49 protein-coding genes, 1 tRNA gene and 1 riboswitch (1 of these 51 only partly in view) are annotated in these 57,336 nt (G+C 59.3%); of the genes, 29 read left to right on the plus strand and 21 right to left on the minus strand.

The window, feature by feature from the left end; translation table 11 throughout:
* Nucleotides 1-114: 114 nt before the first annotated feature.
* From OKB77_RS21110 to hemB, 12 genes are all read left to right on the plus strand, one after another.
* Nucleotides 115-190: transfer RNA gene (locus OKB77_RS21110), tRNA-Thr, on the plus strand.
* Nucleotides 191-443: 253 nt separating this feature from the next.
* The gene (gene codB, locus OKB77_RS21115) at nucleotides 444-1,688 is read left to right on the plus strand and encodes a cytosine permease (RefSeq protein ID WP_265776525.1); all 1,245 of its coding nucleotides are present in this window, start codon (nucleotides 444-446) and stop codon (nucleotides 1,686-1,688) included.
* Complete coding sequence (locus tag OKB77_RS21120; RefSeq protein WP_265776524.1) at nucleotides 1,682-2,947, plus strand: cytosine deaminase; 1,266 nt, start codon at nucleotides 1,682-1,684, stop codon at nucleotides 2,945-2,947. Before codB ends, OKB77_RS21120 begins: the two co-directional genes overlap by 7 nt.
* Nucleotides 2,948-3,042: 95 nt before the next feature.
* Nucleotides 3,043-3,420 (plus strand): fluoride efflux transporter CrcB, encoded by a 378-nt coding sequence (gene crcB, locus OKB77_RS21125; protein ID WP_005339378.1) that lies wholly within the window; start codon nucleotides 3,043-3,045, stop codon nucleotides 3,418-3,420.
* Between the two features lie 65 nt (nucleotides 3,421-3,485).
* The gene (gene ubiE / locus OKB77_RS21130; protein WP_005342396.1) at nucleotides 3,486-4,238 is read left to right on the plus strand and encodes a bifunctional demethylmenaquinone methyltransferase/2-methoxy-6-polyprenyl-1,4-benzoquinol methylase UbiE; all 753 of its coding nucleotides are present in this window, start codon (nucleotides 3,486-3,488) and stop codon (nucleotides 4,236-4,238) included.
* An 8-nt stretch (nucleotides 4,239-4,246) separates the two neighbouring features.
* Nucleotides 4,247-4,855 (plus strand): ubiquinone biosynthesis accessory factor UbiJ, encoded by a 609-nt coding sequence (locus OKB77_RS21135; RefSeq protein ID WP_064339051.1) that lies wholly within the window; start codon nucleotides 4,247-4,249, stop codon nucleotides 4,853-4,855.
* Nucleotides 4,855-6,495 carry a ubiquinone biosynthesis regulatory protein kinase UbiB gene (ubiB, locus tag OKB77_RS21140; protein WP_005339383.1) on the plus strand — a complete coding sequence of 547 codons (1,641 nt, stop codon included), beginning with the start codon at nucleotides 4,855-4,857 and terminating at the stop codon, nucleotides 6,493-6,495. Before OKB77_RS21135 ends, ubiB begins: the two co-directional genes overlap by 1 nt.
* Nucleotides 6,496-6,537: 42 nt before the next feature.
* Nucleotides 6,538-6,789, plus strand: a complete 252-nt coding sequence (gene tatA / locus OKB77_RS21145) for a Sec-independent protein translocase subunit TatA (RefSeq protein WP_005339385.1) — start codon at nucleotides 6,538-6,540, stop codon at nucleotides 6,787-6,789.
* A 3-nt stretch (nucleotides 6,790-6,792) separates the two neighbouring features.
* Nucleotides 6,793-7,257: a Sec-independent protein translocase protein TatB gene (tatB, locus tag OKB77_RS21150; protein ID WP_124930484.1), complete on the plus strand. Its 465-nt coding sequence runs from the start codon at nucleotides 6,793-6,795 to the stop codon at nucleotides 7,255-7,257.
* Entirely contained in the window at nucleotides 7,254-8,009 is a 756-nt protein-coding gene (tatC, locus tag OKB77_RS21155; RefSeq protein ID WP_265776523.1) for a twin-arginine translocase subunit TatC, read from the plus strand. Before tatB ends, tatC begins: the two co-directional genes overlap by 4 nt.
* A gap of 188 nt (nucleotides 8,010-8,197) precedes the next feature.
* A complete protein-coding gene (locus tag OKB77_RS21160; RefSeq protein WP_064339048.1) occupies nucleotides 8,198-8,983 on the plus strand; it encodes a TatD family hydrolase in 786 nt (261 codons plus the stop codon).
* 3 nt (nucleotides 8,984-8,986) lie between these two features.
* On the plus strand, nucleotides 8,987-10,003 hold the full coding sequence (hemB, locus tag OKB77_RS21165) for a porphobilinogen synthase (RefSeq protein ID WP_005357271.1): 1,017 nt from the start codon (nucleotides 8,987-8,989) through the stop codon (nucleotides 10,001-10,003).
* A gap of 83 nt (nucleotides 10,004-10,086) precedes the next feature.
* Here hemB and OKB77_RS21170 read toward each other — a convergent pair whose 3' ends face one another.
* Nucleotides 10,087-13,593 carry a hypothetical protein gene (locus OKB77_RS21170; protein ID WP_270818459.1) on the minus strand — a complete coding sequence of 1,169 codons (3,507 nt, stop codon included), beginning with the start codon at nucleotides 13,591-13,593 and terminating at the stop codon, nucleotides 10,087-10,089.
* Between the two features lie 168 nt (nucleotides 13,594-13,761).
* Complete coding sequence (locus OKB77_RS21175) at nucleotides 13,762-15,951, minus strand: immunoglobulin-like domain-containing protein (RefSeq protein WP_199416337.1); 2,190 nt, start codon at nucleotides 15,949-15,951, stop codon at nucleotides 13,762-13,764.
* A 50-nt stretch (nucleotides 15,952-16,001) separates the two neighbouring features.
* A riboswitch (cyclic di-GMP riboswitch) is annotated at nucleotides 16,002-16,087 on the minus strand.
* A 437-nt stretch (nucleotides 16,088-16,524) separates the two neighbouring features.
* Here OKB77_RS21175 and prlC point away from each other — a divergent pair.
* Nucleotides 16,525-18,567 (plus strand): oligopeptidase A, encoded by a 2,043-nt coding sequence (prlC, locus tag OKB77_RS21180; RefSeq protein WP_270818460.1) that lies wholly within the window; start codon nucleotides 16,525-16,527, stop codon nucleotides 18,565-18,567.
* A gap of 207 nt (nucleotides 18,568-18,774) precedes the next feature.
* Nucleotides 18,775-21,321: a putative bifunctional diguanylate cyclase/phosphodiesterase gene (locus OKB77_RS21185; protein ID WP_150390053.1), complete on the plus strand. Its 2,547-nt coding sequence runs from the start codon at nucleotides 18,775-18,777 to the stop codon at nucleotides 21,319-21,321.
* 6 nt (nucleotides 21,322-21,327) lie between these two features.
* On the opposite strand, the gene OKB77_RS21190 is transcribed toward OKB77_RS21185, so the two are convergent.
* Complete coding sequence (locus OKB77_RS21190) at nucleotides 21,328-22,068, minus strand: substrate-binding periplasmic protein (RefSeq protein WP_150390054.1); 741 nt, start codon at nucleotides 22,066-22,068, stop codon at nucleotides 21,328-21,330.
* A 76-nt stretch (nucleotides 22,069-22,144) separates the two neighbouring features.
* Here OKB77_RS21190 and OKB77_RS21195 point away from each other — a divergent pair, with 76 nt between their 5' ends.
* A complete protein-coding gene (locus tag OKB77_RS21195; RefSeq protein ID WP_150390055.1) occupies nucleotides 22,145-22,894 on the plus strand; it encodes a class I SAM-dependent methyltransferase in 750 nt (249 codons plus the stop codon).
* A gap of 70 nt (nucleotides 22,895-22,964) precedes the next feature.
* Here OKB77_RS21195 and OKB77_RS21200 read toward each other — a convergent pair whose 3' ends face one another.
* From OKB77_RS21200 to rhlB, 3 genes are read right to left on the minus strand one after another with little or no spacing between them, the layout of a single operon-like run.
* Nucleotides 22,965-23,219: a Rho-binding antiterminator gene (locus tag OKB77_RS21200; protein WP_127008315.1), complete on the minus strand. Its 255-nt coding sequence runs from the start codon at nucleotides 23,217-23,219 to the stop codon at nucleotides 22,965-22,967.
* Nucleotides 23,220-23,249: 30 nt separating this feature from the next.
* Nucleotides 23,250-24,740 carry a guanosine-5'-triphosphate,3'-diphosphate diphosphatase gene (gene gppA / locus OKB77_RS21205; RefSeq protein ID WP_150390056.1) on the minus strand — a complete coding sequence of 497 codons (1,491 nt, stop codon included), beginning with the start codon at nucleotides 24,738-24,740 and terminating at the stop codon, nucleotides 23,250-23,252.
* An 11-nt stretch (nucleotides 24,741-24,751) separates the two neighbouring features.
* A complete protein-coding gene (rhlB, locus tag OKB77_RS21210) occupies nucleotides 24,752-26,041 on the minus strand; it encodes an ATP-dependent RNA helicase RhlB (protein WP_005339414.1) in 1,290 nt (429 codons plus the stop codon).
* Between the two features lie 113 nt (nucleotides 26,042-26,154).
* On the opposite strand from rhlB, the gene trxA reads away from it, so the two are divergent.
* From trxA to OKB77_RS21240, 6 genes are all read left to right on the plus strand, one after another.
* Nucleotides 26,155-26,481 (plus strand): thioredoxin TrxA, encoded by a 327-nt coding sequence (gene trxA / locus OKB77_RS21215; protein WP_005339416.1) that lies wholly within the window; start codon nucleotides 26,155-26,157, stop codon nucleotides 26,479-26,481.
* 204 nt (nucleotides 26,482-26,685) lie between these two features.
* Entirely contained in the window at nucleotides 26,686-27,951 is a 1,266-nt protein-coding gene (gene rho / locus OKB77_RS21220) for a transcription termination factor Rho (protein WP_005339417.1), read from the plus strand.
* 108 nt (nucleotides 27,952-28,059) lie between these two features.
* The gene (locus OKB77_RS21225; RefSeq protein ID WP_270818461.1) at nucleotides 28,060-29,052 is read left to right on the plus strand and encodes a hypothetical protein; all 993 of its coding nucleotides are present in this window, start codon (nucleotides 28,060-28,062) and stop codon (nucleotides 29,050-29,052) included.
* Between the two features lie 33 nt (nucleotides 29,053-29,085).
* Nucleotides 29,086-30,555: a 4-hydroxy-3-polyprenylbenzoate decarboxylase gene (gene ubiD, locus OKB77_RS21230; protein WP_267529881.1), complete on the plus strand. Its 1,470-nt coding sequence runs from the start codon at nucleotides 29,086-29,088 to the stop codon at nucleotides 30,553-30,555.
* A 146-nt stretch (nucleotides 30,556-30,701) separates the two neighbouring features.
* A complete protein-coding gene (fre, locus tag OKB77_RS21235) occupies nucleotides 30,702-31,400 on the plus strand; it encodes an NAD(P)H-flavin reductase (RefSeq protein ID WP_042054686.1) in 699 nt (232 codons plus the stop codon).
* Between the two features lie 219 nt (nucleotides 31,401-31,619).
* A complete protein-coding gene (locus OKB77_RS21240) occupies nucleotides 31,620-32,633 on the plus strand; it encodes a GGDEF domain-containing protein (protein ID WP_167566723.1) in 1,014 nt (337 codons plus the stop codon).
* 54 nt (nucleotides 32,634-32,687) lie between these two features.
* Here OKB77_RS21240 and ubiK read toward each other — a convergent pair whose 3' ends face one another.
* Complete coding sequence (gene ubiK, locus OKB77_RS21245) at nucleotides 32,688-32,945, minus strand: ubiquinone biosynthesis accessory factor UbiK (RefSeq protein ID WP_005339429.1); 258 nt, start codon at nucleotides 32,943-32,945, stop codon at nucleotides 32,688-32,690.
* Nucleotides 32,946-33,245: 300 nt separating this feature from the next.
* Between ubiK and OKB77_RS21250 the strand changes: the two genes are divergently transcribed.
* On the plus strand, nucleotides 33,246-35,690 hold the full coding sequence (locus tag OKB77_RS21250; protein ID WP_270818462.1) for a VolA/Pla-1 family phospholipase: 2,445 nt from the start codon (nucleotides 33,246-33,248) through the stop codon (nucleotides 35,688-35,690).
* 66 nt (nucleotides 35,691-35,756) lie between these two features.
* Here the strand turns inward: OKB77_RS21250 and glpG are convergent, their stop codons facing one another.
* The 7 genes from glpG to OKB77_RS21285 form a co-directional block, all read right to left on the minus strand.
* The gene (gene glpG / locus OKB77_RS21255; RefSeq protein ID WP_005339431.1) at nucleotides 35,757-36,590 is read right to left on the minus strand and encodes a rhomboid family intramembrane serine protease GlpG; all 834 of its coding nucleotides are present in this window, start codon (nucleotides 36,588-36,590) and stop codon (nucleotides 35,757-35,759) included.
* Nucleotides 36,587-36,910: a thiosulfate sulfurtransferase GlpE gene (glpE, locus tag OKB77_RS21260; protein ID WP_005355913.1), complete on the minus strand. Its 324-nt coding sequence runs from the start codon at nucleotides 36,908-36,910 to the stop codon at nucleotides 36,587-36,589. The genes glpG and glpE overlap by 4 nt, the downstream gene beginning before the upstream one ends.
* 122 nt (nucleotides 36,911-37,032) lie before the next feature.
* Nucleotides 37,033-37,734 carry an ABC transporter ATP-binding protein gene (locus tag OKB77_RS21265; RefSeq protein WP_005339433.1) on the minus strand — a complete coding sequence of 234 codons (702 nt, stop codon included), beginning with the start codon at nucleotides 37,732-37,734 and terminating at the stop codon, nucleotides 37,033-37,035.
* A gap of 10 nt (nucleotides 37,735-37,744) precedes the next feature.
* Nucleotides 37,745-38,518: a high-affinity branched-chain amino acid ABC transporter ATP-binding protein LivG gene (livG, locus tag OKB77_RS21270; protein WP_005339435.1), complete on the minus strand. Its 774-nt coding sequence runs from the start codon at nucleotides 38,516-38,518 to the stop codon at nucleotides 37,745-37,747.
* Complete coding sequence (locus tag OKB77_RS21275; RefSeq protein ID WP_005355922.1) at nucleotides 38,515-39,783, minus strand: high-affinity branched-chain amino acid ABC transporter permease LivM; 1,269 nt, start codon at nucleotides 39,781-39,783, stop codon at nucleotides 38,515-38,517. Before OKB77_RS21275 ends, livG begins: the two co-directional genes overlap by 4 nt.
* Complete coding sequence (gene livH, locus OKB77_RS21280) at nucleotides 39,783-40,709, minus strand: high-affinity branched-chain amino acid ABC transporter permease LivH (protein ID WP_005339439.1); 927 nt, start codon at nucleotides 40,707-40,709, stop codon at nucleotides 39,783-39,785. Before livH ends, OKB77_RS21275 begins: the two co-directional genes overlap by 1 nt.
* Nucleotides 40,710-40,775: 66 nt before the next feature.
* Nucleotides 40,776-41,897 (minus strand): branched-chain amino acid ABC transporter substrate-binding protein, encoded by a 1,122-nt coding sequence (locus OKB77_RS21285; protein ID WP_005339442.1) that lies wholly within the window; start codon nucleotides 41,895-41,897, stop codon nucleotides 40,776-40,778.
* A 434-nt stretch (nucleotides 41,898-42,331) separates the two neighbouring features.
* Here OKB77_RS21285 and OKB77_RS21290 point away from each other — a divergent pair, with 434 nt between their 5' ends.
* The gene (locus OKB77_RS21290) at nucleotides 42,332-43,336 is read left to right on the plus strand and encodes a substrate-binding domain-containing protein (RefSeq protein WP_005355925.1); all 1,005 of its coding nucleotides are present in this window, start codon (nucleotides 42,332-42,334) and stop codon (nucleotides 43,334-43,336) included.
* A 64-nt stretch (nucleotides 43,337-43,400) separates the two neighbouring features.
* Here OKB77_RS21290 and OKB77_RS21295 read toward each other — a convergent pair whose 3' ends face one another.
* Nucleotides 43,401-44,726 (minus strand): 6-phospho-alpha-glucosidase, encoded by a 1,326-nt coding sequence (locus OKB77_RS21295; RefSeq protein WP_232489819.1) that lies wholly within the window; start codon nucleotides 44,724-44,726, stop codon nucleotides 43,401-43,403.
* Nucleotides 44,723-46,312, minus strand: a complete 1,590-nt coding sequence (locus tag OKB77_RS21300; RefSeq protein ID WP_236289627.1) for an alpha-glucoside-specific PTS transporter subunit IIBC — start codon at nucleotides 46,310-46,312, stop codon at nucleotides 44,723-44,725. The genes OKB77_RS21295 and OKB77_RS21300 overlap by 4 nt, the downstream gene beginning before the upstream one ends.
* A gap of 282 nt (nucleotides 46,313-46,594) precedes the next feature.
* Between OKB77_RS21300 and OKB77_RS21305 the strand changes: the two genes are divergently transcribed.
* Complete coding sequence (locus OKB77_RS21305) at nucleotides 46,595-47,299, plus strand: GntR family transcriptional regulator (protein WP_236289605.1); 705 nt, start codon at nucleotides 46,595-46,597, stop codon at nucleotides 47,297-47,299.
* Nucleotides 47,300-47,518: 219 nt separating this feature from the next.
* Nucleotides 47,519-49,783 carry a methyl-accepting chemotaxis protein gene (locus OKB77_RS21310; RefSeq protein WP_265776452.1) on the plus strand — a complete coding sequence of 755 codons (2,265 nt, stop codon included), beginning with the start codon at nucleotides 47,519-47,521 and terminating at the stop codon, nucleotides 49,781-49,783.
* A 74-nt stretch (nucleotides 49,784-49,857) separates the two neighbouring features.
* Here OKB77_RS21310 and OKB77_RS21315 read toward each other — a convergent pair whose 3' ends face one another.
* Both OKB77_RS21315 and OKB77_RS21320 read right to left on the minus strand, forming a co-directional pair.
* The gene (locus OKB77_RS21315; protein ID WP_236297792.1) at nucleotides 49,858-50,352 is read right to left on the minus strand and encodes a DM13 domain-containing protein; all 495 of its coding nucleotides are present in this window, start codon (nucleotides 50,350-50,352) and stop codon (nucleotides 49,858-49,860) included.
* A gap of 113 nt (nucleotides 50,353-50,465) precedes the next feature.
* Nucleotides 50,466-51,230: an EAL domain-containing protein gene (locus OKB77_RS21320; RefSeq protein WP_270818463.1), complete on the minus strand. Its 765-nt coding sequence runs from the start codon at nucleotides 51,228-51,230 to the stop codon at nucleotides 50,466-50,468.
* Nucleotides 51,231-51,715: 485 nt separating this feature from the next.
* Here OKB77_RS21320 and OKB77_RS21325 point away from each other — a divergent pair, with 485 nt between their 5' ends.
* Nucleotides 51,716-52,042, plus strand: coding sequence for a hypothetical protein (locus OKB77_RS21325; RefSeq protein ID WP_152524098.1), 327 nt, complete (start codon nucleotides 51,716-51,718; stop codon nucleotides 52,040-52,042).
* Nucleotides 52,042-52,416 (plus strand): hypothetical protein, encoded by a 375-nt coding sequence (locus OKB77_RS21330; protein ID WP_152524099.1) that lies wholly within the window; start codon nucleotides 52,042-52,044, stop codon nucleotides 52,414-52,416. Before OKB77_RS21325 ends, OKB77_RS21330 begins: the two co-directional genes overlap by 1 nt.
* Before the next feature lie 172 nt (nucleotides 52,417-52,588).
* Here the strand turns inward: OKB77_RS21330 and glyS are convergent, their stop codons facing one another.
* Both glyS and glyQ read right to left on the minus strand, forming a co-directional pair.
* On the minus strand, nucleotides 52,589-54,658 hold the full coding sequence (glyS, locus tag OKB77_RS21335; RefSeq protein ID WP_265776455.1) for a glycine--tRNA ligase subunit beta: 2,070 nt from the start codon (nucleotides 54,656-54,658) through the stop codon (nucleotides 52,589-52,591).
* 9 nt (nucleotides 54,659-54,667) lie between these two features.
* Nucleotides 54,668-55,591: a glycine--tRNA ligase subunit alpha gene (gene glyQ / locus OKB77_RS21340; RefSeq protein WP_005339464.1), complete on the minus strand. Its 924-nt coding sequence runs from the start codon at nucleotides 55,589-55,591 to the stop codon at nucleotides 54,668-54,670.
* Nucleotides 55,592-55,812: 221 nt separating this feature from the next.
* On the opposite strand from glyQ, the gene OKB77_RS21345 reads away from it, so the two are divergent.
* Nucleotides 55,813-56,385: a DNA-3-methyladenine glycosylase I gene (locus tag OKB77_RS21345; protein ID WP_150390063.1), complete on the plus strand. Its 573-nt coding sequence runs from the start codon at nucleotides 55,813-55,815 to the stop codon at nucleotides 56,383-56,385.
* A gap of 129 nt (nucleotides 56,386-56,514) precedes the next feature.
* A complete protein-coding gene (locus OKB77_RS21350; protein ID WP_005339468.1) occupies nucleotides 56,515-57,171 on the plus strand; it encodes an OmpA family lipoprotein in 657 nt (218 codons plus the stop codon).
* 75 nt (nucleotides 57,172-57,246) lie between these two features.
* Here the strand turns inward: OKB77_RS21350 and OKB77_RS21355 are convergent, their stop codons facing one another.
* Nucleotides 57,247-57,336: the end of a RidA family protein gene (locus tag OKB77_RS21355; RefSeq protein WP_005355943.1), read on the minus strand. Its footprint extends 258 nt past the window's final position; only the last 90 of its 348 coding nucleotides appear in the window; its start codon lies off the right edge, out of view; the stop codon is at nucleotides 57,247-57,249.

The following is a 57,336-nucleotide window of genomic DNA, read 5'->3' on the forward strand; positions in this document are numbered from 1 at the left end:
AGAAGTGAAACGCGGTAGCGCCGATGGTAGTGTGGCATTCGCCATGCGAGAGTAGGACACTGCCAGGCACCCAATTTCAAGATTACGCCCAGCGTGGTCTTTACCGGTTAGTGTGCTGATATGGCTCAGTCGGTAGAGCGCATCCTTGGTAAGGATGAGGTCCCCAGTTCGATTCTGGGTATCAGCACCATTAAATAGAAAGCCTCCCTGAAAAGGGAGGCTTTTTTGCATCTGTCAGTTTTCTTATATCCCCCTACATTCCCTATTCCCGCAACCCCCCTCTGCTTGCAGTCGACACAGTTTATCTGCTGATTTGAGTCCCGGTGTGTTACTCATTTGACTGCTATTGATGGTTTTATCCAGAGATTTAACCATGATTGATTGACGTAAAACGTTTTACATGTAAAATCCGGCGCGTTTTGCCTATTACGTGGAGAGAGAGCATGGCGCAGGATAACGAATACTGTTTGGGGGCGGTTCCCGCCAAGGGGCGCAAAGGTGTGCTGTCGCTGATGCTGGTGATGCTCGGCCTGACCTTCTTCTCTGCCAGCATGTGGACCGGTGGTGCGCTGGGCACCGGCTTGGTGTTCGATGATTTCATCAAGGCGGTACTGCTCGGCAATTTGCTGCTGGGGATCTACACTGCCTGTCTCGGTTATATCGGTGCTTCAACCGGTCTCTCTACCCATCTGTTGGCGCGCTACTCGTTTGGGGTGAAAGGTTCCTGGCTGCCGTCCCTGCTGCTGGGCGGTACTCAGGTCGGCTGGTTTGGCGTTGGCGTCGCCATGTTTGCGCTGCCGGTGCAGAAGGCGACCGGGATCGATGTGAACTGGCTGATCGCCATTTCGGGTATTTTAATGACGGTGACCGTCTACTTCGGGATCTCCGCCCTGATGGTACTGAGCTTTGTGGCCGTACCGGCCATTGCACTGCTCGGTGGTTACTCGGTCTGGCTGGCGGTAACCTCGACCGGTGGCATGGCGGCGTTGCAGCAGGTGCAACCAAGCAATCCCATCGAGTTCACCACGGCATTGACCATGGTGGTCGGTTCCTTTATCAGTGCAGGAACCCTGACCGCCGACTTTGTTCGGTTTGGTCGCAAACCCTGGGGCGCCGTCATGATTACCATGGTGGCGTTTTTTTTGGGCAACACTCTGATGTTCGTCTTTGGTGCAGCTGGTGCGGCTGTTACCGGTCAGGCTGATATCTCGGAAGTGATGCTGATGCAGGGGCTGCTGATCCCCGCCATTCTGGTGCTGGGCCTCAATATCTGGACCACCAACGACAACGCCCTCTACGCCTCCGGCCTCGGTTTTGCCAACATTACCGGTCTCAAGAGCAAGCCGCTCAGCGTGATCAACGGCCTCGTCGGTACCGCCTGTGCCCTCTGGCTCTATAACAACTTTGTCGGCTGGCTGGCCTTTTTGAGTACGGCAATTCCCCCGATTGGTGGCATTATCATCATGGATTTCCTGCTCAATCGTGAGCGTTACCGTCAATTTGCCGATCAGCAGTTCGAGACGGTGCGCTGGCAGGCGCTGGTCGCCATGGCAGTCGGGGTGGCTGTCGGCAAGTGGCTGCCGGGCATAGTGCCACTCAACGCGGTATTGGGCGCCGCCTTCACCTATTTCATTCTGGTTCGCCTCACCCAGCGGCCGGTTCTGGTACAGGAAGCTAACAAATGCTGATTCAACATATTCGTTTGGCCGATCGGGAAGGATTTTGGCAGATCCGCTGTCAGGATGGGGTCATCACCGCCATCGAACCCCATGACGAACATGCCGTCGCCGGTCGGGTGCTGGACGGGGAGGGCGGTCTGGCGATCGCTCCCTTTATCGAACCCCACATTCACCTCGATACCACCCAGACGGCGGGCGAGCCGAGCTGGAACCTCTCCGGCACTCTGTTCGAGGGGATCGAGCGCTGGGCCGAGCGCAAGGCGCTGCTGACCAATGAGGATGTGAAGCAGCGCGCCATCCAGACACTGAAGTGGCAGATCGCCAACGGCATCCAGTTTGTGCGTACTCACGTCGATGTCTCCGACCCCAATCTGGTGGCGCTCAAGGCGATGCTGGAGGTGCGGGAGGAGATGAAGGAGTGGGTGGAGCTGCAGATCGTCGCCTTCCCGCAGGAGGGGATCCTCTCCTACCCCAACGGCAAGGCACTGCTGGAGGAGGCGCTCAAGCTGGGGGCCGATGTGATCGGTGCTATTCCCCATTTCGAGTTTACCCGGGAATATGGGGTCGAAAGTCTGCATTACATCTTCGATCTTGCGGAGAAGTATCAGGTTCTGGTCGATGTGCACTGCGACGAGATCGATGACGAGCAGTCCCGCTTTATCGAGACGCTGGCAACCCTGGCCTACGAGCGGGGTATCGGCCATCGGGTGACGGCCAGTCACACCACCGCCATGCACTCCTACAACGGCGCTTATGCTTCCCGCCTGTTCCGGTTGCTCAAGATGGCAGACATCAACTTCGTGGCCAATCCGCTGGTGAACATTCACCTGCAGGGGCGGTTCGATACCTATCCCAAACGCCGCGGTATTACCCGGGTGAAGGAGATGCTGGAGGCGAACATCAATGTCTGCTTCGGTCACGACGACGTGTTCGATCCCTGGTACCCCATGGGCACTGCCAACATGTTGCAGGTGCTGCACATGGGGCTGCATGTCTGCCAGATCATGGGTTACGAGCAGATCAACGACGGTCTGAAGCTGATCAGCAGCCACAGCGCCCGCACCCTGAATGTGCGGGATCGCTATGGTATCGAGGTGGGCAAACCGGCCAACCTGTTGATCCTGCCTGCCGAGAACGGCTTCGATGCGGTGCGCCGTCAGGTGCCAGTGCGTTATTCAATTCGTCACGGTAAGGTGATTGCCCAGACCCGCCCGGCCCAGACCGAAATCGTGCTGGGTCAGCCCGAGCCCATCGATTTTCGCCGCTGAGATTTCAAGCAGGCTGGATGTCGATTAGTTCCGCCTCTGGGCACAAGGGCCGCCATTGCGACATAATGGCGGCCTGACCCTGAGGGAGTGACACCATGCAAACCTGGTTCTATGTTGCTGCAGGGGGCGCCATCGGCGCCTGCCTTCGTTTTGGAATTGCCGAACTGATGGCCTTGCTGCTGGGGCGCCACTTTCCTTACGGGACTCTGGTGGTCAACGTGGTGGGCTCTTTCATCATGGGGGTGGCGTTCGCCCTCATCAGTCATGGTCATGTGGTAGAACACCCGATGAAGCCGCTGCTGATGGTGGGGATCCTCGGTGCCCTGACCACGTTTTCTTCCTTTGCCCTCGATACGGTCGTGCTGGCTCAACATGGGGCCTATCTGAAAGCGCTGCTCAACATCGGTCTCAACCTCTTCCTCTGTCTGGCCATGGTGGTGCTGGGCATGCAGTTGGTTGCGAGCCGGGTTTAAGGTGTCCGGACGCCAGTGGCTCTGGTAAACTGGCGGCCATTCTTTGCTCTATGGGTGTTTAAGGGATGTCAGAACAAGCAACGACAACGCATTTTGGCTTTAAAACCGTGGCCGCGACCGAGAAGGAAACTCTGGTAGCAGGTGTCTTCCATTCGGTGGCAGCCAAGTATGATCTGATGAACGATCTGATGTCGTTCGGCATCCACCGCCTGTGGAAGCGCTTCACCATCGACTGTTCCGGTGTGCGCAAGGGCCAGAAGGTGCTGGATCTGGCCGGTGGTACCGGTGACTTGACCGCCAAGTTCTCCCGCATCGTCGGCGAGACCGGTCAGGTGGTGCTGGCGGATATCAACGACTCCATGCTGAAAGTGGGCCGCGACAAGCTGCGCAATCTGGGGGTCGCCAACAACGTCTCCTACGTGCAGGCCAATGCCGAGGCGCTCCCCTTCCCGGATAACCACTTCGACGTGATTACCATCGGCTTCGGCCTGCGCAACGTCACCGACAAGGACAAGGCGCTCGCCTCCATGTTCCGCGTGCTCAAGCCGGGTGGCCGTCTGCTGGTGCTGGAGTTCTCCAAGCCGGTCAGCGAAGTGATCGCCAAGCTCTATGACCTCTACTCCTTCAAACTGCTGCCGAAAATGGGCGAAATCGTCGCGAACGACAGTGAAAGCTACAAATATCTGGCAGAGTCCATCCGCATGCACCCGGATCAGCAGACCCTGGCTGGCATGATGGAAAATGTCGGTTTCGAGCAGGTGGAATACTTCAATCTGACTCAGGGTGTGGTCGCCCTGCACCGCGGTTACAAGTTTTAAGGTTGCCTATGCCGATGGATGCCATGGTCACCGCGGTGATCGAAACCAGCCTCAACCAGTTGCTGGCGCTGGACAAACAGAGTCCGGAGCGGCTGCGCAAACTGGTGGGCAAGGTGCTCAAGCTGGAGCTGCGTGAACTCAAGCCGCTCTGGTTCGTCTTCTCCGAGCGTCGGCTGGATGTGCTGGCCCAGCATGAAGGGGAGGCCGATGCGGTGCTCAGCCTGTCGCTGACCGCCCTCGGTCTGCTGAAAGACCCGTCCGCTCTGACCCGCTATATCCGCGAGGAGAAGCTGGATCTGAGCGGTGATCCCCAGCTGGTACAGGCATTCAGCCTGCTGCTGGGTGAGCTGGATATCGACTGGGAGGAGGAGCTGTCGCGCTATACCGGCGATGTGCTGGCCCACACCCTGTTCAGCGGTGCCCGTCAGGCGCGTCGCCTGGTCGGTCGCGAGCTGTGCCGCACCCGCAGCCAGCTGGCGGAATATCTGACCGAAGAGGCCCGCCTCGCTCCCGGCCCGCTGGAAGTGGCGAGTTTCAACGATGACGTCGAGGTGCTGGCCCAGCAGCTCAAGGCCGTCGAACTGCGGCTGGCCCGCTTCGAACAGCAGGTGACCTGATGACCCCGAAGGAGTTCAAACGCCTCTATCGCATCATCACCATCCTGCTGGAGCAGGGCATCGACGAACTGGTGCCCGCCCGCTATCAACCCTGGCCGGGTCGTCTGGCCCGTCGCTCCCTGTTCTGGCTCAAGAACAAACAACCGGATCTCAGCCGCGGTGCCCGCATTCGCCTCGCCTTCGAGGCTCTGGGCCCCATCTTCATCAAGTTTGGCCAGATGCTTTCGACCCGCCGCGACCTGCTGCCGCCGGATATCGCCGAGGAGCTGGCTCTGCTGCAGGACAGGGTGCCCCCCTTCTGTGGTCAGGCGGCGCGCCAGCAAATCGAGCTGAGCCTGGGTTGTCCCATCGAAACCCTGTTTGACGACTTCGACGAGACGCCGCTGGCGTCGGCTTCCATCGCCCAGGTGCATACCGCCCGCTTGAAGGAGAGTGGCCGCGAGATCGTCATCAAGGTGATCCGCCCCGATATCGAGCCAGTCATCGAGGCCGACCTGCGACTGATGCAGGCGCTGGCCCGTCTGGTGGCCCGCTTCGTGCCCCAGAGCGCGCGACTGCGCCCCATCGAGGTGGTGGAGGAGTATCGCAAGACTATCCTCGACGAGCTCAATCTGATGCGTGAAGCGGCCAATGCCATCCAGCTACGCCGCAATTTCACCGGCTCAGAGGCGCTCTATGTGCCTGAAATCATTACCGACCTCTGCCGCGAGCAGGTGCTGGTGATGGAGCGCATCTACGGTATTCCGGTCTCCGACATTCCAGCGCTGGAAGCCAACGGCACCAATATGAAGCTGCTGGCCGAGCGCGGGGTGGAGGTCTTCTTCACCCAGGTGTTCCGCGACAGCTTCTTCCACGCCGATATGCATCCGGGCAACATCTTCGTCTCTTACGAACATCCGGAAAACCCGCTCTGGATCGGCATCGACTGCGGCATCGTCGGTACCCTCAACCGGGAAGACAAACGCTATCTGGCGGAGAACTTCCTCGCCTTCTTCAACCGAGACTATCGTCGGGTGGCGGAGCTGCACGTGGAGTCGGGCTGGGTACCGGCAGACACCAAGGTGGACGAGTTCGAGTTTGCCATCCGCACCGTGCTGGAGCCCATCTTCGAGAAGCCGCTCTCCGAGATCTCGTTCGGTCATGTGCTGCTCAACCTGTTCAACACCGCACGTCGCTTCCATATGACGGTGCAGCCGCAGCTGGTGCTGCTGCAAAAGACCCTACTCTATGTGGAAGGGTTGGGGCGTCAGCTCTACCCGCAGCTCGATTTGTGGCAGACCGCCAAGCCGTTCCTCGAGAACTGGATGCACGAACAGGTCGGGCCCAAGTCGGTATTGAACGCCATCAAGGAGAAGGCGCCATTCTGGGCGGAGAAGCTGCCGGAGCTGCCGGAGCTGGTCTATGAGACTCTGCGCCAGACCCGTCATCAGCAGCGTCATTTCGACCAGATGTTTGCCGAGTTCCGCCGTCACAGCCGTCGGCAGGGGCAGGCCCGCTACCTCTTAGGGGTTGGAGCCAGCCTGCTATTGGCGGGTGTATTCTTGCTGACCCAAAAACAACACATTGAGTGGGGACAAGCCAGTCTCGCCGGTGCAGCCCTCTGCTGGCTGGTCGGCTGGTTGCGAACCCGTTCCCATTAATCAACAACCGCGCCGTCAGGCGCCTGTTCTGGAGAGAAAATCATGGGTGGTATCAGTATTTGGCAATTGTTGATCATTGCAGTCATCGTCGTGCTGCTGTTCGGTACCAAGAAACTGCGCGGCATTGGCGGTGATCTGGGCGCGGCGGTCAAAGGGTTCAAGAAAGCCCTCTCCGACGAGCCGGCTGATGCCAAGGCCGAGCAGAAAGATGCCGAGTTTCCCCCGAAACAGCTGAACGAAGCGGCCACTCAGAGCAGTGAGACCGCCAAGCAGAAAGACAAAGACCAGGCCTAAGCCATGTTCGATATCGGTTTTTGGGAGCTGGTCGTTATCGGTGTGGTAGCACTGGTGGTACTGGGGCCCGAGCGGCTGCCGGTTGCCATCCGCACGGCTACCCACTGGATCCGCCTCATTCGTTCGACCGCGAACTCGGTCAAGTCCGAGCTGGAGCAGGAGCTCAAGTTGCAAGAGCTGCATAACGACCTCAAGAAGGCCGAACAGTTGCAGATGAGCAACCTGAGCCCCGAGCTGCAGGAGTCCATCGAACAGCTCAAGGCGGCGGCCCAGTCGGTCAATCGCCCCTATCAGGTGGAGAACGAGATCCGTCCGCCGCGCCCCGAGCCGGTCGCCCAGGCTGAGCCTGTCACGCCGGTGGAGCCTGCGGTGCAGCTGAGCCACGACGTGCCACCGGTCAATAGCCAGCGGGAGAGCGAGCCGGTGCCGGTCAGCGACTCCACAGTAAAAGGGGAGGTGAAGCCATGAGTCAGGCCGAACAACCCCTGATCAGCCATCTGGTTGAGCTGAGAACCCGTTTGCTGCGCTCCATTACCGCCATCCTCGTGGTGTTTCTGGCGCTGATCTACTTCTCCAACAACATCTACGACTTCGTGGCCCAGCCGCTGCTCAGCCAGTTGCCGGAAGGGACCAGCATGATCGCGACGGATGTGGCGACCCCCTTCCTGACGCCGATCAAGCTGACCCTGGTGGTCTCCTTCTTCGTGGCGATCCCCTATCTGCTCTATCAGGCCTGGGCCTTTATCGCCCCCGGTCTGTACCAGCATGAGCGGCGCCTGATCATGCCGCTGGTGGTCTCCAGTGCATTGCTGTTCTATGCGGGGATGGCGTTCGCCTACTACGTGGTGTTCCCGCTGGTGTTCGGTTTCTTCACCAGTACCGCACCCGCCGGGGTGACGGTGGCGACCGACATCGCCAGCTATCTGGACTTCGTACTGACCCTGTTCTTCGCGTTCGGGGTGGCGTTCGAAATTCCGGTGGCGACCATACTGCTCTGCTGGACCGGCGTGACCACACCGCAAAACCTGAAGGAGAAACGTCCCTACGTCGTCGTCGGGGTGTTTGTGGTCGGCATGCTGCTGACGCCGCCTGATGTCTTCTCCCAGACCCTGCTCGCCATTCCGATGTGGGCGCTGTGGGAGATAGGTCTGTTCTTCGCCCGCTTCTACGTGAAGAAAGAGGATGAAGAGCGACAGGAACAACCGGATGTGGAGAGCTGAGGCTCTGTTCGTCACCTGTTTGCCGGACGGCGAGAGGATGACGAAGTCCGCAGGAATAGCAGAACGAGGGGAGCTGAGGCTCCCTTCCTCTTTTCATGCTCCCGTTCGAGGCGTATGGTAAGACCCCATTCGGTAGATGGTTTTCAAATACCTGATATGTATTCCTTTTGTTCGGAACGTCTCATTCCATGATCGATATCGGTTTAAACCTGACCAGCAGCCAGTTCGCCGGTGAACAGCCTGAGCTGGTGGCCCGTGCCCGCGCCGCCGGAGTGGAAGCGCTGATCCTCACCGGTACCGATCTGGCTGGTAGCCGCGAGAGCGCCGGGTTGGCCGCCCGCTGGCCGGGCTACTGCTTCTCCACCGCCGGGGTACACCCTCACGATGCCAAGAGTGTCGATGAGGTGACCCTGCCCGCCTTGCGCGAGCTGGCAGCCTTGTCGCAGGTGGTGGCTATCGGCGAATGCGGCCTCGACTACAACCGCGACTTCTCCCCCCGTCCGGTGCAGGATGCGGTATTCGACGCCCAGCTGGCACTGGCCGCCGAGCTCGGGATGCCGGTGTTTCTGCATTGTCGCGATGCCCACGCCCGTTTTATCGAGATCCTCCGTCCCTGGTTGCCGAAACTACCGGGAGCCGTGCTGCACTGCTTCACCGGTTCCGACGAGGAGCTGGACGAGTGTCTGGCGCTGGGGCTGCATATCGGGGTGACCGGCTGGCTCTGCGACGAGCGCCGTGGTCAGCTGCTGCGCGAACAGGTGGCTCGCATTCCGGCCGGTCGGCTGATGATCGAGACCGATGCCCCCTATCTGGTGCCGCGGGATCTGAAACCGCGCCCGAAACGCAACGAACCTGCTTTTTTGCCGCACATCGCCCAGGTGGTGGCGGCCTGTCGTGGTGAAGCGCCCGAGGCCTTGCTGGCCCATACCCGGGCCACCTCCGCCGCGTTCTTCCAACTTCCTCTCCAGGAGTGATTCATGGCTACAACTCTTCCGGGCGCCTTTCCGGGCCGCCGCCTGCGCCGTCTGCGCAAACATGATTTCAGCCGTCGTCTGGTGCGCGAGAACGTACTGACCGTCAACGATCTCATCTATCCGGTGTTTGTGCTGGAGGGGGAGAACCGTCGGGAAGCCGTTCCCTCCATGCCGGGGGTTGAGCGTCTCTCCATCGATCTGCTGTTGGAAGAGGCTGCCGAGCTGGTGGAGCTGGGCGTGCCCGCTATCGCCCTGTTCCCGGTGACTCCGCTGGAGAGCAAGAGCCTGATGGCGGAAGAGGCCTACAACCCGAACGGGCTGGCCCAGCGCACCGTGCGTGCCCTCAAGGCCCGCTTCCCGGAGCTCGGGGTCATCACCGACGTGGCGCTCGATCCGTTCACCACCCACGGGCAGGACGGCATCATCGATGACGAAGGCTATGTGCTGAACGACATCACCACCGAGATCCTGATCAAGCAGGCGCTCTCCCACGCCGAAGCCGGGGTCGATATAGTCGCGCCGTCCGACATGATGGATGGCCGCATCGGCGCCATCCGCGCGGCGCTGGAAGAGAACGGTTTCATCAACACCCAGATCATGGCCTACTCCGCCAAGTACGCTTCCTGCTACTACGGCCCGTTCCGTGATGCGGTCGGTTCTGCCGGCAACCTCGGCAAGAGCAACAAGGCTACCTATCAGATGGATCCGGCCAACAGTAACGAAGCCCTGCACGAAGTGGCGCTGGATATTCAGGAAGGGGCCGACAGCGTGATGGTCAAGCCGGGTATGCCCTATCTGGACGTGGTTCGTCAGGTGAAGGATCAGTTCGGCGTGCCGACCTTCGCCTATCAGGTGAGCGGCGAGTACGCCATGCACATGGCAGCGATCCAGAACGGCTGGCTGAAAGAGAAGGAGACCATCATGGAGTCCCTGCTCTGCTTCAAGCGGGCCGGGGCCGATGGCATCCTCACCTACTTCGCCAAGCGCGTGGCGCAGTGGTTGAAGGAAGATGCCCGTTAAGCCGGGTTGAAGAGATAAACGAGAGGGGGAGCCGATGGCTCCCCCTCTGTCGTTATGGCTCTCTTTTGGTCACGAGCGGCTGATTACAGCTTGATCCAGGCATCACTCCAGTGGCTGCCGGTACCCGGCGCATAGTGGCTGGTCGAGCCGCCACACCAGCCACTGTAGGGCCAGGGTTTGCACTCGTAGTCGCCACCGGCATTGCTGACCCGTTCTCCACTCTGGTAAGCGGTGCCCGCAACATAGGCCGGGTAGCTGCCGTTACCACCGTCACTGTCACCACCCGGAGCCTGTTCCACCAACGTCAGGGTGAAGCGGCGCTCGAAGCCCTGCTTGCTCCCCTCAGCCATGCCCGCCAGCAACAGCTCGTAACTGCCGGCCGCAAGGCCCGGCTGCGTCAGCTGCAGGGAACCCTGACCATCGATCAGGGCGCTGCCGGTGGCGACCGGATTGCCATCCTGCAACAGGGTCGCGGTGATGGTCACCGGGTTGGCGGTGGTCAGCGTCAGGCCCAGATTGAGCGCGCCGTTAACGATGGAATATTCAGACGCCAGGTCGGTGACGGTGAAGTCACTGCTGCTACCGGTAGTGGGCAGGATGAAGTCTCCGCTCAGGTAGGTCAGACCGGTCCAGCCGGAGCTGGTCAGCCAGTGCTTGCCATTGGTCTGATAGACGTTGGGCAACTGGGTGCACTGGTTGTTGTCATTGACGAAGCCGATACCGTAAAAGCCCGCCACATTCTTGTAGCAGAGCTGGCGACCATTCTGGTGCAGCACTGGCTGATCCAGCTTGCCCTTGTGGTGGAGTGACAGCCAGTCAAACTGGTTGATGGCCGAGACCAGCGGCACAAACTGGCCATCGGGCTGACGATAACGGATCAGGGATCCGGCATCACAGAGCAGACCATCAGCCCGCTGTTCGACGTATCCGTAGTACTGCTCGCCATCCTGGAAGGTGAACCGGCAGAGATTGCCTTTCTCCGGCTCCTTGGGGATCCAGCCCATCAGCAGTCGCTCCTGATTGTTCAGGGCCGCCAGCTGCCCGGCACTGAAGTCGCTGCCGTTGGCTACCCAGCCTTGCGGCATGGTGGAGAATTGCATGAAGTAGTGGTCGGTATAGTACATGTGGCTGTCAGCGCGGTGCTTGCGAGCCCCCTGGCTGACCGAGTTGTAGCGATAGATGTCGTTTTCCGGCTTGTGGAAGCCATTGAGGTCATCGTCCAGATAGGGCAGGTCGCCCTTGCGGATATGGTAGTTGGCCATACCCGTCATCAGCGGATGCCAGCCGTGGCTGCCACGGGCAAACGCGCTCTCATGGCTGTAGGACTTCCCATCGAAGCCGTGGCCAAATTCGTGGGCAATGATGCCCCAGCCGCCGTAGTAGTGGCTGACAAAGTTAAAGGTATCGACCCCGGTGATGCCACCACTCCCGAGCCCGCCCCCCATGGCGGTGATCCCCAGGTTGAGGTAGGGGCGCTTCATCAGGCTGTGGTAGTAGTAGTCATAATCGGCGGCCGTAAAGATGCCGTTCGGCACATAGCTGTTGCCGCCATTGCCGAACATCTCGTAGCCGTTCACCGCCTTGAAGTTGTACCAGACGTGCCTGAACTCCTCGGTCGAGACCATGTAGGCCAGGTTGGTGGCGATGATCAGCCATTCGCGAGCGTAGAGGGCATTGATGGGGCGCCAGGAGCCGCTGGTGTTGGTGGCGAAGCGCACGTTCCAGCTTGGCTTGAGGCGTGCCAGCTTCTGGGCAAACGGATCCGAGTTGGAGCTGAACCTGTGCTCGAACTGGGCAGGCAGATTGATGCTGTTGTCGAGCAGGTTGTTGAGATCAAACACGCCATCGCGGCTGGCGCTGTTGAAGCGTCCCTGCTCGCCAAAGGCGCTCAGTGGCAGGGTGATTTGGGCATAGGCGGGCAGGCGATCGAGCTGGCCCAGGATCAGCCACTTGTTGATACCGTTCAGGCGTGACTCGATATTGATGTCATGCAGCTCTCTGGCGGCATAGTTGGTGATGCGCACCGTGTCGTTATCAAGCAGCTCGGTCTTGACCAGCGAATTGATGTTGACCGAACGCTGGGCGCGATCGATCAGCACCTCGTAGGGTTCGTCATTGCGCAGTATGTAGCTGACTGCGGCCGGCATCAGCTGATCGAAGATCAGCGGGCGAGCCGGCAACTGCTCGTCGGCCGTGAAGCTGATCTCCTTGCTCAGCAGCTGGTTGAAACCCAGGCCACGCTCGTTGGCGGTGACAAGCGCCGAGCCCGCCAGCTGGAGATCTTTCAGCGCCGCCACGGGCTGCTGGTTGATCTCCCGAACACTAAAGGTCGGGTTCTTGAACTGAAAGTCGTTGGCGATCAGGGTATCGGCATCATGCCACTCGATGCGGTCCTTGAAGTTCACCACCAGCCGATCGCCATCCATGTCGATTTTTTGCAGATTGCTGTCGGCGATCACCTGCTCAGGCGCCAGCGGGGTGTTGCTGGCGATGGCATCAGCCAGTTTGCGCAGGTCATAGATGTAGTAGTTTTTGCCTGCGGTGTGGGCCAGGAGATAGTCACCCACCTGATGGAGTTGCACCAGACGGTGGCTGTATTTTCCTTCAAAGGCGAGCCGACCGGCGATGGGGGTTTTGAGGCTGTTCTCCGGCGTCACATCCTGCTGGCGGTAGACCTTGATCTCGCTCAGCGCATCGGCCACCAGCACGTAATCCTGATTGGCAAAGACGGCCTGGGCGCGGTGCAGGCTGTTGCTGCCGGAATCCCGACCGGTTCCCAGGGTGGTGACATGGCGATGCTCGTCGGCCAGATCGAAGATATCGACCCGGTGCGAGTAGCGCGAGACCACGTAGAGCAGGTTGTTGCGGACAAACAGTTCGCTGACCTGGTTGTAGGCCGTGGCACTGCCGGTTTCGGTACCGCGGATCTCGCCAATCTGCTGGCGGCTCGGGATATCGATAATGGCCACATGGCCCGGATTGCCGTTCTGGCTGACATAGAGCCGATCCTGATAGCGCTCGACCGCCGTAATCAAGCTGGCGTCCAGCCCCAGCTGGTCGGCCGTCAGCTCCTCGCCTTTGTCCAGATATTGCAGCGAGGTGGCAAACGAGTTGACGCTGCAGGAGCTGGTCTCCATCACCACCCGGGTGCGTTCGCCATTCTGGATCTGGCCGTGGGGGAAGTACTCCAGCAGACAGCCGTTGCCGTAGTCATAGTTGCCAAAGCGTTTGTTGACCGCTACGACCCCACCGTCGTACCAGGTCAGCTCCCACTCCTCATCGAAGAAATCAAAGACGTTACGAATGGCTGTTTCGTCGAAAAAGTGGGGTTTGGGCAGATCGAACAGGATGTGGTTATCCGCCGTCAGCGGGTAGAGCAGGCCGTTGATGGCAAGGTGGCGCTTGCCATCCTTGATGATCACGTTCTGCTCGTCAGCCGCGTTCTGATGCAGCGCGGCGAGGCGCGCCGTCATCTGTTCGTAGTGCTCCTGATAGGTTTGTTTGAAATAGGCTTGTTCGCGCTCATCGGCCACGACATGGGCCGACAGCAGCAGTCCGAGCAGGGTGGCAAGCTTGGTGGTTCTTGGCATGGTGATTTCCTTATCTTGGTTGTTGTTGGACGTTTTTTGGTGCTTGGCAAGCATGTAAAAGAGAGGGGCTAACCCGTCCGGGTCAGTGCATCCTGCCCATCTGCAGCGTGGCCGACGGGCAGGATATGGGCGGGGGCCTGTCGGCCCCCGTTAGTGGTTGGGGCAAGGTCAGAGCTTGATCCAGGCATCGCTCCAGGCAGAGCCGGTACCCGGTGCATAATGGCTGGTCGAGCCGCCACACCAGCCGCTGTAGGGCCAGGGTTTGCACTCGTAGTTGCCACCGGCATTGCTGACCCGATCACCGGACTGATAGCCGGTGTTGGGGGCGTAGGCCGGGTAGTCACCTTCGCCACCCCCGCTGTTCTCTTCGGTCAGCGCAACCGGGAAGCGCTGTACCACCGGCTGCTGGCCGTCAGCCAGACCGGTGATGACCACTTCGTAGCTGCCATCGGTGACGTTGCTGCCCTGTAGTACCAGGGTACTGGTGCCGTTCACCTGGCTGCTGGTGGTGCCGTGGCTGTGGCCGCTCTGCTCCAGAGTCGCGGTGATCTGTACCGGGTTGGCGGTGGTCAGGTTGAAGCGGATGCTGACCTGACCGTTGACTATGGTGTACTCGCTCGCCATGGCGCTGACGGTGAAGTCGCTGCTGCCTTCGGCGGGTGGCGTTGTGCCGCCGCAGTCGCTGTCGCCCTGTACGCGCCAGACGCCCCAGTCACCCGTGGTGCCCGGCTCTTCGTTCTGGGTCCACCAGCCTGCCAGCCAGTTCTTGCCGTTGTGGCTGACGATGTCGCCACCCACGTAGACCTTCTTGGCATCCCAGCTGTTTTCACAGACGGCGCCCTGCTCCCTGACGGTCACGTTGCGCTGCTGGGTTACCTGCTGACCGGCGCTGTCGCTCACCTGATAGGTAAGGGTGTAGCGGCCGACCTTGCTGCTATCGACGTTGCCGCTGACCTTGATTTGGGCGGTCAGGTCGCCATCTTCTTCATCATGGGCGCTGACGCCGGTCATCGGATCGAAAGCGGTACCCAGCTCCAGCGTGGTGTCGGTGACACCGCTGAACACCGGCTTCATGCTGTAGACCTCGATGGTACGTACCTGCTCGGTGACGTTGTTGTCGCGATCGCTCACCTTGTAGGTGAGGGGGTAGAGGCCGATGCGCTGGCTGTCTACCGAGCCTTCTACCTGGATCTGGCCAGTCAGGTCGCCATCTTCCTTGTCGTTGGCGCTGACACCGGCCAGCGGATCAAAGGCGGTACCCTGCTTGATGCGGGTATCGCTCAGGCCGCTGAACACCGGCTTGCCGTTGTCGACCGGCGGCGTGATCTCCTGATCGTGGATGAAGGGGCCGTAGCTCTTGATGAAGGATTCGTTGTAGGACTGACCGGCGGCGTTGCGGCCCATGTCCCAGTTGATGGACCAGGTCATCACGCCACGCAGCGGTTGCCCCTCGCTCTTCAGGCGGTTGAAGGCGTTGTAGAGCTTCTGCGGATCCTGCACATAGCCGGTGGCGGCGGCGTCGATGTTGGTCGGAATGCCGAACACCAGCTTGTCATGGGGGATCTTGTAGAAGCCGCGGGTTCCGTTGCTCAGCGAATCCGCCATGTAGTAGATGAACTCTTCTTTCAGGGCATCGTTGTTCTGGGCAATCCAGCCGATCCCATCGATGTAGATACCGTCACCACCCTGGTTGTAGAACTGGGGGTTGATCCAGTCGTAGTAGCCTTCCAGATTGCGGATATAGGGGATGTAGGCGCCAGTCTGGGTCAGATAGGGGAACTCCGGCGCCATGGTGATGAGGAAGTTTTTCCCCTGGGCGCGGTAGTGATCCTTGACCAGACGCAGGGCCGCCGGGATCACGGTCTGGTTGTTGGCGGCAGTGATGGCGGACTGCTCCAGATCGATGTCCAGGCCGTCGAATCCATAGGTTTCCACCAGACGGATGATCTCGTCGGCGAAGGCCTGCTCCTGACCGGTACGCAGCTCGATGTGCGCATCGGCACCGCCCAGCGCCAGCAGCACGGAACGGCCCTGACGGTTCAGCTCGGCAATCTGCTCGATAAACTGGCTTTCGCTCATGCCGATGGCCGGGTCGAGTTTGAAGGTGGGGATGGGATCGCTGCCATACACCTTCATGAAGGAGACATCGACCACGTTGTATTGCGGGTTGGCCTGATCGAGCTTGACGCAGGGGGCGATACCGCCCTTGTAGCCCGAACCGTCACACCAGTTGTGCCAGTAGCCGACCACCACGCCGGACTGGGGGTTGACCATCGCCTGACCGGCACTGGCGGCATATGCCATGGGGGCGCCCATGCCGAGCAGGCAGCCAAGCAGGGATAATTTGAGTTTGTTCATCGTCTCTCCGTACGGTGCAGATGGGGCGTCGGTTGTGACCGGACGTCCCCGGGGGCAGCCCCGCTGTCATAGGTGTTTTCCCTTAGACCGGTGGCTTTGCGTCGCGCCCTTTCGGGTCACTTTGCCTTTTTCACCCGATTTCTGTGCAGCACAGAGAATCAAGTGACCTGCATGGCAGGTTGCCTATGATAGATGCTTGAAAATAAATTAATCAATAGTTGGTTTTGATTCTAATTGACTGAAAAATATTGATAATTTGTTACAGCTACCACACTTTGTCCGTTTCCATGATTGAGCATGACGGTACTTGGCTGGCAGCTGTGGCGCCGGTAAATGGCGACTTTTTGCCCCTTGAAAGTAGCGGTAAGAGCAAAAAAAGGCCCACAGATTCATTCTGTTACTGGCTGTTGATAGCAAAACTGCAGCAACGGCAGAGATCCGGGTCGCAATGGCTGGAAAAGTACAGGGTTGCGGCGGATTCCCGCTTGATTATTGCGTGGCTTGGCCACATGTTAGAAAGCCATACAGAGCTGCTAAAGCGGTCTGTTCAAGACCAAACAAGAGGTAACCGGGATGAATAACCCTTTGCTGACAATGGATTCGCTGCCCCCTTTCAGCCAGATCAAGCCGGAGCAGGTTCAGCCTGCCGTGATTCAGGCGATTGCTGACTGCAAGCAGAAGATCTGCGATGTGCTGGCCCAGCGTGATCCCCATACCTGGGATAGCCTGATTGCCCCGCTGGAAGAGGTAAATGACCGCCTGTCACGGATCTGGTCACCGGTCAGCCACCTCAACTCCGTACTCAACAGCGAAGCGCTGCGCGAGGCCCATGACGCCTGCCTGCCGTTGCTCTCCGAATTCCAGACCTATGTCGGTCAGCATGAAGGGCTCTATCAGGCCTATCTGGCCCTCTCCCAGAGCGATGATTTCCCGCTGCTGAGCGGCGCCCAGCGCAAGGAGATCCAGAATACCCTGCGTGACTTCCGCCTCTCCGGCATCGGTCTGCCTGCCGAGGCGCAGCAGCGTTACGGCGAGATTCAGGCCCGCCTCTCCGAGCTGGCCTCCCGTTTCAGCAACAACGTGCTGGATGCGACCCAGGGCTGGCACAAGCTGGTGGCCGATGAAGCCGAATTGGCCGGTCTGCCCGACAGCGTGCGTGCCGCTGCCCGTCAGATGGCCGAGCTAAAGGGCAAAGAGGGGTGGCTGTTCACGCTGGATATCCCCTCTTATCTGCCGGTGATGATGTATGCCGACAACCGCGAACTGCGCGCCGAGATGTATGAGGCCTTCACCACGCGCGCCTCTGATCAGGGACCGAATGGCGGCAAGTGGGACAACTCCGCCATCATGAGCGAGCTGCTCACCCTGCGCCGCGAACTGGCTCAGTTGCTGGGCTTTGCCAACTATGCCGAGCTCTCCCTGGCCACCAAGATGGCGGACAAGACCGAACAGGTGGTGAGCTTCCTCACCGATCTGGCGGCCAAATCCCTGCCGCAAGGCAAGGCCGAGCTGGAGGAGATCCGCGCCTTCGCCGCCGAGCAGCACGGTCAGAGCGAGCTGGCCGCCTGGGATCTCGCCTACTACGCCGAGAAGCTCAAACAGCACAAGTTCTCCATCTCCGACGAGCAGCTGCGCCCCTACTTCCCCGCCAGCAAGGTGGTGAAGGGGTTGTTCGAGGTGGTGAAGCGGGTGTTCGGCATGAAGGTGCGCGAGCGCCTCGGCATCGACACCTGGCACCCGGACGTGCGCTTCTACGATATCTTTGATGCCGACGACGAGCTGCGCGGCAGCTTCTACCTCGACCTCTACGCCCGCGAGCACAAGCAGGGCGGGGCCTGGATGGATGTCTGTCTGGGTCGTCGCTACCGTCAGGATGGCTCGCTGCAAAAGCCGGTGGCCTACCTGACCTGCAACTTTAACGGCCCGGTGGATGGCAAACCGGCGCTGTTCACCCACAACGAAGTGGTCACCCTGTTCCATGAGTTTGGCCACGGCATCCACCACATGCTGACCCGCATCGACGTGGCCGGTGTCGCCGGTATCAACGGCGTGGCCTGGGATGCGGTGGAGCTGCCGAGCCAGTTCCTCGAGAACTGGTGCTGGGAGTCCGAGGCGCTGGCCTTTATCTCCGGCCACTACGAGACCGGCGAGCCGCTGCCTGCCGATCTGCTGGAGAAGATGCTGACCGCCCGCAACTTCCAGGCGGCCATGCAGATGCTGCGCCAGCTGGAGTTCGCCCTGTTCGACTTCCGCCTGCATCAGGAGTTTGATCCGGCCAATCCGGCGCAGCTCCCGGCGCTGCTGGATGAGGTGCGCAGTCAGGTAGCAGTGATGACGCCGCCAGCGTTCAACCGCTTCCAGCACAGCTTCTCCCACATCTTTGCGGGCGGCTATGCGGCGGGCTACTACAGCTACAAGTGGGCCGAGGTGCTCTCTGCCGATGCCTTCTCCCGCTTCGAGGAGGAGGGGATCTTCAACCCGGCCACCGGCCAATCCTTCCTGAAGAATATTCTGGAGAAGGGGGGCTCGAAGGAGCCGATGGAGCTGTTCCGAGCCTTCCGTGGTCGTGAGCCCAAGGTGGATGCACTGCTGCGACACAGCGGGATCGCTGCCTGAGATTCCTGACCCGCCGCCTGTGTGAGCTTCAACCAGGTACACTGTTTTGCGGCATAGTGGGATCGAGTCGTGATTTCTGCGACAAAAAGGGACCTTTTGGTCCCTTTTTTCAAGGCTTTTTAATATCTTGCTGATTGCATATTTGCACTGCTCACGGCTCTTCAGTAGAGTCGTGTTCTAACCTTCAAGGAGAGAAAGCCACTTGCCATGAGGCGAGCACTCGATTCCGTCTATCAAATCATCTCCAGTCTGGCTCATTCGAGCGGCCAGGGATATTTCGATACCTTTGTGAGTGAAATCGCCGCTGCTGTGATGGCTGATGTCGTCCTGATCGCCAGCAGGGAATCAAATGCTTCCCATCTTACGGTTCAGGCTGCCTACCCCTCCTCTCTTGACCCAGATACCCTGACACTGCCAATCACTGACTCTCCCGATGCCATTACCTGGCAGGAGGGGGAAGCCTGGTTCAGCGATCGTCTGTTGCAGCTGTTCCCCGCGATGCCGCTTGCCGATGCGTGGCAAGCCCAGGCCTACGCCGGGATCGCCCTCAAGGATGCGGATGGCGAGACCATAGGTATCTGCTGCCTGCTCTATCGTCAGCCGCAGGTCAATATGACCAAGGTGATGGGGCTGCTCCGGTTGCTGGGGCCGCTGGCCGGTCGCGAACTGGCGTTGATGCTGCAACGCCAGCTGCCGCAACTCTTGCCTGATACCCCTCATGTGCTGCAGAGCATGCTGTTTCAGGCCCCGGTGGGGATCGGCAAACTCGATCTCACCGGCCGCATTCTCTGGGCCAATCCGGCTATCGAGAAGATGCTGGGCTATCCCCTAGACGAGCTGCTTCATCGCTCCATCTCCGACATCAATCACCCGGAGGATTGGCAGCGCAGCCTCGAGTGCTACGAAGAGATCCGGCGCGGTGAGCGCAGCAGTTTCACCCAGGAGAAGCGCTACTTCTGCAAGGGGGGCGAGATCCTGTGGGGGCGGGTGACTGTCACCCTGATCCGCGACGAGCAGCAGCAGCCGGACTACCTGATGGTGCTGCTGGAGAATATCGATCCTCTCAAGCGTCATGCGGAGCAGCTCAAGCTCTCTCACCGGGTCTACGACAACCTCTCCGAAGCGATTCTGGTGTGCGATGCCGATAGCCGCATCATCTCGGTCAACCCGGCCTTCGAGCAGATCACTGGCTACAGCAGCGACGAGGTGCGGGGCCAGCGTCCCAGCATGCTCAAGTCCGGGCTGCACGATCAGACCTTCTATGCCGACATGTACCACGCGCTGGAGCGGGTGGGGGTGTGGCGTGGCGAAGTGTGGAACAAGCGCAAGAACGGCAAGCTCTATCCGCAGCAGCTGATGATCAGCACCCTGCGCGAAGCCGGCAAAATTCAGCAATATATCGCCATTTTCAGCGATCTTTCCCAGACCAAGGTGGCCGAGCAGAAGATCGCGACCCAGGCCAACTACGACAACCTTACCAGCCTGCCCAACCGCTGGCTGTTTGGCCGCTGCCTCACCCGCTTCTGCGAGCGGGGCGAGCGCTTCGCGCTCATGGTGCTCGACCTCAACAACTTCAAGGCGGTCAACAACAGCATGGACCACCATGCTGGCGATGCCCTGCTGCGGGAGGTGTCGGATCGACTGGTTAGCCGGGTGCGCACCGAAGATCTGGTGGCCCGCATCGGTGGCGATGAGTTCGCGTTCCTGGTGCCCGGAATCGTCACCCGCCGTCAGGCCGAGGTGTTTGCCAAGCAGGTGATCGGCAGTTTCGCCCGGCCCTTTATGCTGGCCAACCAGCATCTCTATGTGACCGCGACCATCGGCATGACCCTCTGCCCGGTCGATGGCAGCGAGAGCGACGAGCTGCTGCGCAACGCCGAACAGGCGCTGTTTGCGGCCAAGCGGCAGGGACGGTTGCTCGGTGCCTACTGCTCATCCATGCGGGAAGAGGTGCGCCAGCGCCACCAGATGCAGCAGGATTTGGCCGAAGCGATCAAGCTGGAGCAGCTGACCATGGCCTACCAGCCGATCTGGGACAATCGCAGCGGACGGGTCGCCAAGCTGGAGGCGCTGGTGCGCTGGTATCACCCCCACTGGGGGCAGGTATCCCCTGCCGAGTTTATTCCGCTGGCGGAAGAGGCGGGATTGATTCAGGGGCTGGGTGCGCTGGTATTGTGGCAATCGTGCCGGGATCTGGCGCGGTTGCAGCAATCCGGCTTCCCTGATCTGCAGATGTCGATCAACCGTTCCACCATGGAGTTCCAGACCATCGACCCCGAGGCGAGTGAGTGGCTCAAGGTGATCCAGCACTTCGGGCTCGATCCTGCCGACATCGTCATCGAAATCACCGAATCTCTGCTGATGGAGAGCAGCGATCAGCACAGGGTGCGGATCGATGCCCTGCGCGAGGCGGGTTGCAAGCTGGCCATCGACGATTTCGGTACCGGCTACTCGGCCCTCAACTATCTGCGCACCTTCCCGGTAGATCTGGTCAAGATCGACCGCTCCTTCGTGCGCCATATCCCCTTCAACGAGCAGGATCGGATGCTGCTCGACGGCATCATCAACATAGTGCACAACCTGGGCATGCAGGTGGTGATCGAGGGGGTAGAGACCCGCGAGCAGCTCAACTTCCTCTGCCAGAAAGGGTGCGCCTTCACTCAGGGTTATCTGCTCAGCCGCCCGCTGGCCTATGACGATCTCACCGAATATCTGCAGCTCAATGACAAAGGGATGTTTCTGCAGATCAGCTAGTGGCGCTTACTCCTTCGATGTCATCTGTTCCTGTTTGGTTTTCAATGTCCGGTAATCCTCGCCGAGATAGCGCAGATAGATGCGATCCAGTACTCCCTCATCCTGCATCTGTTGCAGCGCCTTGTTGTAGGCAGGCAGCAGGTCAGCCTTCTGTTTGCCAAAACAGAGGTAGAGCGGCGTCGAATCGATAAAGGGGGTGAGGGCGCGGATCCTGACGTCCTGCTCCCTCGACAGAATGGGGGCAGAGAAGTAGTCCAGGATGATCATATCGACCCGGCTCTTTTCCAGCATCAGTAGCAGCTGTTTGTCGGAGTGAACCTTGATGGGCTCCCAGCCGGTGAAGTTCCTGATCTTGGCCGTGTAGTCATACCCCCTGACAATTCCTACTTTCAGCCCCTTGGCCATCTCCCACGAGAAGTTCTGTAACGGACTGTCGGTACGCACATAGGCGGCCAGAGGATAGAAGGCGGTGGCAAGGTCAGAGTGATAGCAACCGGGGAGAGGGGCATTGTCGAGAATGCCATCCGCCAGCTGGGTGCTGACATACTGCTCGCAGCGCCCCCAAGGCAGTTCAAGCAGGGTGAGGTTCATGCCAAGGCGGCGCGCCACCTCTTGATGGATCTCCACCGAAATGCCCTCTTTCAGGTTGCCCTGTTCGGCATAGGAAAAGGGAGGCCAGTCTACGCCGCAGACCTTCAGGTTTGTGCCGCTCTGGGCGGCGAGGAGCAGGGCAATGAACAGGTTCATGGGATTTCCTCCCTACAGCGACTTGAAGGGGCTGTGGTACACTCGGTTCACTGAACTTAGAACGCATCCAAAGACCATGCAAATCCTCCTCGAAGACCCCGCCAAGGCCGCGCAGGCAGACGCGCTGGCCAGCCAGCTTGCCCAGCTCGACCTTCCCCAGTTTGCCCTGGTGTTTACCCCGGAACGGTTGGAACTGCGCAAGCTGGATGAGCCCAAGCTGGGAGCCGTCTATGTGGACTTCGTGGAAGGGGCGGTGGCACATCGTCGCAAGTTTGGCGGTGGTCGCGGTCAGTCCATCGCCAAGGCGGTGGGGCTCAAGGCCGGAGCCACTCCGACCGTGGTGGATGCCACTGCCGGGCTGGGGCGCGATGCCTTCGTGCTCGCCTCCCTCGGTTGCAAGGTGACCCTGATCGAACGCAGCCCCGTGGTGGCCGCTCTGTTGCAGGATGGGCTGGCGCGGGCGGCACAGGATCCCGAGATTGGCCCCTGGGTCAGTGAGCGGATGCACCTGCTGCAAGGCCCGGCGGTGGACAATCTGCTGGCGCTGCCGGAGCGGCCCGAGGTGATCTACCTCGACCCCATGTTCCCCCACAAGCAGAAGTCGGCGCTGGTGAAAAAGGAGATGCGGGTGTTCCAGTCGCTGGTGGGTCCGGATCTCGATGCGGATGCCTTGTTGCCTGCCGCGCTCAAGATGGCTGAGAAGCGGGTGGTGGTGAAACGCCCCGACTACGCCGGCTGGCTCAATGAACAGAAGCCCAGCATGGCCATCGAGACCAAGAGCAACCGCTTCGATGTCTATGTGATGGCGGCATTGGCGGCGGGTTAACGGCCGGTGCGAGCCGCAGATGCAAAAAGGAGGGCCAACGTCATGTTGGCCCTCCTTTTTCGTAATGGATTCAGTTGGTTGGCGCGAAGCGGATCAGCTTCTCTTCCCCTTGCCAGTTCAGGCGCAGGGTCGCCAGTTCTGCCAGACTGAGCCGCTCGCCACTGTGCAGCAGCAGATACTCGACCCCTTCGCTGGCTTCGATGGTGCGGATCTTGTCATCCCGCTGGCGACCATCGTGGCTGGTGAGGGTTACCGGCAGTTGCCAGCTGGCAGCAATTTCGAGCCAGTCGTAGAGATCGCAGCTGATGGGTTGATAATCCGGCATGGTCGGCTCCAAAACAGGCAGGTTGCTGAGTCAGGCTTCCTGTACACGGGTCGGCCAGCCCATCTTCTGCTGGCGCTCCACTTCAAAACGCAGCTCGCTGGCGCGCAGGTAGTGTTCATCCATCCAGCCCTTGGGCAGGGTCAGGGTCAGTGACTCCTCTTCTGCCTGCAGGGTGAAGCTGGGCACTGTGCCCTGGGTACGGCGCATGCAGAGGATCAGGGCGATGCGCAGGATACGGGCCAGTCGGATCGCCTGACGACCGGTGACGGCACCCTGTTTCTCCAGTGGTTCCAGCTTGAATTCGTCCCGCTGGTTGAACAGCAGGGCCGACAACAGCTTCTTTTGCGCAGGGGTAAAGCCCGGCATGTCGATGTTGTCGATGATGTAGGCGGCGTGTTGCGGCGCTTTCTTGTACTCGATACAGAGGCCGATCTCGTGCAGCAGGGCGGCATAACGCAAGATTGGGCGACCGTAGCGTTTCGAGAGTCGCCAGGCCGGTTGCAGCTGGTTGAACGCCTCGACGGCGGTATCGCGCACCCGTTCGGCGTGCTCTTTATCCAGCTGATAGCGGCTGATCAGGCTGTCGGCGGTGCGATCCCGGGCATCACAGTCGTGATTGTTGCCGAGCAGACCGTAGATCAGTCCTTCACGCAGGGCGCCCCCCGCGAGGGTCATGCTCTCGATATCGAGGGTTTCGAAGATGGCGATCAGGATGGCGAGGCCGGAGGGGAACACGGTCAGCCGTTCGGCTGCCAGCCCTTCCAGCTGTAGTCTGTCCAGCTTGCCACAGGCGATGGCCTGACCCATCAGCTCCTGCAGTTTCGGCAGGGTGACCCGCTCGCTCTTCCCTTGCGCCAGCATGATCTCTTGCAGCGCCTGTACCGTGCCGGAGGCGCCGACGCAGGTGCGCCAGCCGAGGGCACGGTAATCTTCCGCCACCTTCTCCAGCACCGCCTTGGCGGCAGCAATCGCCTGCTTGAAACGGGCTTCAGAGAGCTCGCCATCACCGAAGTGATTGTTGAGCCAGGTGACGCAGCCCATGTGCAGGCTGTTGAGCAGTTTTGCTTCGCTATGTTCGCCGATCACCAGTTCAGTACTGGCGCCGCCGATGTCTATCACCAGCCGGTTGCCTTCCCCGGCAGAGGTCCAGGAGACCCCTTCATAGATGGTCTTGGCCTCTTCCTCGCCCGAGATGATCTCGATGCTGTGGTTGAGTACCCGTTCCGCTTCGCTGAGGAATTCGTCGACGTTGGTAGCAAGTCGCAAGGTTGCGGTGCCCACCACCCGGATATTGTCGGCCGGAATGTCCTGCAACTGTTCGGAGAAGAGACGCAAACAGTCCCAGCCCCGCTCCATGGCGGCACGGCTGAGACGAAATTCCGGATCGAGCCCGGCTGCGAGGCGAACCTTGCGCTTGACCTTGGCAACGGTGCGCAGGGCACCGGCGACCTCGCGCACCACCAGCATATGAAAGCTGTTGGAGCCGAGGTCGATAGCGGCATAGAGAGGCGAGTTGTGCAACGGGCCTGTCCTTAGCTCTTGCGCGGCGGACGACGACGGTTGTTGCTGTTGCCACCGCCCTGACGATCCCGCATGTTGCGGTTCACCGGCTGACGGTTGCGGAACACCCGTTTCGGCGGGGTCACGTCATCCAGCAGCGCTTCACGGTCGTACTTGCTGACCGGAATGGCGTGGTGGATGTACTCCTCGATGGCCGGCAGGTTGAAGGCATAGTCTTCACAGGCCAGGCTGATGGAGTGACCGCTCTTGCCGGCACGACCGGTACGACCGATACGGTGTACATAGTCTTCGGCGTCGTCGGGCAGGTCATAGTTGAAGACGTGGGTCACGTCAGGGATGTGCAGACCACGGGCGGCCACGTCGGTGGCGACCAGAATATCGAGCGCACCCTTGGTGAAATCCTCGAGGATCTTCATCCGCTTCTTCTGCGGCACGTCACCGGTCAGCAGACCGACGCGGTGGCCGTCGTTCTCCAGCCAGGCATGAACGTCTTCACAGACATGCTTGGTGTTGGCGAAGACGATCGCTTTTTCCGGCCACTCCTCTTCCATCAGGGAGAGCAGCAGCAACATCTTGTCTTCATTGGAGGGGTAGAACAGCTCCTCCTTGATCCGCACGCCGGTCATCTGCTCCGGCTCAACCTGCACATGTTCCGGGTGGTTCATGTGTTCGTAGGCCAGCTCCTGCACACGCAGGGAGAGGGTGGCGGAGAACAGCATGCTCAGACGCTCGGTTGCGGGCGGCATGCGGCGGAACAGGAAGCGGATGTCCTTGATGAAGCCCAGATCGAACATGCGATCCGCTTCGTCCAGTACCACGACCTGAATGTTGCTCAGATCGATCACCTTGGACTTGAAGTAGTCGATGATGCGGCCGGTGGTGCCGATCAGGATGTCGACGCCCTGCTCCAGCACGGCCAGCTGCTTGTCGTAACCTTCGCCACCGTAGGCGAGGCCGAGTTTCAGGCCGGTAGAAGCGGCGATGCTGTCGGCATCGTTATAGATCTGTACTGCCAGTTCCCGGGTGGGTGCCATGATGATGGCTCTGGGTTGGTTAACCAGACGGGGCTTGGTCAGCGGGTGAGTCAGCAAATAGTTGAATGTCGCGGCCAGGAAGGCAATGGTCTTGCCGGTTCCTGTCTGGGCCTGACCGGCGAGGTCATGACCTTCTACCAGCAGTGGCAGAGACAGTGCCTGGATGGGCGTGCAATAGTGAAATCCCTTTGATTCCAGACCAGCCAGAACTTCGGGTTCGAGGCCCATTTGGGCGAATTTGTCGGTCGTTAAGTGTGTTTTGCTCATGGCGGTAGGTTATCAGGTTAGGCTTGCAATAATAAACAGGATCATTTCAAATAGGGCAACTATTGCCTTTGTTGATATGTCAATAAAGCCTTAATTACTGACTGGAGTTGGAGATGAGTGACAAGATTGTTCAGCTGAGCGATGCCAGCTTCGAGGCAGATGTAATCAAAGCCGATGGCGCCGTTCTGGTCGACTTCTGGGCCGAGTGGTGTGGTCCGTGCAAGATGATTGCCCCGATCCTGGAAGAAGTTGCCCAAGAGTACGAAGGTCGCGTGACCGTAGCCAAACTGAACATCGACCATAACTCTGATACTCCGCCCAAGTACGGCATTCGTGGTATCCCGACCCTCTTGCTGTTCAAGAATGGCGAAGTGGCAGCGACCAAGGTCGGTGCACTGTCCAAGACTCAGCTGAAAGAGTTCCTGGACGGCAACCTGTAATAATTAAAGAGGAGCGCATTGCAATAATGCGCTCCTTGTGTTTTATCACCTAGACGCTCATCCCGATTGGTGCTAGTTTATCGCTCGTTTGCTAACCTTTTTGCCTGACTCTTTGCTAACCACAGCCTGGCAATCAAATCCGATCAGCATCAATCCAGCAGACTGTCTCCTCATTTCAATCCTTGCTTACAGACTTTCACCACTATGAATCTGACTGAATTAAAGAACACTCCTGTGTCCGAGCTGGTCAAGCTTGGCGAATCCATGGGGTTGGAAAATCTGGCTCGGGCGCACAAGAAAGATATTATTTTTGCAATCCTCAAGGCGCACGCCAAGGGTGGTGAAGATATCTTTGGCGACGGTGTGCTGGAAATCCTGACCGATGGTTTCGGCTTCCTGCGCAGTGCAGACGGCTCCTATCTGGCAGGCCCTGACGATATCTACGTCTCCCCGAGCCAGATCCGCCGCTTCAACCTGCGTACCGGCGATACAATCTCCGGCAAGATCCGGCCACCGAAAGAGGGCGAACGCTACTTCGCACTGCTCAAGGTCAATGAGGTCAACTATGACCGCCCGGAAAACTCCCGCAACAAGATCCTGTTTGAAAACCTTACCCCCCTGCATGCCAACGAACGTCTGCGTATGGAACGGGGTAATGGCTCTACCGAAGATATCACCGCCCGTGTACTGGACCTGGCTTCCCCCATCGGTAAAGGCCAGCGTGGCCTGATCGTGGCGCCGCCCAAGGCCGGTAAGACCATGCTGCTGCAGAACATCGCCCAGAGCATCGCCTACAACCACCCGGACTGTGAACTGATCGTTCTGCTGATCGACGAGCGTCCGGAAGAGGTGACCGAGATGCAGCGGATGGTGAAAGGTGAAGTGATCGCTTCCACCTTTGACGAGCCGGCTTCCCGTCACGTTCAGGTTGCCGAAATGGTGATCGAGAAGGCCAAACGTCTGGTCGAACACAAGAAAGATGTGGTGATCCTGCTGGACTCCATCACCCGTCTGGCTCGCGCCTACAACACAGTTATCCCGTCATCCGGCAAGGTACTGACCGGTGGTGTGGATGCCAACGCCCTGCACCGTCCCAAGCGCTTCTTCGGCGCTGCGCGTAATGTTGAAGAGGGCGGCAGCCTGACCATCATCGCTACCGCGCTGATAGATACCGGTTCCAAAATGGACGAGGTTATCTACGAAGAGTTCAAGGGTACCGGCAACATGGAACTGCACCTCTCGCGCAAGATTGCCGAGAAGCGCGTCTACCCGGCTATCGACATCACCCGCTCAGGCACCCGTAAAGAAGAGCTGCTCACCTCAGGTGACGAGCTGCAGAAGATGTGGATCCTGCGCAAGATTGTCCACCCGATGGGCGAGATCGACGGTATCGAGTTCCTCATCGACAAGCTGGCGATGACCAAGACCAACGACGAGTTCTTCGACGCCATGCGGCGCCAGCAGAAGTAAGTCCGGTCAGAAAATGACGAAACCGCGGCCCTGGTCGCGGTTTTTGTTTATCTGTTTTCCGGTCGCCCTAGTAGTATGAGATCCCGATGTCACATGGATGGAGACGTCATGAAGCCTGTTTTCTGGTTATTGCTGGGGTTGCTGAGTGCAATGCCAGCCTGCGCGCAGAGTGCTCCGGTCGCGGTGACAGCCGAGACGTTGCAGACGCACCAGCGCTATCTGGCGGGCCGTCTGCAGGAGGGGCAATTTGCAGCCATCGACTCCCTGTTGGCGACCCTGAGTCGCGAGCGGCGGGAGTTCCTGCTGTTGCAGCTGCTGCGGGATATTCCCGCTACCACCCCTGCATCCCCTGCGTTGCAACAGTGGGTCGAGGCTCAGGCCGACAAGGCCCCCGAGTGGCTCATGGAGCAGCAGGTCGACGGTTTTCTGGTGCAGCAACCTGTCTATGATTTTGCCGCTCGCGCCCGTCAGTTGCTGGGGGAGTGGCAACTGCAATCACTGGTGCAGCACTATCGGCAGCAGCTTGCCCAGGGCAGCTTCCCGCTAAAGTCCATCTACTACAGCAGTAACCCCGATCTCGCCATGCAGCAGCAAGCCCTGTTGCTGGCCCTCGACACCTTGCCGCAACCGATCTGGATGCGGGAGGCGCAAGCGCTGGCCAGCCAGAATATCTATCTGCCCGACAATCATCTGTTGTTTCATCTGTTGCAGCGCACCGGGGAACCGGCGCTCTATAGCATGCTGTGGCGGCGGCCGGCAGATCAGGATGCGCTGCGCGCACTCTCTACCATCAACCGCTTCCATCACGGCAGTGCTGCCAGCGATCTGCTGATTGCCGCCAGTGGCAACGAGGGGTTGAAGGGGGCCGCCCTGCGTCAGCTGAGCGCGCTCTCGCCCTTGCCGCCGCAAGCCCAGAAATACCTGCTGGCGGAACTCTCCAACCGTCAATACGGGGCGCTGGTGGCCGGTCTGTTGATGGAGGTGGACGAGCCCCAGCTGCTCTCTGCACTGGCCAGACGCCTCGGCCAGCGTGACATGCCACCCATTGCACCGAGTCTGCTGCCCGATTCGGGTACACCCGATGGGCAGCCAGGGTTATAATGCGTGACCTCCTGAACCCGGTTGGGAACTTGCATGAAATACAAGGATTTGCGTGATTTCATCGCGCAGCTGGAACAAAACGGACAACTCAAACGCATCACCCGCGAGATAGATCCCTATCTGGAGATGACCGAGATCAGCGACCGCACCCTGCGTGCGGGTGGCCCGGCTCTGCTGTTCGAAAATCCCAAAGGCTACACCATGCCGGTGCTGACCAACCTGTTCGGTACCCCTGATCGGGTTGCCATGGGCATGGGCCAGCCCGATGTGGGCGCCCTGCGTCAGGTCGGGGTCTGGCTCTCCTATCTCAAGGAGCCCGAGCCGCCCAAGGGATTCAAGGAGCTGATGGAGAAGCTGCCGATCTTCAAGCAGGTGCTCAACATGCCGACCAAGCGCCTCTCTTCCGCCCCTTGCCAGCAGGTGGTGCAGGAGGGAGATTCGGTCGATCTCGACCAGATCCCGATCCAGCACTGCTGGCCCGGCGATGTGGCGCCGCTGGTTACCTGGGGCCTCACTATCACCCGCGGCCCCTACAAGAAGCGGCAGAACCTCGGCATCTATCGCCAGCAGAAGATCGCCAAAAACAAGCTGATCATGCGCTGGCTGGATCACCGTGGCGGTGCCATCGATTTTCGCGAGTGGCAGGAGGCCCATCCCGGTGAGCGATTCCCGGTGGTGGTGGCGCTCGGTGCCGATCCGGCGACCATTCTCGGCGCGGTGACGCCGGTGCCGGATACTCTCTCCGAATATGCCTTTGCCGGTCTGCTGCGCGGCAGCCGTACCGAGGTGATCAAGGCCATCAGCTGCGATTTGGAGGTGCCCGCCAGCGCCGAGATTGTGCTGGAAGGCTATCTTGAGCCGGGCGAGATGGCGCCGGAAGGCCCTTATGGCGACCACACCGGTTACTACAACGAGGTGGACGAGTTCCCGGTCTTCACCATCACCCACATCACCAAGCGGCGCGATGCCATCTATCACAGCACCTACACCGGCCGTCCGCCCGATGAACCGGCGGTGCTGGGTCTGGCGCTGAACGAGGTGTTCGTGCCGCTGCTGCAGAAGCAGTTCCCCGAAATTGTGGACTTCTATCTGCCGCCGGAGGGGTGCTCCTACCGGATGGCGGTGGTGACCATCAAGAAGCGTTACCCGGGCCACGCCAAGAGGGTGATGCTGGGAGTCTGGTCATTCCTGCGCCAGTTCATGTACACCAAGTTCGTGGTGGTGTGTGACGATGACGTCAACGCTCGCGACTGGAAGGATGTGATCTGGGCCATCACCACCCGGATGGACCCGGCCCGGGACACCACCTTGATCGAGCACACCCCGATCGACTATCTGGACTTCGCCTCGCCGGTCTCCGGCCTCGGCTCCAAAATGGGGCTGGATGCCACCAACAAGTGGCCGGGCGAGACCAATCGGGAGTGGGGTCAGCCCATAGTTCAGGATGAGGCGGTGAAGCAGAAGGTTGATGCCATCTGGGATGAGCTCAATATCCTCGGATGAGGCAAACATGACAGCTTTGCTGCAAAAAGTGATGCGATCCGCACTGATTTGAGTATTCTCGACTGACGGGGCCAGGGCTGCTGGTCGTCACTCCATAGTGAAACAATGAGCGAAGCGGGCCGAGCGAGCCCGCCACAAGGACAAGAATGCAACGTATCAAATGCCGCGTAGAGGAACTGCGCGAATATGTCGACACCATCTGGCATGTGGCCCTGACGCCGCAGCAAGCGATCAGCTTCAAGCCGGGCCAGTATCTGCTGGTGGTGATGAGCGATTCGGACAAGCGCCCCTTCTCCATCGCCAACTCGCCGACCCGCCCGGGCGTGCTGGAGCTGCAAATTGGTGCCACTCCCGAGAACGCCTACGCCGGTCAGGTGTTGGCCCGCATGCGCGAGCAGGGCGAGATCGAGGTCGAATTGCCGGCTGGCAAGGCGTTTCTGCGCGATGAATCCCCCCGTCCGCTGATCCTGATGGCGGGCGGCACCGGTTTCTCTTACGCCCGCTCCATTCTGGAGTACCTGATCGACACGGGCAGCAAGCGTCCGGTGTTCTTCTACTGGGGTGTGCGTCAGGCTCACTGGCTCTACGAACTGGAGCAGATGCAGCAGTGGGAGCGTGACTATGCGCCGCTCACCTTCATTCCGGTGGTGCAGGAGCCTGACGCTGACTGGACTGGCAAGAGCGGGCTGGTGCACAAGGCGATCATGGATGATTTCGTCAGTCTCCACGACTACGACATCTATGTCGCCGGCCGTTTCGAGATGGCGGGTGCCGCGCGGGAGGAGTTCAAGATCCTTGGCGCCGAGCCGGAGCGCATCTTCGGTGATGCCTACGAATTTATCTGACGGGATCCCCGCTTGGATGACGCAGCCCCCGGTTTTGCCGGGGGCTTTTGTTTTTGTGGCTCCCGCAGTACCTGATCGTACCGAAGAGTTGGATTATCGCGGCGTTATCCCATTATTTTTCAATATTTTGGCTATGAATGGCTACTAATCGAGCCTAGCTGATGGCATCTTTGTGGGGGATTGACAAGAGCATCCATAGAGCAAGCACAAGGAGGCGCAGTGTTGAGTGAAGAGGGCAGGGCATCTGCGGAGGATGACAGGGGAGAGACCGGCTCTGTCGAGCGGGTCGCCACACTGATCCCGTCCCCTCATGGCGGTGAAATGGCCCGTTTGCAGGCAGAGATCGCCGCTTTGAAGCATGAAAACGGCCTGTTGCAGGAGAAGCTCAATGCCGCCCTCGATGGCACCGGCATCTGTCTCTGGCAGGGCACCATTCCCACCGGCGAGTTGCGGGTCTTCAATCTGCAGAACTTTCAGGCCGGTGACATGGCCCCTCATTTCGATCAGTGGAGCGCCAAGCTCCATCCCGACGATCGCGCCCATGCCATGGGCAGCTACTTTGCCCACCTTGAGGGGAAAACCCCCTTCTATGAAGCCGAATACCGCACCATCAATCCGCAAGGCGAGGTCACCTGGCTGTGGGATAGGGGACGGGTCGTCGATCGGGATGGCGATGGCAAGCCGCTGCGGATCATGGGCTCCCATATCGATATCACCCAGCGCAAGGCTTATGAGCAGCGACTGGCGGAGCGTGCCAACAGCGACGCGCTGACCGGCTTGCTCAACCGGCAGGGGTTTGGCAAGGCGTTCGCCCAGCTGCAGCCGCAAGGAGCGGGGGCGCTGCTCTTTATCGATCTGGATGATTTCAAGGGGATCAATGACCAGCTGGGCCACGCCTGCGGCGATCTGGTGTTGCAGCAGATGGCGGACTGGCTGCGCCTCATTATGCCTGGCTCGGCGCTATGTGGCCGTTACGGCGGCGACGAGTTTGTGGTGCATCTGCACCGGGATGTGTCGAGCCATGGCCTGGCGCAACTGGCAGACGCCCTGATCAGTCGGATGCACGGCTATGTGCCCAAACCCGGTTGCCCGCAACGGGTGGGGCTGAGTATCGGCATCGCCCTGTGGGAGGAGGAGCCATTGAGCTTCCGGCAGGCATTGGAGGTGGCCGACCGTGCCATGTATGAGGCCAAGGCACGCGGCAAGCGGGCCTGGTATCTGCTTCAGGTGTGATGTTTTTTACAGGTTCAATTCAAAGCAAAAACCCCAGCCGAGCTGGGGTTTTCGTTATTCGCCTTTGGCGCCGAGCTGCTGCTCGAGCTGAGCCAGCTTGCTTTCGAGGGCGGCCAGTTTTTCACGGGTACGCAGCAGCACCTTGGTCTGCACGTCGAACTCTTCGCGGCTGACCAAGTCCAGCTTGCCCAGCTGGGCCTGCAGTACCTGACGCATCTTCTTCTCGGCCTCTTCACCCATGCTGCGAATGCCGGGCGGCAGGGAGTTGTGCACCTGCTTGGCGATCTCTTCCAGTTTCTTCGGGTCGATCATGATGTCCTCCTTAAGCGTTGGCGGACATTCTACCGACAATTCCCTCACTTTGCCGAGATCACGGCGGCTTTTTAGTCGTGATGGTGCCCGCTGGCTGGTCGGGTCTGGTGATGGGGCCACAACTGCTACCCTTGCGCCCCTTTGTTAACCTGAAACCATGACATGCACCACAAAGCTGAGCCAGAACTGTCCGGCATGAGTCTTATTTGGTGTTGGTTTTATGTTAACGTTTTGCAGTCGAGGTCGTGATGACCCCGTTGGCTTGTGATGGATAACAACCTTATAAAAAGAGAATAAAAAATGAAGAAGAAGCTAATTTATGCAGCTGTTGTCAGCGCCCTGCTGGCCGGATGTGGTGGAGATGACAACAAGGGAGACACCACCAGCTCCCTCGATTATGCCTTGAGTGGCGCCAGTGGTATTCGACCGAGCGTGCTGGCTCCCCGTGCCAGCGACGGTACCCTGAAGTTTTCGACAGAAACTGCTGATCTGTCGAACCCGGTATCTGCCCTCTCCACTCTGGATGGTTGGTCAACCACCCAACCTGTCCAGCTGGTACCGGCGACCGTGACCGGTGTCTCTGTGCCGGCACCGGCGGCCAGCGAGTATGCTTCTGCCGTTGCGCCCCTCTACCTGCTCGAGCTCACGCTGGATCCGGTCACTCTGCAACCCAACGGTGTCAAGGGCGGCAAGCCACTGGTTTATGGGACCGACTTTGTGGTCACCGGCGGGGACGGCAAGCTTAATCTGGTTCCGCTCAAGCCGCTCAATCCCTCTTCTTACTACATGATCGTGGCGACCGATGCGCTCAAGGACAGTCGTGGCACACCGCTCAAGGCGGGCGGCGATTACAGCAGCTTCAAATCGACAGCTGGCGCAACCACTCAGGAGCAGACCATTAACGGCCTGATCTCGCTGCAGGAAGGTCTGTTCAAGGCGGCCACCGGGATCACCAGCGATCGGGTGATCTTCTCCGACTGGTTTGCCACCCAATCTGGTGCCGATGTGCTGCTGGCGGTGAAGAGTGCCGCCGCTTCCGTGCTGAAGAGCCCGAGTCTGGACGCCGCGGCGCTGTGGAAACAGGATGCCAAGGGCAACACCAGTCTGCCGGCAACCTATACCATCAGCGGTCTTAATAGCGGGGTGGATTTTCTGACCCAGCTGGCTGCTGAGCCATTCCTGCCGCAGGATCAGAAAGATGCATTGAGTGCGGCCTTTGGTGCAGGCATGCCGCTTAACGGTGTTGCCCAGTTGACCAAGGTTTACACCGGCACCGTCAAGCTCCCTTACTTCCTCTCTACACCCGCGCTGGCTGGCTCCTGGGACAAGGCCAAGACCCAATCCTGGCATGGTGCCATTCCCAGCCTCTATGCCATCGCCAACGCGCTGAAAGCGGGCGATACCGAGGTGATCGGTGGACTGGTCGGGGCGGGCGTGGACCCGGCATTGCTGGGGGAGCTGATCGCCGACCCGAGCCGTCAGAGTGAACTGCTGACCGAGGCGAGCAAGCTGATCGGGGTGACTCTCACCTCCGGTGGCAAGCCGCTGGATGCCGAGCGCAATATCGGCCGTTTCAACCCGTTGCCGACCCTGACCGAAGTACAATCGGTACCGCTGCGGATCTTCGCACCGACGACCAACTTGAGCACTGTCACTGATGTGATCATCTATCAGCACGGAGTCACCTCCATCAAGGAGAACGCCTATGCGCTGGCGCTGGGCCAGATAGGTGCCGGGTTAGACCCATCAGTGAACAAGGTGGTCGCTGTGGTTGTGATCGATCACCCGCTGCACGGTGAGCGTGGCTTCGCCTTGAGCGGCAGCATGGATACCGTCACCACTTCTGACAATCCGCTGCCCTACCTGAATCTGGGCTATCTGACGGTGGCGCGGGATAACCTGAAACAGAGCGTGGCCGATCTGCTGGGACTGCGACTGGCTGTCGGTCTGGCCAACACCCAGGGATTGGGTGGCCAATTGGGTGGTGCCGGTCTGAAGGTGCATTTCCTCGGTCACTCTCTCGGTGCCATTACCGGGGCCAATCTGCTGGCTGTCGCCAACCAGACCACCGGCAGTGCTCAGGCTGATGCCCTGTTCAAGTTCGATACCGGTGGTCTGGCTATGCCGGGCGGCGGCATCGCGCCGTTGTTGCTCAACTCGCCGAGCTTCGGGCCGACCATCAAGATGAGCGTGCTTACCTCGGGCAGTCCGGCGCTGAAAGCGGGCTTTACCGCCTATGCACCGAATTGCAAAACGGCTGCCGCCACTTGCTTCGTCAACGAGTTCCTGCCCAGTCTGGATGCTGCCACTCAGGCGGGTGCGGCGAGCACCTTGCAGAGCTATACCTTTGCGGCTCAGTCAGTGCTGGATTCTGCCGACCCGATCAATCTGGGCAGTGGCGTCGCCAAGAGCTTCCCGCTGTTCGCCACCGAAATTGTTGGCGATGGTGCGCTCAGCTTGCCGGATCAGGTGATCCCCAACAGCATCGCCTCTGCACCGTTGGGCGGCACCGAGCCGCTGTTCCGGGTGTTGGGTTTGCAAGAGCTGAAGGGTTCCGGCGTGCTCCCGGCGGGTCACCATGCTGCGCGCTTCCTGAAAGGGGGCCATAGCTCGCTGCTGGCTCCTGACGAGAACTTCGATCAGGCTGGCGCGGTCACCACCGAGATCCAGACCCAGTTCGCCAGCTTCTTTATGAGCGGTGGCGCGGTGGTCAAGGTGACCGATCCCAATCTGATCAAGCAGTAACTGCGCAGACCATAAAAAAACGCCGCCCTTCGGGGCGGCGTTCTCGTTTCTGCGGCTGCTGAAAAATCAGGTCGGCTGGTGGTTGCGATCCAGCCAGCCTTGCAGCAGGCCGACCAGCAGACCGGTCAGGTGGGCGATGTTGGCGGTGCTGGTTCCGAGCATGTCGAAGAAGCCGAGCACCATCCAGAACAGCATAAAGCCCATCAGTGCCGGTGGCAGAGTCAGGCCGCAGGCCGGTTGCAGCTTGCTGCGTAGCCAGCAGTAGCCGAGCAGGGCATAGACCACGCCGGAGAGACCGCCAAACAGCGGGCCGCTGGCAAAGAACTCGGCGATATTGGGCAGGGCGGCGCCCACCAGCAGCAGGATCAGCAGCTTGCCGCTGCCGAGGCGCTGCTCGATCTGGCCGCCGAGATACCACCACCACAGCAAGTTGAACACCAGATGGAGCACCGAGAAGTGGATCAGGGCGGGGGTGAAATAACGCCACGCCTGCCAGTCGGTGAACTGGGCCAGCGTCGGGTGGAATGCCAGTTCATCGTAGATGGGCAGGCCGATGGCCTCGATCCCGTAGATGGCGAGACAGGCGATGATGACCACCAGCGTCAGTGGCCCCGCCTGATGGAGGAAATCGGTGATGGGGTCCGTCATCCCCTTGCTGTAGTCGATGCGGGCATCGGCGCGGCCGGATTGCCAGGAGGCTTCCATGTAGCGCGGGTGGCCAGGCTCGGCCAGAAAACGCTTCACCTCCAGCTGGGCCTGAGCGAGGCGTTGCTCGTCCGCCAGCCAGATGGTGACCCCCAGCTCGGACTGGGTCAGCTCGCAGGAGATGCCCAGGGTCGCCAGATAGTCCACCAGCGCCTGCGCCATGCGGGCGTTGTCGAGCACCAGCAGCTGGATCATGCCTCGCCAGCCTCGATGGGAAACTCCCGGCGCCACGCCTCGAAGCCGCCATCCAGACTGTAGACCTCGTCATAACCCTGTTGCAGCAGGTATTGGGCCGCCCCCTGACTGCTGTTGCCGTGATAGCACATCACGATGACCGGGGTATCGAAATCCACTTCATTCATAAAGCGCACCAGCGTGCCATTGGTGAGGTGGAAGGCGCCGACCGCGTGGGCCGCTTCAAAGGATTGCGGGTCGCGAATATCCACCAGACGGGCTTCACCCGCGCTCAGTTTCTGGTGGGCATCATGGGCATTGATATGGGCAAACTGGTCCATCGGGATGTCCTGCGAATAGGTTGATTACGGGCCAGTGTACCGCAAGCTTGGGCGCAAACTAACCCCACAAAAGATAAGGGAGCCAGCGGCTCCCTTGCTGATATGGCATGCGGGGCAGTGGGTTAACCGCCCAGATAGGCCTGCCGCACTGCCGGGTTGGCCAGCAGGGCGGCGCCCGTGTCTTGCAGCACCACGTGGCCGTTCTCCAGCACATAACCGCGGTCGGCCAGCTTGAGCGCCTGGTTGGCGTTCTGCTCCACCAGAAAGATGGTCATCCCCTTCTGGCGCAACTGCTCTATGGTGTCGAAGATCTGCTGGATGACGATGGGGGCCAGCCCCAGCGAGGGTTCATCCAGCAGCAGCAAGCGCGGCTTGCTCATCAGGGCGCGGCCGATGGCCAGCATCTGTTGCTCGCCGCCGGACATGGTGCCTGCCCGCTGTTCCAGTCGCTCATGCAGGCGCGGGAACAGGGTAAAAACCTGATCCAGCAGGCCATGCTGCTCGGCCTTGTCAACGAAGAAGGCGCCCATCAGCAGGTTCTCCTCCACCGTCAGGCGGGCGAAGATACGGCGCCCCTCCGGCACCACGGCGATATCCTTGCGCATGATGCGGGCGGTGGTGAGGGAGCTGATCTGTTCCCCCTCAAACCAGATGGAGCCGCTGCTGGGCTTGGGTTCGCCGCAGAGGGTCATCAGCAGGGTGGTCTTGCCTGCGCCGTTGGCGCCGATCAGGGTGACGATTTCCCCCTCTTTCACCTCGACGCTGACATCGTGCAATGCCTGAATTTTGCCGTAGTGGGTCGATACGTTGCGAAGTTCTAACATCTTGTTGTCCTTACGACTCGCCCAGATAGGCCTTGATCACTGCCGGGTTGTTACGGATCTCATCCGGCTTGCCATGGGCCAGCGGGGTGCCCTGGCTGACCACGAAGATGCGGTTGGAGATGCCCATCACCAGCTTCATATCGTGCTCGATCAGCAGCACCGAGACCCCGAACTCGTCCCGCAGGCTCATGATCAGCTCATCCAGCTCGTCGGTCTCCTTCGGGTTGAGACCGGCGGCCGGTTCGTCCAGCATCAGCAGCTCGGGACGGGTCGCCATGCAGCGGGCGATCTCGAGGCGGCGCTGCTGACCGTAGGCCAGATTACCGGCGGCGCGGTTGGCAAGATCTTTGAGGCCCACTTTATCCAGCCAGAAGGCGGCCCGCTCCAGCCCCTCCTGTTCCGCCCGGCGGAAGGCCGGGGTCTTGAACAGACCGGCGATAAAGCTGGTGTTGAGGTGCTGGTGCTGGGCAACCAGCAGGTTCTCCACCGCTGTCATCTCCTTGAACAGCCGCACGTGCTGGAAGGTACGCACAATCCCCTTGCGGGCGATGAGATGGCCGGGCAGCCCCTGGATCTCCTCACCCTTGTAGCGGATGGTGCCGCCGCTCGGACAGTAGAAGCCGGTCAGGCAGTTGAAGATGGTGGTCTTGCCCGCACCGTTGGGGCCGATGATGGAGATCACCTCGCCCTTGTCGATATCCAGTTTGACCCCGTTGACGGCCAGCAGGCCCCCGAAGCGCATCGACAGATCAGAGACTTCCATTAACTTCTGATGTGTACTCATTTCTTCAACTCCAGATGCGGACGGGTCATCGGCAGCAATCCCTGTGGCCGCCAGATCATCATGAACACCATCAAGAGGCCGAACATCAGCATGCGATACTCGTTGAACTCGCGGGCCAGCTCCGGCAGCACCGTCATCACGATGGCAGCCAGCACCACCCCGATCTGGGAGCCCATGCCACCCAGCACCACAATCGCCAGCACAATGGCCGATTCGATAAAGACGAAGGATTCCGGGCTGATAAAGCCCTGCCGCGAGGCAAAGAAGCTGCCGGCAAAGCCCGCGAAGGTGGCGCCTATGGTGAAGGCGGTCAGCTTGATGATGGTGGGGTTGAGCCCCAGCGATTTGCAGGCGATTTCGTCCTCCCGCAGCGCTTCCCAGGCGCGGCCAAGGGGCATCCGCAGCAGGCGGTTGATGACAAACAGGGTCACCACCACCAGCACCAGCGCCATCAGGTAGAGGAAGATCACCTTGTGGTTGGCGTTGTAGGTAATGCCGAAGAAGTTGTGGAAGGTATCAAAGCCCCCATCCTTGACGGTGCGGTTGAACTCCAGCCCCCCCAGCGTCGGCTTGGGGATGCCGGATATGCCGTTCGGGCCGCCGGTCAGGGTGGTCATATTGTTGAGCAGGATGCGGATGATCTCGCCAAAACCCAGAGTGACGATGGCCAGATAGTCCCCCCGCAGCCGCAGCACCGGGAAACCGAGCAGGAAGCCGAAGGTAGCGGCCATGAGCCCGGCGATGGGCAGGCACTCCCAGAAGCTCAGTCCGAAGTAGGTGTTGAGCAGGGCATAGCTGTAGGCACCGACCGCATAGAAGCCGACATAGCCGAGATCGAGCAGACCGGCGAGGCCGACCACTACGTTCAGCCCCAGCCCCAGCATGATGTAAATCAGGGTGAGGGTGGCGAGATCGATGGCGCCGCGAGAGGCCATAAAGGGCCAGCTCACCGCGAACAGCAGCACCAGCACTGCGGTGAGGTTATAGAGCTTGGGCGCCTCTTCCGGGCTCGGTAGCACCAGCTTGGTGAAGCCGACCGAGAAACCGCTGATGGAGGCCTGAAACAGCTTGGCAATCTGGCCGCGCAGCATCTGGAACCAGAAAACGAGGGTGGCCCCCCCCAGCAGCCAGGCCAGCGACACATCGAGGCGGCTCACTACCTGCAGGCTGGAGCCATCGGTCTCCAGCTTGAAGCCGAGCAGCCAGAAAGAGAGCACCAGCAGCACCAGGCTGGCGATACAGGCGTGGATAAATTGATGTTTCATCACACTTTCTCCACTTCCGGACGACCCAGGATGCCGGTCGGCATAAAGAGCAGCACAAAAATGAGCAGGGCAAACGCCATCACATCCTTGTACTCGGTGCTGAGATAACCGGCGGTGAGCGCTTCAACCACGCCGAGCAGCAGGCCGCCCAGTACGGCGCCCGGAATGCTGCCGATACCGCCCAATACAGCGGCAGTGAAGGCCTTCAGCCCGGCCATAAAGCCGAGGTAGGGATTGATGACGCCGTAATACATGCCGAGCAGCACCCCGGCGACGGCGGCCAGCGCAGCCCCCAGTACGAAGGTGATGGAGATGACCACGTGGGTGTCGATCCCCAGCAGGTTGGCCATCTTGATATCTTCCGAACAGGCGCGGCAGGCGCGGCCCATGCGGGAGCGGCCGATGAACTGGGTCAGCGCCAGCATGGTGATGAAAGTCACCACGAAGATGATCAGCTGCATATAGGAGAGGCTGGCCTGAAAACCATCTTCACCCCCCAGGGTCCAGCCACCTGAGATTAGGCTGGGCATGGCGATATCCCGCGAGCCCTGCGCCATCCGCATCATGTTCTGCAAGAAGATCGACATGCCGATGGCGGAGATGAGAGGGATCAGCCGGTTGCCACCGCGCAGTGGCCGGTAGGCGACCCGCTCGATGCTCCAGCCATAGGTGCCGGTGATGATAATACTGACCAGGAAGGCGCCCCCCAGCAGCAAAAAGGTGCTGTCGATGCCCATCATCATGAGCCCCGCCATCACCATAAAAGCGACATAGGAGCCGATCATGTAAACCTCGCCGTGGGCGAAGTTGATCATGCCGATGATGCCATAGACCATGGTGTAGCCAATGGCGATCAACGCATAGGTGCTGCCTATGGTTAATCCGTTCAGCAGTTGCTGAACCAGATAGAGGAGGTGTTCGGACATACTGCGTTCCCTGTACTTGCCCGCAAAGAGAGGAGGGGGTGAGCGTACTCACCCCCGATCGGCAGATTATTTGACTTGGCTGGAAGTACCGTCAGCGTGCCACTGGAACACACCGAATTCGAAGCCTTTCAGGTCACCATTCGGTGCCCAGGTCAGAGGGCCCATCACGGTATCGATCGGTGCGGCCTTGATGGCGGCGGCAACGGCGGCCGGGTCATCTTCACCCGCCTTGGCGATACCGGCTGCCAGGGTTTGCACCGCGGCATAGGTAGTCCAGACGAACGGGCCGGAGGAGTCCTGACCCTTGGCCTTGAACGCCGCCACCAGCGGGGCGTTGGCAGGCACCAGATCGTATTTGTTCGGCAGGGTCACCAGCAGGCCTTCGGAAGCCGGGCCACCGATGGCGGAGATATCCTTGTTACCCACCCCTTCCGGGCCCATGAACTTGGCTTTCAGCCCCTTCTCGCCAGCCTGACGCAGGATCAGGCCCAGCTCAGGGTGATAGCCGCCGTAGTAGACGAAATCGACGTTCTCTTTCTGCAGTTTGGCGATCAGGGCGGAGAAGTCCTTGTCACCGGCGGTGATCCCTTCAAAGGCCACCACTTTCACACCAGCCTTGTCGAGCGCCGCTTTGACGCTGGAAGCGATCCCTTCACCGTACTGCTTCTTGTCGTGGATAACGGCCACGCGCTGGGGTTTGACCTGCTCGATGATGTACTTGGCGGCAGTCGGGCCCTGATCGCTATCCAGGCCGATGGTGCGCAGGGTCAGCTGGTAACCGCGCTCGGTGATCTTGGGGTTGGTGGAGGCGGGGGTGACCATCAGGATCCCCTCGTCTTCATAGATGTCGGAGGCGGGCAGGGTGTTGTCGGAGCAGAGGTGACCGACCACGAACTTGACGCCGTCATTCACCACCTTGTTGGCAACGGCCACCGCCTGTTTGGGATCGCAGGCATCGTCATAGACGACCGCTTCGATCTGCTTGCCATTAATGCCGCCAGCCTTGTTGATCTGCTCTACCGCCATCTTGCCGCCGGTGAACTGCATGTCCCCGTACTGGGCGACCGGGCCTGTGACCGGGCCTGCGATACCTATCTTGATGGTGTCTGCCGCGTGGGCGATGGAGATCGATCCAAACAGAGCCAAAGAAACCGCTGCGCCAACTGTGATTTTGCTCAACTTATGCATTGATTCGTCCCTTAATCAGTGGATTGTTTCATTTCCGTGTGCCATTCCGGATCTACATCCCGTGCATCCGGCTATAGGTATGGTTCTATCATTCCTCACGGGGCAATAACAAGCTGTTAAAGATACTAACCAGAGGGGGTTGGATGGGTGGATTTTGAAATAAATGACCTGTTATTTTAGGCTAATCAGAGCTTAATTTTGATTTGTTGACTTAACATCTTGGTAACGAGAGGCGATTATGACAAACGCCAGAGGATTAATCTGGCGATATTTTACTCTGACAGCGCTCCCATTTTGACCACAATCCATTTGCGCAAACAGAAATGAGCGCCTAAATTAGCCGGCATTGACAATTCCGTGGCAGAGCTCGTTAAAACCAAGCCTTTATTCGGGAAATCTGCTAATGTTCCGCCTTTGACAGTCAGGAGACAGAGATGGCCACTATCAAGGATGTCGCCTCGCGCGCAGGCGTATCCATCTCCACCGTCTCACATGTGCTCAACCACACTCGGCGGGTCAGCGAAGACGCGACCCAGAAAGTGATTGAGGCGGTGGCAGAACTCAACTACGCGCCCAACTCGGTAGCGCGCAGTCTTAAAATAAATTCGACCAAGACCATTGGCATGCTGGTTACCACCAGCGTAAACCCCTTCTTCGCAGAAGTGGTGCAAGGGGTTGAAGCGTACTGCTTCGAACAGGGCTACAGCCTGATCCTCTGCAACACCGAAAACCAGCCGCCTCGCCAACAGCATTATCTGAGAATGCTGATGGAAAAACGGGTGGATGGACTGCTGGTATTGGGTACCGATATCGACACCCCGTTGCGCGACATGCTGCGCATCCACAAGAACGTGCCGCAGGTGGTACTGGATTGGGGCACGGAGTGCGATTTCGCCAACGTCATCAACGACAACGCCCGCATCGGCGCCCGCATGGCCGTACGCCATCTGCTGGAGCTGGGACACCGCGACATCGTCTGCATCACTGGCCAGCTCTCCAAGCCGACCACCCAGCAGCGACTGGACGGAGTACGTGATGCGCTGGGCGAGCACGGTCTGACCCTCAAAGATGAACAGGTCTTTGAAGGGGACTACGAGAGCCAGAGCGGCTTCGATGCCATGCAGCGCATCCTGGCCCTGCAGCCTCGTCCGACCGCGGTCTTTGCCTTCGACGATCCCATGGCGATCGGCGCGATTTGCGCTGCCTGGGAAGCGGGAGTCAAGGTGCCGGACGATATCTCCATCATCGGCTACGACGATGTGGAGATGGCGCGCTTCTCCAGCCCGCCGCTGACCACCATCCGTCACCCGAAGGCCGAACTGGGCCAGCTGGCGGTGAAGCATCTGGTCAGCCGGATCCGCAACAAGGAGCTGGAAGTGGAGTCGATGACGGTACAGCCCGAGCTGATCGTCCGTCGCTCGGTCAAACCGCTGCGTTAATCCGCACCCGTTGCCAACACGAAAAACCCCCTCTGTCACGAGGGGGTTTTTGTTTATGGGCGGTTTATTTCAGTTCCGGCCAGTAGGCTTTGTTGGCCTTTATCAAGTCATCGAGAATGGACTTGGCCACCGATGCACTGGGCACTGTCTTGGAGAGGGTGATGGCTTGCCACAGTTTCTGGTAAGAGTGCTCAACCCAGGCTTCGACCACCAGTTTCTCGACCGCGACCTGCTGGCCCATCATGCCCTGCTGGAACAGCGGGATGCTGCCCACCTGCAGCGGCTCTGGTCCGCTGCTGCCGACCAGGCAGGGGATCTCGACCATGGCTTCCGGGTCAAAGTTGGGGATGGCGCCGCGATTGGGAACGATCAGCAGCATCCGCTCTTGGGTGTTGAAGGCGATGGCGGTTGCCAGGTCAACGATATAGGAGGCGTGTTCATCGATCTCCAGCTCGCCCGCTGCTGAATTGCCTGCCTTGACGATGTCGGTACAGGCGGTGAAGACCTGCTTCTCGCGGTGCTCCATCACCTCGTTGGCGCGGGTGTGTTCCGGGTTGGAGTGGGCCACCACATAGTCCGGGTAGAGGTAGTACTTCAGATAGGTGTTGGGCAGGGTATCCGGGTCGAGCGCCCATACATCCTTTGCCTTGGCGAAGGTATCGTTCCAGCTTGCTTCGGCATGGCTGGCGCTATTGGGCACATAGCCGTGGCGGGCGACGTGCTCCTTGATCTTCGGCATCAGGTCGTTGCCTTCCAGATCTTCGATGCGGGTCCACCAGCCAAAGTGGTTGAGGCCGTAATAGCGTACCCGCATCTCTTTGCGGGATTTGAGACCGGCAATCTGGGCCATGCGCCCCTCGATCCCGATCGGCATGTCGCAGATGTTGAGGATTTTGGCGTTGGGACGCAGGCGACGGGTCGCTTCGGCGACGATGGCGGCCGGGTTGGAGTAGTTGAGCATCCAGGCATTGGGTGAGTACTGCTCCATATAGTCGACCAGCTCCAGCACCCCGCCGATGGAGCGCATGCCGTAGGCGATACCGCCCGGGCCGCAGGTCTCCTGACCGACCACGCCATGACGCAGCGGGATCTTCTCGTCCAGCTCGCGCATCGGATATTTGCCAACCCGGATATGGGCCATGACGAAATCTACATCGCTAAACGCTGCTTTGGGGTCGGTGCCATAGCTGAAGGCGATCTCGGGAGCCTTCTCTTTCAGCAGGATTTTGCAGGCTTCGGCGATGATCTCCTGACGGGCACCATCGTTGTCGTAGAATTTGATCTCCTTGAGCGGGAAGCGATGTTGATTTTCCAGCAACATCAGAACGATACCAGGAGTAAAAGTGCTGCCACCACCGGCAATGACTACAGAGAATTTTTTCATGATCATGACTCCATTACTAAAGACGATTGTTGATGACTGTTGTTCATAATCGATTCCATATTTTCACGTACCTGAGGTACATGCAGACCGATAATTACCTGGATACTATCGCCATGGCGGACGACACCATGGGCCCCTAATTTAATAAACGCCTCATCTGCAGCGGCTAGCTTGCTGTTAACCAGCGATATTCTTAAGCGCGTGGCACAATTATTCAGACTGCGTATATTTTTAACTCCACCAAGCGCTTCGATAATTTGTGTTGCACTATCACTGCTACGCTGATTTTTGGCTGCCTGATAATCTGACTTGGAATAAAGCTTTATTTCACTGTCTTCCCGGCCAGGTGTTTTAAGATTGAGCCTGATAATCAGCGCGCGGAATATCAGGAACCAGATTCCGGTAAAGACCAACCCGATAGCGATCTGGGTGAACATCATTCCCGCATGGTTGTGGAACATGGGTATCCAGTTCTGCGGCAGGAACTGGTCGAGCAGACCTCCACCCATGTTGCCGACCACACCAAACAGGTACATCACAGTCGACATGGTGGCTGCCAGCAGGGCGTGGATGGCAAACAGCAGCGGCGAGATGAAGAGGAAGGTGAACTCCAGCGGCTCGGTGATACCGACCAGAATGGCGGTCAGGGTGGCCGGGATCAGCAGGCCTGCCACCTTGGCCTTGTTCTCTTTGGCTGCCGTGGCATAGATGGCCAGAGCAATCCCCATGGCACCGAAAATCTTCGAGTTGCCGTGCAGGGCAAAGCCACCCTGAGGGAACTGTTCAATCAGCGGGCGAGTGCTCTGGCTGAACTCCAGCATGTGCTGTGCCCAATAGAGCTGAATGCCCCCCTCTACTGCCGCTGGACCGAAGATGAAGGGGCCGTAGATAAAGTGATGCAGGCCGGTCGGGATCAAAATCCGCTCGAGGAAGGTGTATACCCACACCCCGACCGGACCCGAGACCAGCATGAAATTCTGCAGGGAGGCGATGCCCATCTGTACTTTTGGCCAGCCAAGCAGGGTCAGCCAGGCGCAGGGGATCATCACGAAGAAGGCGACAATGGTGACAAAGGAGCTGCCCTGAAAGATGCCGAGAAAGACCGGCAGTTGGCGATCAAACAGGCGGTTGTGCAGTGCCGTCACGATGCCGGAGATGACGATGGCCCCTATGATGCTGGTATCCAGGGTCTTGATCCCCGCCACCATGGCGAGGCCACTTTCCCCCCCCACATCCTGACTGAAGTCGACCCCGAAATAACTGCCCCAGGTCATGCCCATGGCGTTGATAAAATAGTTCCAGGTCATGAAACTGACCAATACAGCCAGACAAGCTCTAGCTTGTGCCTTATTTGCCAGACCGATTGGCAGGCCAATCGCAAATATGAGCGGCATATTTCTGAATACTGTCCAGCCACCCTCTTCAATAATATGGATGATCTGGAAGAATAATCCTTGTGGGTTTGCCAGTGATTCACCGACAAACATCGGGTTTTTCAGCATAATTGCAATGCCTACTACCATACCTGCAAAAGGAAAAAGCAGTACAGGAGTGAACATTGCTCCGCCAAAACGTTGAATTTGACTGAGCATATATTGTCCCTTGGTTGAAATAGCTAATCGAATCCTTGCCGGTGTTGCCAGATGCAAATTAGCAACGATAAAAAGAGACCTCATGAAATATCTTGGAATAATGTGATCTGACGCATGCAGTTATTTAGACAAAGATGTCTAACTTTTGCGATATTGTTGTACCTCTTGGTTTCGTGATGTTCTTGCAGCTTTAGTTGAAAGTTAAGTTATTGTTTTTAAGCAATTTAACCACTTGATTAAGAATAAGATGGTTGGCGTTGTGACCACAGGAGATGTCTAGCAGTGATCTATAAATCGGTGGCTGATCGACTCAGGATCAGGGTAAACGGTGCCGAGTGCCGGGTGGGAGATGTGTTGCCGGGCGAAAAAGCGCTGGCAGAACAGTATGGTGTCTCCCGCATGACCATTCGCAAAGCGGTAGACATGTTGATCGAGTGGGGATTGGTCGAGCGGCGCCACGGCAGCGGCACCTATGTGACGAAAAAGGATGTCCAGCATGAGACCAAAGGGCTGAGCGGGTTTACCGAACTGATGCGCGAGCAGGGGCGCACGTTGACCAGCCAGGTGTTGGAATTTCGCACCATGCCTGCGCCACCGGCCATCGCCAGTCAGCTGAGGGTGAAGGTGAATGAACCCGTCTATTACTCCAGCCGGATCCGCTCGGTGGATGGTCGGGCTCTGCTGCTGGAAGAGAGCTATATGCCGGTCAGACTGTTTCGCAATCTGTCGGTCGCCCATCTGGAAGGGTCCAAATTCGACTACATCGAACGGGAGTGTGGCATCGCGATTGCGGGTAACTATGAGTGCTTCAGTGCCGTGCTGGCGGATCGGGTTACTGCCGAGCTGCTCCATATCGAGCAGGGGACCCCTATCCTGCGGCTCACCTCGCTCTCATACAGCGAGAGCGGAGAGTTCCTCAACTACTCCATCATGTTCCGCAATGGTAACGACTACCATGTCGACTACCACCTGCACCGTTTTCGTTAATCCGCTCGCCAGCCTGCGGGTTGGTTATTGGCTGGATGCAGGGCCTCTCACGAAGCAGGGAATGGCCCTCTATCTGGTGGATTTTCCCCCCGTTTGACCCACCTCGCATTTTGCTTGTTAATCGTTTGATCAATATCAACAAAGGGTTAAGTTCTGATGGACTCCCGACTTAACCGTTCCATCCTGTAGGTTGGGTATGACTGTCAAGGATGGTGTCTTATGTTCCCCCCTCGCAAGCTGGGTCACCAGATCACGCTGCTGGCAATCGGCGGCATCGTATTGCTCGCCGTGGTGCTGCTTACCTTTAATCTGTTTGAAAATCGCCAGCGGGCGCTCGCGGCCGAGCAGGCTGCACTGCGGAGCCAGCTCCAGAACGTGGAAGCGGTGATCAAAAACACCAGCCATGAAACCGTGCTGGCGGCAACTCTGATTGCCCAGCGGCCGGATGCAGCAAAGGCGGTGGCCGACAAGGATTGGCAGACCCTCGCCAATCTGTTTGATCCGCTCTGGCCCGCCATCAAGGCGCAGGGGATCGAGCAGTTCCAGTTCCACCTGCCGCCAGCCACCTCTCTCTATCGGGTACACAAGCCGGAAAAACACGGTGATGACCTCTCTGCCATTCGCCCCACTGTGGTTGAGGTGAATCGTGAGCATCATGCCGTTGGCGGGCTGGAGATTGGCGTGGCTGGTACCGGTTTGCGCGGGGTCGTGCCGGTCACCTTCAACGGGCAGCCGGTCGGTTCGGTGGAGTTCGGTCGTGCCCTGGATGAAAAGCTGTTTGGCCAACTGCTGGACAAGCAGGTACAGCTCGCCATCTATCTGTTTGAGCAGGGCAAGCTGGTGACGCTGGTTGGCACATCCCGGCTTGGTGAGGTGATGGAGTGGTATCAGCCAGTACTGGCCGGTGAGGAACGCTTCGTCAATATGACGCAGCAGGGGAGTGATTTGCTGTTGATGGCAGCGCCTCTGCGCGATTACTCCGGCAAGGCGGTCGGTATCATCGAGTTGACCCGGGATCACAGTCTGGTCGCGGCCGATCTGGCTCGTCAGGGCTGGCAGATGGCGATCATCTCTCTGGTAGGGGCTCTGGTGATTGCCATGGTGATGGCGTTCGCTCTCAATCGCATCAATCGTCCGCTGCTCGACAGCGTCAAGGCGCTGGAGGCGCTGGCCAATGGCTCCGGCGATCTCGGCAGCAAGCTGCCGGTGGCGGGACCGGAGGAGATCCGCCGCCTCGGGTCGGCGTTCAATGGCTTTGTTGCCAAGATCCGCAACACCATCAGCCAGCTCACCGCGACACTGGGCGAACTGGCTGGCGAGAGTGAGCGGTTGTCGCGCAGTGCGGCCGGCAACCTTGGCAGCATGACGCGCCAGCAGGAGCAGACCACCCAGCTCGCCACCGCCATGACCGAGATGACCAGCACGGTACACGAGGTGGCCAACAACACGGCGCAGGCGGCCGAGGCGGCCAACGAAGCGGACAATCAGGCGGTCACCGGTGATGAGGTGGTGCAGCAGAGCGTCAACATGATCGAACAGCTGGCGGAGGAGATCGCCAGCGCGGGCAACACGGTGAAAGAGGTCGCCAAGGCCAGCGAGCAGATTGGCTCTGTGCTGGCGGTGATCCAGTCCATCGCCGAGCAGACCAATCTGCTCGCCCTCAACGCCGCTATCGAGGCGGCCCGGGCCGGCGAACAGGGGCGCGGTTTTGCGGTGGTGGCCGACGAGGTGCGCTCGCTGGCCGGGCGCACCCAGCACTCAACCGCCGAGATCCGCGGCACCATCGAGCAGTTGCAACGGGCGGTGGGCACCACGGTGACCATGATCGAACACAGCGTTTCGCGGGCGGGGGAGTCGGTGGAGCGGGCCAATCAGGCGGGAGAAGCTCTCGGCCGGATCAAGGGGGCGGTCAACAGTATTCGCGACATGAACACCCAGATCGCCGCTGCCTCGGAGGAGCAATCCTCGGTGAGCGACGAGATCACCCGCAATATCGTCAGCGTCCATGAGATCTCCCAGGCCACCACGCTGGTGGCGCGGGATACCGCCCATATCGCCAGCCATGTGGCGACCCTGGTGGACAAGCTAGGGGATCTGGCCGGGCAGTTCCAGGATGGTTCCAACGTGCGGATGGTGCTGAGTCGCGCCCGCGCCGCTCACATGGGCTGGAAGACTCGGGTGCGTGCCTATCTGGATGGGCAGGAGGGGCTGTCGCGCAGCGAGGCGGTCAGTGACAAGGAGTGCCGCCTTGGCCACTGGTACTTCAGCGAAGGGCAGGCATGCTGCGGCGATCAACCCGCCTTCAGGGCGATGGCCGCCCCCCACGCCAGATTGCATCAGGTGATCCAGCAGATTATCGAGCTGAAAAATCAGCACAAGCATGAAGAGGCGGAGGCGCTCTACCGCGAGATCGAGCAGAACTCAGAGCAGGTAGTGGGCTGCATCGATCAGCTGCTGCAGGAGATGACCAAGCCGGAGCGTTAATGACGAGCGGATCGGATAGCCAAAGGGCTGACAGCGATGTCAGCCCTTTTTCATGGTGCGGGTCTGGGGCGAGGTTACTGCTCCGGACGCAGATCCTGATAACGGGCGGCGGTGATGAACTGGCCGAAGGTTTCACACCAGACGATCACGCTGCTGTAGCGGGCCGGGTCGATCGTGGCGGGCAGCGGCACGATAAAGTTGTCGAAGGTCTTCACCGGCCCGACTCGCACCATCTGATCCTTGAGGCGGGCAAAATCGGCTTCGGTCTCGACAAACTCGGGGGAGAGGTAGAGCTGGTAGTCCGGCCCGGGGGCCAGCTTGCCCATCAGACTGATGGCATCCTGCCCTATGCTCACCTTGCCTTCCCCCCAGTGCAGCCGATCGCTGTCTTTCAGATCCCGGCGAAAGGTGCCGTGGAATCTCGCTTGCTGCTGGCTGGCCGCTACCAGCTCGGTATCAGGGGCGGGTGGCGCGATCAGGATTGGTAGGGTGTAGACACCGGCGGCAAACCCTGCCGCCGCGACCAGCAGATGGGTGCCCAGCAGCAGGGCCATGGTTTTGCGTTTCATGATATCTCGGTCGTTGATGAACAGGTGCCAGCATCATAGCAGTGGTGCTGGCTAAACCGCTTGTCATCCAGCGCAATGGAGCCGGATGTTTGCGCAGCTGCGGTTGATATGGCTTACAGGCTGGCGAAATCCACCTCGGGCAGGTTTTCAAAGCCGGGGCGGGCGAACAGGTAGCCCTGCATCAGGCTGACGCCCATCTCCCGCAGGCAGGCCATCTCTTCGCGGGTCTCGATCCCCTCTGCCAGCGGGGTGATCTGCAACTCGGCAAACAGCGCCAGACAGTGGCGCACTATGGCTTGCCGGGTCGGGTCCTGGTCGATGCCGCGCAGCAGGTGCATATCGAGCTTGACGATGTCGGGGTGAAAATCGGCCAGCAGGTTGAGGCCCGAGTAACCGGCGCCAAAGTCATCGATTGCCGTCTTGAAGCCGAGCGCCTGATAGTGATCGACGATACCGCGAAGATGCTGGCTATCCTGCACCTGCTCCACCTCGGTCAGCTCGAACATGATCTGCTCGATGGGGAAGAGGTGCTCGCAGGCCGCCTGCAGGGTGGTGCGAATGCAGCGCTCCGGGCGGTAGACCGCATTGGGCAGAAAGTTGATGCTCAGCATCCCCGTCATCCCGAGCCGGGCCGCCAGCGCGATGGCCTTGATGCGGCACAGCTGATCGAAACGGTAGCGGTTGTCGTCGTTGACCCGGGCAATCACGCTCTGCGCCGGCTCGTTGTTGAGCCCTCGCACCAGCGCCTCGTAGCCGAAGATGGTGCGCTTGCTGCAATCGACGATGGGCTGAAAGGCCATGGTGAAGTCGAAGTCGAGATCTGCTTTCTCCTGACACAGCTGGCAGATGGCGGGGGACGGGGCGGCAGGTATATCCATGACTTTCCTCTTGGGCGTGGCGGCGCTGGGGACTGTCTCATATGATAACAGCTCATCTTTCCCGAGAGGGGTAATTCCGGTGATCGGGTCGGGGATGAGATGGCGCCCGTCTCCCGCCAGTGTTTAAAACCGGCCTGCACCGCATGCGTGATTTACACGAATGTCCGATTACGCCTTCCGGCTAATCGAACCTACTGGTCCTAGTGGAAGGTTCGACTTATGCAGTTAGGAAGAAAAACAGTGAATTTCAATATGGTAAATATGATTCATATCAATAAAGCATTGAAAATATCATCTTTATGATCATCGAGGTCTCCAAAAAGCTAATGAAAGCTGGTAAGGTTAATGACTTGATAATTCAATGCATAATTATTAAATCATATTTTTAATGTTTTTCATGGGGTTGTTTATAATGTAAGGCTGAGTTGCTTTTGCATCGCTGATATTATAAATGCTTGCCAAATAAATATGAAGTGCTATAGGAAATGGAAAAATTAATTTTAATTCTATCGTTATTTCTCTCAGGTTGTATGAGTCCATATTATTGCAGTAAGGAGAAATATGCTGCCGAAAAGGTGAAATATAACTATTTGAAGTGTGGTGGGGCTGTGAGTGCAGATGTTGTTCTTGGTACTCTAGCAATAGTTGGTGTAGTTGCAGCTGCGCAGGGAGGAGGGGGAAGTAGTTCTACCAGCTATGATGGTAATTGTGCTTGCCCGGCAGACTTGGATGCTCAGGGTAACCGTTGTGGATTAAGAAGTGCATATAGTAGAGAAGGTGGAGCATCACCTAGTTGTATCGGACGTTTGTAATGAACATGAAATTTATATTTTCTATATATGCAATGGTCTTGTTGGGCTGTGCAAGGCCAGAGCCAGCAACATTCTCAAATTATTATGTCAATAATGCAGGGGATGCCTCATTATTAATGACACTCGAGTGTTCTGACTACATAAATGCAGTTAACTGCAAAAAAAGGCAAGATGAAATATTACCTTTGGTTATGCTGTCACTTCAAAAGCTTTCAGTGAAAAATAAATCTAAGGCATCTTGTGTTTTCAATGAGTTAACATCATCTAAAGATATTGAAAATAGGTTTTATGATTACGTTCATTCAAATAAACTAACTGAAGATGGTACTGTTTACGCACTTCTTTTGTGGTTTGATGAATTCTCTTGCAATTAATTAAGTTCTGATTTTGAATTTCCCAGAGTTATTTATGTATTTTGCCAGTAATAGGGTTGGTTGAATTTACAGGGTGTATTTGATAAATCATCTTTCAAAGTATGAAGAATATTTTTATATAAAAACGGCGCCGTTAAGGCGCCGTTTTTTTATATCACTTACTCAACCAAGATCACTGCAGCAGGGAGATATCCGCGACTTGCAGGAACAGGTTGCGCAGGTTGTTCAGCAGTGCCAGACGGTTGGCCTTGAGGGCTTCGTCGTCGGCCATCACCATCACTTCGTTGAAGAAGGTGTCGACGGGCTCGCGCAGGGCGGCCAGACGGGTGAGGGCAGCCTGATAGTCACCGGCAGCGAACAGCGGGGCCAGTTCGGCTTGCAGTTCGGCAACCTGGGTGGCCAGCGCCTTCTCGGCGGCATCGACCAGCAGTTCCGGTTTGACGGCAGTCGGCAATTCGCCTTCGACCTTGGCCAGAATGTTGCTCACGCGCTTGTTGGCGGCAGCCAGTGCCAGTGCGGCATCCAGGGTGCGGAAGTGGCTGACGGCCTTGACGCGGCGATCGAAGTCGAGCGGACGGGTCGGGCGGCGGGCCAGTACGGCCAGCACCACGTCGGCACCGATGCCTTCGTCCTGATAGGCGGCGCGGAAGCGGCCCAGCATAAAGTCGACCACGTCGGTAACGACGGTTTTGTTGGTCAGCTTGTCGCCGTAGACGCGTACCGCTTCTTCAACCAGTTCAACCAGATCCAGATCCAGCTGCTTCTCGGTCATGATGCGCAGGGCACCGATGGCGGCGCGACGCAGGGCGAACGGATCCTTGTCACCCTTCGGCAGCATGCCGATGCCGAAGATACCGGCCAGAGTGTCGAACTTGTCGGCCAGCGCGACGGCGCAGGCAACCAGACCGGACGGCAGGGCATCACCGGCAAAGCGCGGCATGTACTGCTCGTTGAGGGCCACGGCCACCGCTTCGTCTTCGCCATCGTGACGGGCGTAGTGCATCCCCATGACACCCTGGGTGTCGGTGAACTCGCCGACCATGTTGGTCATCAGGTCACACTTGGAGAGCAGACCGGCCCGCTTGGCCTGGGCCACATCGGCACCGATACGCTCGGCGATAAAGCCGGCGACGGTCTCGATGCGCTCGACCTTGGCCTTGACGGTGCCCAGCTGTTGCTGGAACAGCACGGTTTCAAGGCGCGGCAGGCGGGAGGCCAGGGTCTGCTTGAGGTCGGTCTTGAAGAAGAACTCGGCGTCTGAGAGACGGGGGCGAACCACCTTCTCGTTGCCGCTGATGATCTGGCTCGGGTCTTTGGACTCGATGTTGGTGACGAAGATGAACTTCGGCAGCAGCTTGCCGTTCTTGTCGTAGACCGGGAAGTACTTCTGGTCACCCTTCATGGTGTGAACCAGCGCTTCAGCCGGCACGGCCAGGAACTTCTCTTCGAAGTTGGCGGTCAGCACCACCGGCCACTCGACCAGTGCGGTCACTTCTTCCAGCAGGGCGTCGTCCAGATCGGCCACGCCACCGAAGGCGGCTGCGGCCGCTTCGACGTCAGCCTTGATCTTGGCCTTGCGCGCCATGAAGTCGGCAATCACCATGCCGCGCTCCTGCAGGATCTGCGGGTACTGGCTGGCGTTGTCGATGGTGAATTCGCTCTCGCCCATAAAGCGGTGGCCGCGAATGGTGCGGGCAGAGTCGATACCCAGAATGTTGGCGGGCACCAGCTCGCCATCCAGCAGCAGGGTCACGGTGAAGACCGGACGCACGAACTGGATGGTCTTGTCGCCCCAGCGCATCATTTTCGGGATCGGCAGTTTGGCCAGCGCCTGGCTAACCAGCTCGCCCAGCAGATCTTTGGCCGGACGGCCTTCTACCTTGGCGGTGTGAACCAGCCACTCGCCCTTGTCGGTGACCAGACGCTCGGCCTGTTCAACGGTGATGCCGTTGCCACGGGCCCAGCCTTCGGCAGCCTTGGTCGGCTTGCCTTCGGCATCGAACGCCTGAGACACGGCCGGGCCGCGCTTCTCGACGCTCTTGCTCGGCTGTTCGCCAGCCAGCTCGCTTACCTTCAGCGCCAGACGGCGCGGTGAGGCAAACCACTCGACGTCGCCGAAGGCCAGATCGGCCTTGGTCAGTTCGGCTTTGAAGTTGTCGGCAAAGGCTTCGGCCAGGGAGCGCAGGGCTTTGGGCGGCAGCTCAGCAGTACCGATCTCTACCAGAAATGTATGTTGTGCCATGTCCGTTCCTTAACCTTGCTTGTTCTCACTGCGCTGACACATAGGGAAGCCCAGCGCTTCGCGGGAGGCGTAGTATGCCTCTGCCACGGCCTTGGTCAGGGTGCGAATGCGCAGGATGTAGCGCTGACGCTCGGTGACCGAGATGGCCTTGCGGGCATCCAGCAGGTTGAAGGAGTGAGCGGCCTTGAGGATGCGCTCGTAGGCAGGCAGCGGCAGCGGTTTTTCCAGTGCCAGCAGATTCTGGGCTTCCTTCTCGTACTGCTCGAAGCAGTGGAACAGGAACTCCACATCGGCGTGTTCGAAGTTGTAGGTGGATTGCTCCACTTCGTTCTGGTGGAACACGTCGCCGTAGGTGGTCTTGCCCAGCGGGCCGTCAGACCAGACCAGATCGTAGACGCTGTCCACGCCCTGAATGTACATGGCCAGACGCTCGAGACCGTAGGTGATCTCGCCGGTGACCGGCTTGCACTCGAGGCCGCCAACCTGCTGGAAGTATGTGAACTGGGTCACTTCCATGCCGTTCAGCCACACTTCCCAACCCAGACCCCAGGCACCCAGAGTCGGGTTTTCCCAGTTGTCTTCCACGAAGCGGATGTCATGGATTTCAGGATCCATGCCCAGCTCTTTCAGGGAGCCCAGATAGAGTTCCTGAATGTTGTCGGGGGAAGGCTTGATGATCACCTGGAACTGGTAGTAGTGCTGCAGGCGGTTCGGGTTTTCACCGTAGCGGCCGTCAGTTGGACGGCGGGACGGTTGCACGTAAGCGCAGGCGATGGGCTCCGGGCCCAGGGCACGCAGACAGGTCATGGGATGGGAAGTACCGGCACCCACTTCCATATCCAGCGGCTGAATGATGGTACAGCCCTGGCGGGACCAATAGTCCTGCAGCTGCAGGATCAGGCCCTGAAAGGTTTTGACATCGAATTTTTGCATAATTTTTTTCGCGCGAAGTGAAAATCAGAGCAAGATTTGCTGAATGTGAACCGAGGGAGTATACCGTCTGGCATGGTCGGATAATAGGCGAAATTGCAGCGGATTCGCGGGATGGGGCTGCGCCCTGGCTGGTCGGGCAGGATGTCCGGTATATGATGTGAGCAGTGCCGCCTGTAGAGTGGGCAGGGTCGGGCAAACCGCTGAAATAACGAGGGAAGGAAATGGAACTGCGCTGCGCCTGGGTGACCAAGGACCCGGAATACATTGAATACCATGACAAACAGTGGGGCAGGCCGGTCTATGACGCCCGCGAGCTGTTTGCCAAGCTCTGCCTCGACGGCCAGCAGGCGGGGCTGTCGTGGATCACCATCCTCAAGCGCACCGAGAGCTACCATCGCGCCTATGCGGACTTTGATCCGGTGCAGATTGCCCGCTTCGACGAGCAGGATGTGGAGCGGTTGATGCAGGACACCGGCATTATCCGCAACCGGCTCAAGGTGCAGTCGATCATCAGAAATGCCCGCGCCTATCTGGCGTTGCAGGAGCAGGGGATCGACTTCGCCGACTACCTGTGGGGCTTTGTTGGCGGCGCCCCCATCGTTAACCAGCGGCAGGGCAATGGCGATATTCCGGCGACCTCACCGGAGTCGGATGCCATGTCGAAAGCACTCAAAAAGCTTGGCTTCAACTTCGTCGGCAGCACCATCTGTTACGCCTTTATGCAGGCAGTGGGGATGGTGAACGATCATCTGGTCAGCTGTCCTTGCCACGCCGAGTGTCAGTTACCGCGCTGACAACCCGTCGGTTGCCCAAAAAAACACCACTCTCGCCATCTGTTCAGGCTTGCGTCAGACAATGGCGTGCCAGCGCGTTACAATCCGGCCCCCGGCATGGTGCCGGATTGTTTTCACAGAGGTTTTTTCATGCGAGCCAAGATCCTGGTGCCAGCTCTGGCACTGACCGTTGCCCTGAGCGGCTGTACCACCAACCCCTACACAGGTGAATCCCAGACCTCCAAAGGTGCCTGGGGCGCGCTGGCTGGCGCCGCTGCCGGTGCGGCCGTAGGTGCGCTCTCCTCCAGCAAGGGTGACCGCAAGAAGGGCATCCTGACCGGCGTTGCTGCTGGCGCGGCGCTGGGTGGCGGTATCGGCTACTACATGGACGTGCAGGAAGCCAAGCTGCGCGAGAAGCTGCAGGGCACCGGCGTCAGTGTGACCCGCAATGGCAATGAGCTGATCCTCAACATGCCGAACAACGTGACCTTTGACAGCTCCAGTTCCCAGCTGAAAGCGGCCGGTGCCAACACCCTCTCCGGCGTGGCCATGGTGGTTGCCGAGTTCGACAAGACCCGCCTGAACGTGGTCGGTCACACCGACAGTACAGGTTCCCGCGACCTGAACATGAAGCTCTCCCGCGATCGTGCCGATGCCGTTGCCGCCCAGCTGATTGGTCAGGGCGTAGCAGGCAGCCGCATCTCCACCACCGGCGTGGGCCCGGATCAGCCGGTTGCTACCAACAGCACCGCCGCTGGCAAAGCCCAGAACCGTCGCGTGACCATTACCCTGACCCCGACCGCCTAAGTCGCTCAGGTTTCGGTAACGAAAAGGCCCCGCCAGTGATGGCGGGGCCTTTTGCTAGCTCAAGCCGGGAAAGGCTTAGACAGCCGCTGTCAGCTGTACTTCGACCTTGTAGCCTTCGTGGGCGAGGCGTGCCTGTACGCAGGCGCGAACCGGTGCGGTGCCAGC

The organism is Aeromonas sp. Y318-3, assembly GCF_027706185.1.
Lineage (GTDB): Bacteria > Pseudomonadota > Gammaproteobacteria > Enterobacterales > Aeromonadaceae > Aeromonas > Aeromonas veronii.

Coding starts and splice junctions, on each gene's coding strand:
- OKB77_RS21135 (WP_064339051.1), top strand. CDS start 4,247: ATGCCGATGGATGCCATGGTCACCGCGGTGATCGAAACCAGCCTCAAC.
- OKB77_RS21275 (WP_005355922.1), bottom strand. CDS start 39,783: ATGAAACATCAATTTATCCACGCCTGTATCGCCAGCCTGGTGCTGCTG.
- rhlB (WP_005339414.1), bottom strand. CDS start 26,041: ATGAGCAAAACACACTTAACGACCGACAAATTCGCCCAAATGGGCCTC.
- OKB77_RS21120 (WP_265776524.1), top strand. CDS start 1,682: ATGCTGATTCAACATATTCGTTTGGCCGATCGGGAAGGATTTTGGCAG.
- OKB77_RS21345 (WP_150390063.1), top strand. CDS start 55,813: ATGGAACTGCGCTGCGCCTGGGTGACCAAGGACCCGGAATACATTGAA.
- OKB77_RS21170 (WP_270818459.1), bottom strand. CDS start 13,593: ATGCCAAGAACCACCAAGCTTGCCACCCTGCTCGGACTGCTGCTGTCG.
- OKB77_RS21200 (WP_127008315.1), bottom strand. CDS start 23,219: ATGCCGGATTATCAACCCATCAGCTGCGATCTCTACGACTGGCTCGAA.
- OKB77_RS21295 (WP_232489819.1), bottom strand. CDS start 44,726: ATGATCATGAAAAAATTCTCTGTAGTCATTGCCGGTGGTGGCAGCACT.
- OKB77_RS21250 (WP_270818462.1), top strand. CDS start 33,246: ATGAAGAAGAAGCTAATTTATGCAGCTGTTGTCAGCGCCCTGCTGGCC.
- OKB77_RS21225 (WP_270818461.1), top strand. CDS start 28,060: ATGAAGCCTGTTTTCTGGTTATTGCTGGGGTTGCTGAGTGCAATGCCA.
- tatA (WP_005339385.1), top strand. CDS start 6,538: ATGGGTGGTATCAGTATTTGGCAATTGTTGATCATTGCAGTCATCGTC.
- tatC (WP_265776523.1), top strand. CDS start 7,254: ATGAGTCAGGCCGAACAACCCCTGATCAGCCATCTGGTTGAGCTGAGA.
- OKB77_RS21315 (WP_236297792.1), bottom strand. CDS start 50,352: ATGAAACGCAAAACCATGGCCCTGCTGCTGGGCACCCATCTGCTGGTC.
- livH (WP_005339439.1), bottom strand. CDS start 40,709: ATGTCCGAACACCTCCTCTATCTGGTTCAGCAACTGCTGAACGGATTA.
- glpG (WP_005339431.1), bottom strand. CDS start 36,590: ATGATCCAGCTGCTGGTGCTCGACAACGCCCGCATGGCGCAGGCGCTG.
- trxA (WP_005339416.1), top strand. CDS start 26,155: ATGAGTGACAAGATTGTTCAGCTGAGCGATGCCAGCTTCGAGGCAGAT.
- OKB77_RS21190 (WP_150390054.1), bottom strand. CDS start 22,068: ATGAACCTGTTCATTGCCCTGCTCCTCGCCGCCCAGAGCGGCACAAAC.
- OKB77_RS21325 (WP_152524098.1), top strand. CDS start 51,716: ATGGAAAAATTAATTTTAATTCTATCGTTATTTCTCTCAGGTTGTATG.
- OKB77_RS21290 (WP_005355925.1), top strand. CDS start 42,332: ATGGCCACTATCAAGGATGTCGCCTCGCGCGCAGGCGTATCCATCTCC.
- glyQ (WP_005339464.1), bottom strand. CDS start 55,591: ATGCAAAAATTCGATGTCAAAACCTTTCAGGGCCTGATCCTGCAGCTG.
- codB (WP_265776525.1), top strand. CDS start 444: ATGGCGCAGGATAACGAATACTGTTTGGGGGCGGTTCCCGCCAAGGGG.
- OKB77_RS21350 (WP_005339468.1), top strand. CDS start 56,515: ATGCGAGCCAAGATCCTGGTGCCAGCTCTGGCACTGACCGTTGCCCTG.
- prlC (WP_270818460.1), top strand. CDS start 16,525: ATGAATAACCCTTTGCTGACAATGGATTCGCTGCCCCCTTTCAGCCAG.
- fre (WP_042054686.1), top strand. CDS start 30,702: ATGCAACGTATCAAATGCCGCGTAGAGGAACTGCGCGAATATGTCGAC.
- ubiE (WP_005342396.1), top strand. CDS start 3,486: ATGTCAGAACAAGCAACGACAACGCATTTTGGCTTTAAAACCGTGGCC.
- OKB77_RS21310 (WP_265776452.1), top strand. CDS start 47,519: ATGTTCCCCCCTCGCAAGCTGGGTCACCAGATCACGCTGCTGGCAATC.
- OKB77_RS21265 (WP_005339433.1), bottom strand. CDS start 37,734: ATGTTAGAACTTCGCAACGTATCGACCCACTACGGCAAAATTCAGGCA.
- ubiB (WP_005339383.1), top strand. CDS start 4,855: ATGACCCCGAAGGAGTTCAAACGCCTCTATCGCATCATCACCATCCTG.
- glpE (WP_005355913.1), bottom strand. CDS start 36,910: ATGGACCAGTTTGCCCATATCAATGCCCATGATGCCCACCAGAAACTG.
- rho (WP_005339417.1), top strand. CDS start 26,686: ATGAATCTGACTGAATTAAAGAACACTCCTGTGTCCGAGCTGGTCAAG.
- OKB77_RS21185 (WP_150390053.1), top strand. CDS start 18,775: ATGAGGCGAGCACTCGATTCCGTCTATCAAATCATCTCCAGTCTGGCT.
- crcB (WP_005339378.1), top strand. CDS start 3,043: ATGCAAACCTGGTTCTATGTTGCTGCAGGGGGCGCCATCGGCGCCTGC.
- ubiD (WP_267529881.1), top strand. CDS start 29,086: ATGAAATACAAGGATTTGCGTGATTTCATCGCGCAGCTGGAACAAAAC.
- ubiK (WP_005339429.1), bottom strand. CDS start 32,945: ATGATCGACCCGAAGAAACTGGAAGAGATCGCCAAGCAGGTGCACAAC.
- OKB77_RS21285 (WP_005339442.1), bottom strand. CDS start 41,897: ATGCATAAGTTGAGCAAAATCACAGTTGGCGCAGCGGTTTCTTTGGCT.
- glyS (WP_265776455.1), bottom strand. CDS start 54,658: ATGGCACAACATACATTTCTGGTAGAGATCGGTACTGCTGAGCTGCCG.
- tatB (WP_124930484.1), top strand. CDS start 6,793: ATGTTCGATATCGGTTTTTGGGAGCTGGTCGTTATCGGTGTGGTAGCA.
- OKB77_RS21195 (WP_150390055.1), top strand. CDS start 22,145: ATGCAAATCCTCCTCGAAGACCCCGCCAAGGCCGCGCAGGCAGACGCG.
- OKB77_RS21300 (WP_236289627.1), bottom strand. CDS start 46,312: ATGCTCAGTCAAATTCAACGTTTTGGCGGAGCAATGTTCACTCCTGTA.
- OKB77_RS21330 (WP_152524099.1), top strand. CDS start 52,042: ATGAACATGAAATTTATATTTTCTATATATGCAATGGTCTTGTTGGGC.
- livG (WP_005339435.1), bottom strand. CDS start 38,518: ATGAGTACACATCAGAAGTTAATGGAAGTCTCTGATCTGTCGATGCGC.
- hemB (WP_005357271.1), top strand. CDS start 8,987: ATGGCTACAACTCTTCCGGGCGCCTTTCCGGGCCGCCGCCTGCGCCGT.
- OKB77_RS21160 (WP_064339048.1), top strand. CDS start 8,198: ATGATCGATATCGGTTTAAACCTGACCAGCAGCCAGTTCGCCGGTGAA.
- OKB77_RS21175 (WP_199416337.1), bottom strand. CDS start 15,951: ATGAACAAACTCAAATTATCCCTGCTTGGCTGCCTGCTCGGCATGGGC.
- OKB77_RS21320 (WP_270818463.1), bottom strand. CDS start 51,230: ATGGATATACCTGCCGCCCCGTCCCCCGCCATCTGCCAGCTGTGTCAG.